The 57,103-nt window shown below is 74.0% G+C and carries 49 protein-coding genes and 1 pseudogene; 19 read left to right on the top strand and 31 right to left on the bottom strand.

What is annotated here, in order from left to right; genetic code table 11:
• The first annotated feature begins 145 nt into the window (after positions 1-145).
• Positions 146-1,054 (top strand): Gfo/Idh/MocA family protein, encoded by a 909-nt coding sequence (locus ACF089_RS29670; RefSeq protein WP_392033088.1) that lies wholly within the window; start codon positions 146-148, stop codon positions 1,052-1,054.
• Here the strand turns inward: ACF089_RS29670 and lnt are convergent.
• The 6 genes from lnt to ACF089_RS29640 form a co-directional block, all read right to left on the bottom strand.
• A complete protein-coding gene (gene lnt, locus ACF089_RS29665; protein WP_392033085.1) occupies positions 975-2,591 on the bottom strand; it encodes an apolipoprotein N-acyltransferase in 1,617 nt (538 codons plus the stop codon). The two genes, ACF089_RS29670 and lnt, sit on opposite strands and share 80 nt — an antisense overlap.
• A 235-nt stretch (positions 2,592-2,826) precedes the next feature.
• The gene (locus ACF089_RS29660; protein WP_392033082.1) at positions 2,827-3,279 is read right to left on the bottom strand and encodes a nuclear transport factor 2 family protein; all 453 of its coding nucleotides are present in this window, start codon (positions 3,277-3,279) and stop codon (positions 2,827-2,829) included.
• A gap of 141 nt (positions 3,280-3,420) precedes the next feature.
• On the bottom strand, positions 3,421-4,572 hold the full coding sequence (locus ACF089_RS29655; protein ID WP_392033079.1) for a methyltransferase: 1,152 nt from the start codon (positions 4,570-4,572) through the stop codon (positions 3,421-3,423).
• Between the two features lie 110 nt (positions 4,573-4,682).
• Positions 4,683-4,835: a hypothetical protein gene (locus ACF089_RS29650; protein WP_392033077.1), complete on the bottom strand. Its 153-nt coding sequence runs from the start codon at positions 4,833-4,835 to the stop codon at positions 4,683-4,685.
• Between the two features lie 94 nt (positions 4,836-4,929).
• The gene (locus ACF089_RS29645) at positions 4,930-5,802 is read right to left on the bottom strand and encodes an undecaprenyl-diphosphate phosphatase (RefSeq protein ID WP_392033074.1); all 873 of its coding nucleotides are present in this window, start codon (positions 5,800-5,802) and stop codon (positions 4,930-4,932) included.
• A gap of 291 nt (positions 5,803-6,093) precedes the next feature.
• On the bottom strand, positions 6,094-6,801 hold the full coding sequence (locus ACF089_RS29640; protein ID WP_392033071.1) for a TVP38/TMEM64 family protein: 708 nt from the start codon (positions 6,799-6,801) through the stop codon (positions 6,094-6,096).
• A 297-nt stretch (positions 6,802-7,098) separates the two neighbouring features.
• On the opposite strand from ACF089_RS29640, the gene ACF089_RS29635 reads away from it, so the two are divergent.
• From ACF089_RS29635 to ACF089_RS29625, 3 genes are all read left to right on the top strand, one after another.
• On the top strand, positions 7,099-7,230 hold the full coding sequence (locus ACF089_RS29635) for a hypothetical protein (protein WP_392033068.1): 132 nt from the start codon (positions 7,099-7,101) through the stop codon (positions 7,228-7,230).
• 97 nt (positions 7,231-7,327) lie between these two features.
• Complete coding sequence (tuf, locus tag ACF089_RS29630; protein WP_392033064.1) at positions 7,328-8,518, top strand: elongation factor Tu; 1,191 nt, start codon at positions 7,328-7,330, stop codon at positions 8,516-8,518.
• An 87-nt stretch (positions 8,519-8,605) separates the two neighbouring features.
• Positions 8,606-9,451 (top strand): spermidine synthase, encoded by an 846-nt coding sequence (locus tag ACF089_RS29625; protein WP_392033061.1) that lies wholly within the window; start codon positions 8,606-8,608, stop codon positions 9,449-9,451.
• A 97-nt stretch (positions 9,452-9,548) separates the two neighbouring features.
• On the opposite strand, the gene ACF089_RS29620 is transcribed toward ACF089_RS29625, so the two are convergent.
• Both ACF089_RS29620 and ACF089_RS29615 read right to left on the bottom strand, forming a co-directional pair.
• Complete coding sequence (locus ACF089_RS29620) at positions 9,549-10,910, bottom strand: MFS transporter (RefSeq protein ID WP_392033058.1); 1,362 nt, start codon at positions 10,908-10,910, stop codon at positions 9,549-9,551.
• Positions 10,911-11,085: 175 nt separating this feature from the next.
• A complete protein-coding gene (locus tag ACF089_RS29615) occupies positions 11,086-12,132 on the bottom strand; it encodes a hypothetical protein (protein ID WP_392033055.1) in 1,047 nt (348 codons plus the stop codon).
• A gap of 201 nt (positions 12,133-12,333) precedes the next feature.
• Between ACF089_RS29615 and ACF089_RS29610 the strand changes: the two genes are divergently transcribed.
• The 3 genes from ACF089_RS29610 (at position 12,334) to ACF089_RS29600 (ending at position 14,741) form a co-directional block, all read left to right on the top strand.
• A complete protein-coding gene (locus tag ACF089_RS29610) occupies positions 12,334-12,771 on the top strand; it encodes a DUF4442 domain-containing protein (protein ID WP_392033220.1) in 438 nt (145 codons plus the stop codon).
• Positions 12,772-12,834: 63 nt separating this feature from the next.
• Positions 12,835-13,404 (top strand): gamma carbonic anhydrase family protein, encoded by a 570-nt coding sequence (locus ACF089_RS29605; RefSeq protein ID WP_392033052.1) that lies wholly within the window; start codon positions 12,835-12,837, stop codon positions 13,402-13,404.
• 110 nt (positions 13,405-13,514) lie between these two features.
• Positions 13,515-14,741, top strand: a complete 1,227-nt coding sequence (locus ACF089_RS29600) for a cytochrome P450 (RefSeq protein ID WP_392033049.1) — start codon at positions 13,515-13,517, stop codon at positions 14,739-14,741.
• A 71-nt stretch (positions 14,742-14,812) separates the two neighbouring features.
• Here the strand turns inward: ACF089_RS29600 and ACF089_RS29595 are convergent, their stop codons facing one another.
• From ACF089_RS29595 to ACF089_RS29575, 5 genes are all read right to left on the bottom strand, one after another.
• Positions 14,813-16,090 (bottom strand): cytochrome P450, encoded by a 1,278-nt coding sequence (locus tag ACF089_RS29595; protein ID WP_392033046.1) that lies wholly within the window; start codon positions 16,088-16,090, stop codon positions 14,813-14,815.
• Positions 16,087-16,701 carry an ATP/GTP-binding protein gene (locus tag ACF089_RS29590; RefSeq protein WP_392033043.1) on the bottom strand — a complete coding sequence of 205 codons (615 nt, stop codon included), beginning with the start codon at positions 16,699-16,701 and terminating at the stop codon, positions 16,087-16,089. Before ACF089_RS29590 ends, ACF089_RS29595 begins: the two co-directional genes overlap by 4 nt.
• Positions 16,682-17,041, bottom strand: coding sequence for a DUF742 domain-containing protein (locus ACF089_RS29585; protein ID WP_392033040.1), 360 nt, complete (start codon positions 17,039-17,041; stop codon positions 16,682-16,684). Before ACF089_RS29585 ends, ACF089_RS29590 begins: the two co-directional genes overlap by 20 nt.
• A complete protein-coding gene (locus tag ACF089_RS29580; RefSeq protein ID WP_392033217.1) occupies positions 17,038-17,454 on the bottom strand; it encodes a roadblock/LC7 domain-containing protein in 417 nt (138 codons plus the stop codon). The genes ACF089_RS29585 and ACF089_RS29580 overlap by 4 nt, the downstream gene beginning before the upstream one ends.
• Positions 17,455-17,582: 128 nt before the next feature.
• Positions 17,583-19,208: an ATP-binding protein gene (locus tag ACF089_RS29575; RefSeq protein WP_392033038.1), complete on the bottom strand. Its 1,626-nt coding sequence runs from the start codon at positions 19,206-19,208 to the stop codon at positions 17,583-17,585.
• Between the two features lie 630 nt (positions 19,209-19,838).
• On the opposite strand from ACF089_RS29575, the gene ACF089_RS29570 reads away from it, so the two are divergent.
• The gene (locus tag ACF089_RS29570) at positions 19,839-20,588 is read left to right on the top strand and encodes an acyltransferase (RefSeq protein WP_392033035.1); all 750 of its coding nucleotides are present in this window, start codon (positions 19,839-19,841) and stop codon (positions 20,586-20,588) included.
• 66 nt (positions 20,589-20,654) lie between these two features.
• On the opposite strand, the gene ACF089_RS29565 is transcribed toward ACF089_RS29570, so the two are convergent.
• Complete coding sequence (locus ACF089_RS29565) at positions 20,655-21,521, bottom strand: EamA family transporter (protein ID WP_392033032.1); 867 nt, start codon at positions 21,519-21,521, stop codon at positions 20,655-20,657.
• 92 nt (positions 21,522-21,613) lie between these two features.
• Here ACF089_RS29565 and ACF089_RS29560 point away from each other — a divergent pair, with 92 nt between their 5' ends.
• Positions 21,614-22,186: a helix-turn-helix domain-containing protein gene (locus ACF089_RS29560; RefSeq protein ID WP_392033029.1), complete on the top strand. Its 573-nt coding sequence runs from the start codon at positions 21,614-21,616 to the stop codon at positions 22,184-22,186.
• Between the two features lie 29 nt (positions 22,187-22,215).
• On the opposite strand, the gene ACF089_RS29555 is transcribed toward ACF089_RS29560, so the two are convergent.
• Positions 22,216-23,955: an MFS transporter gene (locus ACF089_RS29555; protein WP_392033026.1), complete on the bottom strand. Its 1,740-nt coding sequence runs from the start codon at positions 23,953-23,955 to the stop codon at positions 22,216-22,218.
• Positions 23,956-24,054: 99 nt separating this feature from the next.
• Between ACF089_RS29555 and ACF089_RS29550 the strand changes: the two genes are divergently transcribed.
• Positions 24,055-24,861, top strand: a complete 807-nt coding sequence (locus ACF089_RS29550) for a TetR/AcrR family transcriptional regulator (protein WP_392033023.1) — start codon at positions 24,055-24,057, stop codon at positions 24,859-24,861.
• On the opposite strand, the gene ACF089_RS29545 is transcribed toward ACF089_RS29550, so the two are convergent.
• Positions 24,794-25,237, bottom strand: coding sequence for a CoA-binding protein (locus tag ACF089_RS29545; protein ID WP_392033020.1), 444 nt, complete (start codon positions 25,235-25,237; stop codon positions 24,794-24,796). The genes ACF089_RS29550 and ACF089_RS29545 overlap by 68 nt on opposite strands.
• A gap of 61 nt (positions 25,238-25,298) precedes the next feature.
• Here ACF089_RS29545 and ACF089_RS29540 point away from each other — a divergent pair, with 61 nt between their 5' ends.
• The gene (locus ACF089_RS29540) at positions 25,299-25,925 is read left to right on the top strand and encodes a YigZ family protein (protein WP_392033017.1); all 627 of its coding nucleotides are present in this window, start codon (positions 25,299-25,301) and stop codon (positions 25,923-25,925) included.
• Between the two features lie 100 nt (positions 25,926-26,025).
• Here ACF089_RS29540 and ACF089_RS29535 read toward each other — a convergent pair whose 3' ends face one another.
• Positions 26,026-27,168 carry a YncE family protein gene (locus ACF089_RS29535; RefSeq protein WP_392033014.1) on the bottom strand — a complete coding sequence of 381 codons (1,143 nt, stop codon included), beginning with the start codon at positions 27,166-27,168 and terminating at the stop codon, positions 26,026-26,028.
• Positions 27,169-27,695: 527 nt separating this feature from the next.
• On the opposite strand from ACF089_RS29535, the gene ACF089_RS29530 reads away from it, so the two are divergent.
• The 3 genes from ACF089_RS29530 to ACF089_RS29520 are packed head-to-tail and all read left to right on the top strand — an operon-like array spanning position 27,696 to position 32,039.
• Positions 27,696-28,868, top strand: a complete 1,173-nt coding sequence (locus tag ACF089_RS29530; RefSeq protein ID WP_392033011.1) for an exonuclease SbcCD subunit D — start codon at positions 27,696-27,698, stop codon at positions 28,866-28,868.
• On the top strand, positions 28,861-28,995 hold the full coding sequence (locus ACF089_RS29525) for a hypothetical protein (RefSeq protein ID WP_392033008.1): 135 nt from the start codon (positions 28,861-28,863) through the stop codon (positions 28,993-28,995). The genes ACF089_RS29530 and ACF089_RS29525 overlap by 8 nt, the downstream gene beginning before the upstream one ends.
• On the top strand, positions 28,992-32,039 hold the full coding sequence (locus ACF089_RS29520; protein WP_392033006.1) for an AAA family ATPase: 3,048 nt from the start codon (positions 28,992-28,994) through the stop codon (positions 32,037-32,039). Before ACF089_RS29525 ends, ACF089_RS29520 begins: the two co-directional genes overlap by 4 nt.
• Before the next feature lie 238 nt (positions 32,040-32,277).
• Here the strand turns inward: ACF089_RS29520 and ACF089_RS29515 are convergent, their stop codons facing one another.
• Positions 32,278-32,724, bottom strand: a complete 447-nt coding sequence (locus ACF089_RS29515; RefSeq protein WP_392033004.1) for an Lrp/AsnC family transcriptional regulator — start codon at positions 32,722-32,724, stop codon at positions 32,278-32,280.
• Positions 32,725-32,819: 95 nt separating this feature from the next.
• On the opposite strand from ACF089_RS29515, the gene ACF089_RS29510 reads away from it, so the two are divergent.
• Both ACF089_RS29510 and ACF089_RS29505 read left to right on the top strand, forming a co-directional pair.
• The gene (locus ACF089_RS29510) at positions 32,820-33,311 is read left to right on the top strand and encodes a rhodanese-like domain-containing protein (protein WP_392033001.1); all 492 of its coding nucleotides are present in this window, start codon (positions 32,820-32,822) and stop codon (positions 33,309-33,311) included.
• Between the two features lie 83 nt (positions 33,312-33,394).
• Positions 33,395-34,246 (top strand): SDR family oxidoreductase, encoded by an 852-nt coding sequence (locus ACF089_RS29505; RefSeq protein ID WP_392032998.1) that lies wholly within the window; start codon positions 33,395-33,397, stop codon positions 34,244-34,246.
• Between the two features lie 255 nt (positions 34,247-34,501).
• Here the strand turns inward: ACF089_RS29505 and ACF089_RS29500 are convergent, their stop codons facing one another.
• The 6 genes from ACF089_RS29500 to ACF089_RS29475 form a co-directional block, all read right to left on the bottom strand.
• Positions 34,502-36,184, bottom strand: a complete 1,683-nt coding sequence (locus ACF089_RS29500) for a DUF885 domain-containing protein (protein ID WP_392032995.1) — start codon at positions 36,182-36,184, stop codon at positions 34,502-34,504.
• 296 nt (positions 36,185-36,480) lie between these two features.
• Entirely contained in the window at positions 36,481-37,947 is a 1,467-nt protein-coding gene (locus ACF089_RS29495) for a GNAT family N-acetyltransferase (RefSeq protein ID WP_392032992.1), read from the bottom strand.
• An 82-nt stretch (positions 37,948-38,029) separates the two neighbouring features.
• Positions 38,030-40,831: a DUF6493 family protein gene (locus ACF089_RS29490; RefSeq protein ID WP_392032989.1), complete on the bottom strand. Its 2,802-nt coding sequence runs from the start codon at positions 40,829-40,831 to the stop codon at positions 38,030-38,032.
• Positions 40,828-42,225: an SWIM zinc finger family protein gene (locus tag ACF089_RS29485; RefSeq protein ID WP_392032986.1), complete on the bottom strand. Its 1,398-nt coding sequence runs from the start codon at positions 42,223-42,225 to the stop codon at positions 40,828-40,830. The genes ACF089_RS29490 and ACF089_RS29485 overlap by 4 nt, the downstream gene beginning before the upstream one ends.
• 261 nt (positions 42,226-42,486) lie before the next feature.
• Complete coding sequence (locus ACF089_RS29480; protein WP_392032983.1) at positions 42,487-44,064, bottom strand: alkaline phosphatase D family protein; 1,578 nt, start codon at positions 44,062-44,064, stop codon at positions 42,487-42,489.
• A gap of 112 nt (positions 44,065-44,176) precedes the next feature.
• Positions 44,177-45,577, bottom strand: coding sequence for a PLP-dependent aminotransferase family protein (locus ACF089_RS29475; protein WP_392033214.1), 1,401 nt, complete (start codon positions 45,575-45,577; stop codon positions 44,177-44,179).
• Positions 45,578-45,750: 173 nt separating this feature from the next.
• On the opposite strand from ACF089_RS29475, the pseudogene ACF089_RS29470 reads away from it, so the two are divergent.
• Positions 45,751-46,620, top strand: a pseudogene (locus ACF089_RS29470) (DMT family transporter); the annotation flags it as partial.
• Between the two features lie 132 nt (positions 46,621-46,752).
• On the opposite strand, the gene ACF089_RS29465 reads toward ACF089_RS29470, so the two are convergent.
• Positions 46,753-47,586, bottom strand: a complete 834-nt coding sequence (locus ACF089_RS29465; protein ID WP_392032980.1) for an alpha/beta fold hydrolase — start codon at positions 47,584-47,586, stop codon at positions 46,753-46,755.
• A gap of 193 nt (positions 47,587-47,779) precedes the next feature.
• On the opposite strand from ACF089_RS29465, the gene ACF089_RS29460 reads away from it, so the two are divergent.
• Positions 47,780-48,664 carry an RNA polymerase sigma-70 factor gene (locus ACF089_RS29460; protein ID WP_392032977.1) on the top strand — a complete coding sequence of 295 codons (885 nt, stop codon included), beginning with the start codon at positions 47,780-47,782 and terminating at the stop codon, positions 48,662-48,664.
• A 267-nt stretch (positions 48,665-48,931) separates the two neighbouring features.
• Positions 48,932-49,696 (top strand): GntR family transcriptional regulator, encoded by a 765-nt coding sequence (locus tag ACF089_RS29455; RefSeq protein WP_392032974.1) that lies wholly within the window; start codon positions 48,932-48,934, stop codon positions 49,694-49,696.
• Between the two features lie 231 nt (positions 49,697-49,927).
• On the opposite strand, the gene ACF089_RS29450 is transcribed toward ACF089_RS29455, so the two are convergent.
• From ACF089_RS29450 to ACF089_RS29425, 6 genes are all read right to left on the bottom strand, one after another.
• Positions 49,928-51,085: an ROK family transcriptional regulator gene (locus ACF089_RS29450; protein WP_392033212.1), complete on the bottom strand. Its 1,158-nt coding sequence runs from the start codon at positions 51,083-51,085 to the stop codon at positions 49,928-49,930.
• A 188-nt stretch (positions 51,086-51,273) separates the two neighbouring features.
• Entirely contained in the window at positions 51,274-51,810 is a 537-nt protein-coding gene (mug, locus tag ACF089_RS29445; protein WP_392033209.1) for a G/U mismatch-specific DNA glycosylase, read from the bottom strand.
• Positions 51,807-53,240 (bottom strand): adenylosuccinate lyase, encoded by a 1,434-nt coding sequence (gene purB, locus ACF089_RS29440; protein WP_392033206.1) that lies wholly within the window; start codon positions 53,238-53,240, stop codon positions 51,807-51,809. The genes mug and purB overlap by 4 nt, the downstream gene beginning before the upstream one ends.
• Positions 53,241-53,308: 68 nt before the next feature.
• On the bottom strand, positions 53,309-54,205 hold the full coding sequence (locus tag ACF089_RS29435; RefSeq protein WP_392032971.1) for an SGNH/GDSL hydrolase family protein: 897 nt from the start codon (positions 54,203-54,205) through the stop codon (positions 53,309-53,311).
• A 169-nt stretch (positions 54,206-54,374) separates the two neighbouring features.
• The gene (locus ACF089_RS29430) at positions 54,375-55,388 is read right to left on the bottom strand and encodes a hemolysin family protein (protein WP_392032968.1); all 1,014 of its coding nucleotides are present in this window, start codon (positions 55,386-55,388) and stop codon (positions 54,375-54,377) included.
• Positions 55,385-56,791 carry a hemolysin family protein gene (locus ACF089_RS29425; RefSeq protein ID WP_392032965.1) on the bottom strand — a complete coding sequence of 469 codons (1,407 nt, stop codon included), beginning with the start codon at positions 56,789-56,791 and terminating at the stop codon, positions 55,385-55,387. Before ACF089_RS29425 ends, ACF089_RS29430 begins: the two co-directional genes overlap by 4 nt.
• Between the last annotated feature and the right edge of the window lie 312 nt (positions 56,792-57,103).

Raw genomic sequence — 57,103 nt, 5'->3', positions numbered from 1 at the left:
GTGACCTCGATCGGTCCTGTCGGCCCAGACCGGCCCGCCGTCGGTGCGCGGGCCTTCGACGGGATCACCGAAAGGCGGCCGCCCCGGCACCCGTATGCTGACCGGGCCCGTCAAGGGCACGCCGCACAGCTCTGGGAGGCATCTGGTGAAGGTCGGTTGTATCGGTCTCGGCGACATCGCGCAGAAGGCCTATCTGCCCGTGCTGGGCGCGCTGCCCGACGTCGAACTCCATCTGCAGACCCGTACGCCGGCCACCCTGAACCGGGTCGCCGACGCCTACCACGTCCCGGCCGGGCGACGTCACACCGACCTCGCGTCCCTGCTCGCCCAGGGGCTCGACGCGGCCTTCGTCCACGCGCCCACCGCCGCCCACGCCGAGATCGCCACCGCGCTCCTCGAAGCGGGCGTGGCGACCTATGTCGACAAACCGCTCGCCTATGAACTGGCCGAGTCCCGGGCGCTGGTGGAGCTGGCCGAAGCACGCGGCACCAGCCTCACCGTCGGCTTCAACCGCCGTCTCGCCCCCGGCTACGCCCAGTGCCTGGAGCACCCGCGCGATCTGATCCTCCTCCAGAAGAACCGCGTCGGGCTCGCCGAGGACCCGCGCACCTATGTCCTGGACGACTTCATCCACGTCGTCGACACCCTGCGCTTCCTGGTCCCCGGGCCCGTCGAGCACACCGATGTGCGCGCCCGGATCGTCGACGGGCTCATGGACCAGGTCGTGCTCCAGCTCTCCGGCGACGGCTTCACCGCCATCGGCGCGATGAACCGCCGCAGCGGCTCCACGGAGGAGATCCTGGAGGTCTCGGGACAGGACTCCAAGCGGGAGGTCCGCAATCTCGCCGAGGTCGTGGACCACAAGGGTCAGCCGAGCGTGCGCCGGCGCGGCGACTGGGTGCCGGTCGCCCGCCAGCGCGGCATCGAGCAGGCGGCGCTCGGCTTCCTCGACGCCGTACGCGCCGGGAAGATCCTCAGCGCCCAGGACGCCCTGCGGACCCATGAGCTGTGCGAGCTGGTGGTGCTGCGGGCCCTGGAGCAGGCGGCCGCCTGAGCCGGGCGGCGGCCCGGGACGCGCCCCACGCCGCCAGCACGGCGAGCGCGCCGTGCACCGGCCAGTCGCCGAACCGTGCGTAGCCCGTGGCGCCCCGGGCGAGCGGGACGTCGTACACGGCGGCCGCGCCGCCCCCGGTGCCGAGCACCCCGCCGATCCGCGCGCCGTCGGGCCCGTACACCGCGCTCACCCCGGTGAGCGTGGCGTGCACCGCCGGACGGCCGCTCTCGGCGGCCCGCAGCGCGGCGAGCGAGGCGTGCTGCTCGGGCGCCCAGCTGTCCTGGAACGACGAGGTCGCGGACTGGGCGACCAGCACATCCGCCCCGTCGAGGACCAGCCGCCGGCTCATGTCGGGGAAGGCCGACTCGAAACAGACCAGCGGCCCGACGCGCGGCCCGCCGTCCGGCAGATCCATCACCACCGGACGGTCGCCGCGCAGCCGGTCCTCGCCCGCCGCCCTGCCCACCGACGTCGCCCAGCCGAGAAGCCCGCGCGCCGGGACGTACTCCCCGAAGGGCACCAGCCGCATCTTGTCGTAGCGGTCCCCGGTGGGGCCTCGCGGGCCCACCAGCACCGAACTCTTGAATATCCCGTCGGGCCCCGAAGCGCCGGTGCGCCGCGCGTCCACATTGACCAGCAGCGGCGCGCCGACCTCCCGGGAGAGGGCGGCCAGCCGCTCCGCCAGGTCGGGGCGCTCCCGCAGATCCGCCCCCACGCTGCTCTCGCCCCAGACCACCAGGTCCGGATCGCGGCCGGCGAGCGAGCGGGTCAGCTCCTCGCCCCGGTCGAAGCGCCGCTCCACGCTCCCCGGGCCCTCGACCACCCCGGGCTGGACGATCGCGATCCGGGTCCGTCCCGTCTCCCCGGGGGCCGGGGCCCAGGCCCGTACGGCCGTGACCGCCAGCGCGCCCGCGACGAGCGCGACGGCGACCGGGGCACGTGCCCGGGGCACGGCGATCAGCACCGTGATCGCCGTGTTCACCGCCAGCACCACCAGGCTCACCAGCCACACCGCGCCGAAGGACGTCAGCCTCAGCGCGGGGGAGACCTGCCACTGGCTCGCGCCCAGCAGCCCCCAGGGGCCGCCCAGCCCCTCCCAGGACCGCACCAGCTCGATCGTCAGCCAGCCCGAGGGCACGACGGCGATCGCCGCGAGAGCCCGCCCGGAGGAGGGCGTTCCGCCCAGCAGCGAGCGCACCAGCCAGCCCCAGGGCGCCCACAGCAGCCCGAGCAGCGCGGCCAGGACCAGCATGAAGACATGGAGGCTCGGTATCAGCCAGTGATGTACGGCGATCATGAAGCCGACGCCGCCGAGCCACCCCTCGACCGCCGCCCGCCGGCCCGTCGGAGCGGTCCGTATCAGCAGCAGCCACGGGACGAGGGCGACATAGGCGAACCACCACAGGCCCGGCTCGGGAAAGGCGAGCGCGGGCAGCGCGCCCGCGACCGGCGCGGCGACGGCGCGCCGAAGCCGAGCGCCCCGGGGCGTCCCCGGGACGGGCCCGTCGCCCACCGGGCGGTCCGCCGCGAACCGCATGCAGCGCCTCCTCGTCCTGCCCCGAACCGACGGCGAGCCATGCCCCTCCAGTGTGCGGCGGCCCCGACCGCCGGTCCAGGCCGCGTCCCCGCACCCGGCGGGGGCGGGACCGTCCCGTACGAGACGGAGGCGCGCGCGGGCATGGCGAGCCGCCGGCCCGGGGCGGACCGGCCGGGGCCGGCGGTCGGGGCCGGTCGGGGATCGGTTCGGGCCGGGCAGGTCGGGCTGATGGGCGCTAGCCGGGCAGCTCCCCGCTCCGGCGCCACTTCTCCTCGGTCGCCACACTGATCAGGCGCCAGCCGTCGTCCGTGCGGAGCGCGCCGAAGACGCACCGCCCGCCGGAGATGTGGTCGTCGCCCGACTCGCCCCGCATGGGGGCGATGTAGTCGGCCCGCACATCCGCGCCGTCCCCGGGGTATCCGCCCAGGTCCTGGAGGTTCAGCCGGCGGTTGACGATCAGATGCTGGCGTACGGGGAAGGCCCGCAGCGTCTCGGCCAGCCAGTCGGCGGCCTGTACCGCGGGCCCTTCGATCCCGCCCGAGCCGCGGTAGTCCACCCGGCCCTCCGGGGTGAAGAGGGCCCGGTAGCCGCTCCAGTCGGCGTCGTCCACGGCCACCGCGTAGCGGGTGACCAATTCATCGATGGCAAGCCGGTCCATCACCGTCGCGAGATCCACGCGCTGCGTCATCGGCTCAGTTTCCGGCAGGCCGGGCCCCAGGCCAAGAGCTGTGCACGCCCGTCGCGCCCCGGTGTCCGGGCAAACGGTCGATCTTCGCCGGTCCGGCGTCCGATCATCACTTCGCGCCGGGCGGGCGCGGGCGGCGCGAGGCTACCGCTTGACCGCCCTCAGCACCACGAACTTGGGATTGCTCGCCATGACCGCGCAGTCGCCGAAGAGCCGCTTCAGCCGCTGGTGGTACCCCAGATGCCGGTTGCCGATCACCCACAGCTCGCCCCCGGGCCGCAGCGCCCGGCGGGCTCCGCCGAACATCCGGCGGGCCGTGGTGTCCGTGGTCGCCCGGTGGGAGTGGAACGGCGGATTGTTGAGCACCAGGTCGACCGAGCCGTCCGGCACCCCGGACAGCCCGTCGCCCACCAGGAACTCCGCCGTGCCGGAGGGCACGTTCTCCCGGTAGGTCGCCTCCGCCGAGGCGACCGCGGAGAACGACTCGTCGACGAAGAGCACCGACGCCTCGGGGTTGGCGAGCGCGGCCGCCGTGCCGACGACCCCGTTGCCGCAGCCCAGGTCCACCACCCGGTCGGGCCCCCGGCGCTCGGGCAGGCTGCTCAGGAACAGCCGGGTGCCGATGTCGAGCCGGTCGGCGCAGAAGACGCCCGCGTGGTTGGTGACCGTCCGGTTCGCGACGACGCCGGTGTCGGCGGGGAGCGCGTACCGCAGCGGCCAGGCGCTCGGCGCGGGGGCGAGCGCCGGGTCGGGGGTGCAGAGGATCAGCCGGGCCTTCCGCACCGCGAGCGATGTCGTGGTCACGCCGATGATCCGCTCGAAGAGCCGCAGGGTGGAGGTGTGGATCTCGCTCACCATGCCGGCGCCGATCACCACGGTCCCGGCGTGGACGGCGGGCGCGAGCCGCAGCAGCTGGTCCTCCAGGAGCGCCAGGCTCTTGGGCACCCGGACCAGCAGGACGTCGATCCGCGCGGGCGGGACGTCCCGGGCCGAGAGCAGCCGCACGGCGTCCGCGTCCGGTCCGGCGATCCCATTGCGGGCCAGATTGGCCCGGGTCGCCTCCTGGGCGAGGAAGGAATCGGTGATCTGTACGGGGCGGTGCGCGGCCAGCGAGGCCGTCAGCGCGCCCCAGCGGTCGCCGAGGACGACGACGGTCCCGGAGAGATCCGGGGCGGTCTCGTCGAGCCGCCGCAGCAGATACTCGTCGGCGGCGTCCCAGGCGCGGAGGGGGTCGCGGGGATCCGCGGGGAAGCGGGCGAGTGAGACCTCGCCCCATGACGTGCTCAAACGGTTCATCGTGAAGCCAGGCTAGCCGAGTCCGTCCGCCGTCCGTCCGCCGTCCGTCCGGTGCCGGAGCACGCGATCCCGGCAAGATCTGAAAGAGCGGCCCTAGGCCGACGGCCGTGTCACGCGGCGACGCCGTCGGAGTCCCCGTCGCGCTCCAGCGCGGCAGCGGCCCACCTCAGCACGAGCGCCTCGTACTCCCCGCGCCGCTCCTCGGGCAGCTGACCGTCGGCCCACAGCTCGCGGATGCGGGCGTTGAGCTCGGCCGCGGACAAGGCGGACAATGCGGTCTCTGACTCGCGTGGAAGGGGGGACATGCGAACAGATTACGGCCTTCCTGTGGAGGCGTCTCCCCCGTGAGGTCACTCCTCAGCCACCCGACTCACCCGCGTGAGGACTCAGCGTGTCCGTCCCGACCAGGATGAACAGGGCAATCCCCAGGAGGATGCGGTAGATCACGAAAGGCATAAAGCTTTTGGTGGTGATGTATTTCATGAACCACGCGATGACCGCGTACCCCACGCAGAAGGCGACGACGGTGGCGAAAATCGTCGGTCCCCACGACACATGACCCTCGCCCGCGTCCTTCAGTTCGTACGCGCCGGACGCCAGCACCGCCGGGATGGCCAGCAGGAACGAGTAGCGGGCGGCGGACTCGCGGGTGTAGCCCATCAGCAGGCCGCCGCTGATGGTGGCGCCCGAGCGGGAGACTCCGGGGATGAGCGCCAGCGCCTGGCAGAAGCCGTAGATCAGCCCGTCCCTGACGCTCAACTCCTGGAGCGTCTTGCGGCGCTTGACGGCGCGGTGGCGGCCGCCCGACTCGTCGCGGGCGGCGAGGCGGTCGGCGACGCCGAGGACGACGCCCATGACGATCAGCGTGGTCGCGATGAGCCGCAGATCACGGAAGGGGCCCTCGATCTGGTCCTTGAGCGTGACGCCGAGCACACCGATCGGGATCGACCCGATGATGACCAGCCAGCCCATCCGCGCGTCGTGGTCCGCCCGCATGGACTTGTCCGTGAGCGACCGGAACCAGGCGGAGAGGATCGCGGCGATGTCCTTGCGGAAATAGATCAGTACGGCGGTCTCGGTGCCGATCTGGGTGATCGCGGTGAAAGCCGCCCCCGGATCGTGCCAGCCGGCGAACGCGGCGGTGAGCCGCAGATGAGCGCTGGAGGAAATCGGCAGGAATTCGGTGAGGCCCTGCACAAGTCCAAGGATCAGTGATTCGAACCACGACATGGAAAACCGCGCCACCCAAGAAAAGAGCATGTCTGACGGCGCGTGGAGATTCCGTTCATGCGCCAGTGTGTCAGGCAGCGTAGCGTTCCCAGGTGAACGGGAAGTGCCGTGTTGCCGAAGGGAAGAGTGGGTTCTTCTGTACGGGTCGCCGTCGGACCGGGTGAGTGCGCGGGAGGCGCGCGGAGCCGTACGGGCCCGGCCTCACAGCGGCCCGCGGCGCCCGGCCGCCGGGGCCGGGGCGGTCGGCGGACGCGCCCGGGGAGGTCGGGGGACGGGCGGGCCGACCCTCCGTCAGCTCCGGCTCAGCGCCTGGCGCTTGCGCCACGCGAGCGCCGCCGCGGTCATCCCGGTGATCACGATGAATCCCATCGCGATCAGAAAGGCGGGAGAAGTCGGCGAGCCCGCCCGGGCCCCCGCCACCACGTACGCCGCCGTATTCGGAATGGAACCCAGCGCGGTGGCCAGGAGAAAAGGCGTATAACCCATTCGGGAGACGGCGGCGCAGTAGTTGGCGGCCGCGAACGGGATGCCGGGGAAGAGCCGTATCGCCAGCATCGAACGGAAGCCGTGACGGCTCAGCTGCCCGTCGGCCGCCGTCAGCACCCGGCCCCGCAGCAGCGGGCGCAGCGCGTCCTGGCCGAGCAGCCGGCCGAGCGTGAAGGCGATTCCCGCCCCGAGGACCGTGCCGGCCAGCGCCGACACCAGCCCCGCCTGCGAGCCGAAGAGCGCGCCCGCCGCCAGATTGAGCAGCGGCCTCGGCACGAAGGCCGCCGTGCACGCCCCGTAGGCCACCGCGTACAGCACGACCGCCGCCGCGCCGCTCAGCCGGGCGGCGGGCCAGCCGTCCGAAAGCAGCCGCTGTGGCTCGTACAGCAGCACCAGCGCGCCGGCCGAGACCAGCATGAGGACGAGCAGGGCGAGCCGTGACCACGGGGAGAGCAGCACCCGGGTACAGCGGACGGCGAGACCGGAAGAGGGCCTGGGGACGGGCTCGAACATCCGGGGAGACTAACCGACGGCGGGATGTGATCGCCGTAACGAGAGACTCACCCCGGCCCCGGAACCACCGCCGCACGGCGCCCCGCCGGCCCGCCGCCCCGGCCGCGCGGTCCGTACGCGACGCCGCGCCGCAGCCTCGGCGGTCCGCACGGAAGGCCCGCCCCGCCACCCCCGCGATCCGTCCGGAACACCGCCCCGGGGCCCCGGCGCGCCCTCGCGCGAGCGGTCCGCCGCCCCAACGCGGCCCGCGGGGAAAACCGTTCGACGCCGCCGACCGGGTCCGAGATCATCGTGGGTATGCCCCGGTACGCCTTCCCCGCAGCGCTCTTCGCAGCGCACGCGCCGAAGGCCGCCGTCTTCCTCGTCTCCCCCGGAGCGGCGGGCGTCCTCGCCGCCGCTGCCGGCTCACCCGGCGGCATCCGAAGCTGACCCTTCCCGGACCGTCCGGCGGGACCCCACAGGGGGAGGGTCGGCAAGCCCCAGGGGTCCTCAAGCGTTTCGCCACGAACGATTCCGAGGAAGAGCCATGCCCAAGACCGTCCACGTCCGGACCAAGCCGCATCTGAACATCGGCACCGTCGGCCATGTCGACCACGGCAAGACCACGCTGACCGCCGCCATCACCAAAGTCCTCAGCGCCCGCGGCGCCGGCGCGTTCGTCCCCTTCGACCGTATCGACAAGGCCCCCGAGGAGGCCCGGCGCGGCATCACCATCGACCTCGCGCACGTCGAGTACGAGACCGACACCCGCCACTACGCCCACATCGACATGCCGGGCCACGCCGACTACATCAAGAACATGGTCACCGGGGCCGCCCAGCTCGACGGGGCGATCCTCGTCGTGTCCGCCCTCGACGGCGTCATGCCGCAGACCTTCGAGCACGTCCTGCTCGCCCGCCAGGTCGGCGTCGACCACATCGTCGTCGCCCTCAACAAGGCCGACGCCGCCGACGACGAGATCACCGACCTGGTCGAACTGGAGGTCCGCGAACTGCTCACCGCCCACGGGTACGGCGGCGACACCACCCCCGTCGTCCGGGTCTCCGGCCTGCGCGCACTGGAGGGCGACCCCCGGTGGACCGCGTCCATCGAGGCGCTGCTCGACGCCGTCGACACCTATGTGCCGGATCCCGTCCGCTCCACCGACACCCCGTTCCTCCTCCCCGTGGAGGGCGTCCTCACCATCACCGGACGCGGCACCGTGGTCACCGGATCCATCGAGCGCGGCACCGTCCGCCTCGGCGACCGGGTGCGGGTGCTGGGCGGCGACGATCTGGAGACGGTCGTCACCGGGCTGGAGACCTTCGGCAGAACGATGGAGTCGGCCCAGGCCGGGGACAATGTCGCGCTCCTCCTGCGCGGACTGCCCCGCGACGGCGTCCGGCGCGGGCATGTGGTGGCCGAGCCCGGCAGCCTCACCACGGGCCGCCGCTTCACCGCGCGGGTGCAATTGCTCTCCGCCCGCGAGGGCGGCCGTACGACGCCGATCTCGACCGGCTACCGGCCGCAGTTCTATCTCCGCACCGCGGACGTCGTCGGCGGCGTCGACCTCGGCGAGCGCGCGGTGGCCCGGCCCGGCGAGACGGTCGCCATGACCGTCGAACTCGGCCGGGACGTGCCCCTGGAGCCCGGTCTCGGCTTCGCCGTCCGCGAGGGCGGCCGCACCGTCGGCGCGGGTTCCGTGACCGCGCTCCTGCCGGAGGCGGCGGCAGGATAGGGGCCTCGGCCCCCGCGCGTCCCGGGAGGGTCCGCCCTCCCGGGACCCGTGGCGGGCGGGGCCGAGGCGGCGTACGACAATGGAGCCGTGGACGAGCCCGTACCCGTGACCCGCCCGGTGGATCACGGCACCGCCAAGCTGATGCCCGACGTCGACCGGGCGCGCGCCTGGCTGCTGACCGTCGACGGCGCGCCCCAGTCGTACGTCGACCTGGACGACCCCGCCCATCTGGAGTTCGAGTACGCGCGCCGGCTCGCCCATGTCATCGACTGCCACGCGCCCGAGGGCGCCCCGCTCGACGTGGTCCACCTCGGCGGCGGCGCGCTGACCCTGCCCCGCTATGTCACCGCCACCCGCCCCGGCTCCCGGCAGCGGGTCGTCGAGGCCGACCGGGGCCTGCTCGACCTGGTCCTGGAGGTGCTGCCGCTGCCCGGCGGCTCCGCCGCCGAGCTGCACACCGCCGACGCCCGCGACTGGATCGAACGCGCCCCGGCGGACTCGGCCGACCTCGTCGTCGCGGACGTCTACGGCGGCTCGCGGATCCCCGCCCGGCTCACCTCCGTCGAGTACGCCCGCGCCGCCGACCGCGTGCTGCGGCCGGGCGGCGTCCACGCGGCCAATCTCGCCGACGGAGCGCCGTTCGCCTTCCTCCGCTCCCAGCTCGCCACCTTCGGGGCGGTCTTTCCGGAGCTGGTGCTGATCGCCGAACCGGCCGTCCTGCGCGGCCGACGCTTCGGCAACATCGTGCTGCTCGCCTCCCACGCGCCCGCCGACCTCGCCGCGCTGGCCCGGCGGGCCTCCTCCGACCCGTTCCCCGCCCGCGTCGAGCACGGCCGGGCGCTCGCCCGGCTGGCGGGGGACGCCGCGCCCGTCGCCGACCGGGACGCCCGGGACTCGCCCGAGCCGCCGGACGGGTCCTTCGGCATCGGCTGAGGCGGCGGGGCGGCCGGACGGGCAGCCGGGCGGGGAGGCGGCCGGGCGGGCGTCGCTGAGGTCCCGGCCGGGCCCGCTGAGGCGGTCCCTTCCAGGATCAGGACGAGGCCGGGCGCTCGGCGGGCAGGGCGGCGGGCTGCTCGGCGGGCTCGACAAACTCGCCCGGCCCGGCGGGCTCGACGGACTCGCCCGGCCCGGTGGACCCGGTGGACCCGGCCCCCGTCGGGCGGTGCCGCAGATTCCGTACATCGGGCACCAACAGCACCAGCGCCGTCACCAGCAGCACCAGCGCCGAACACGTCCAGAGCGCCGGCCCGCGCCCCATCGCGTTCTCCGCCGGACCGGCGAGCGCGGTCGCCACCGGCAGCATCGCCACCGAGCCGAACCAGTCGTAGGAGGAGACCCGCGAGAGCATGTCCTCCGGGATCTCCTGGTGCAGCGCCGTCATCCAGGTGACGCCGAACACCTCGATCGCCACCCCGCTCACCAGCATCACCAGCGCCAGCCACTCGACGGACAGCGGCACCGCGAGCGCCGCCGACGGCGCGGCGAGCGGGAAGACGCACAGCGAACCGGCGAGCAGCAGCCGCCGGGGCTTCCACCGCATCATCAGCAGCGCGCCCAGCACGGTGCCCGCGCCGAACGCGGCGAGCGCCAGGCCCCACGGACGCGCCCCGCCCAGCTCGTCCCGGGCGACCAGCGGCCCGTACACCCCCTCCGCCGCGCCGACGACGGCGACCACCACGGAGAACTGGGCGACGACGGCCCACAGCCACGGCCGTGTCCTGACCTCCGTCCACCCCTCGCGCATGTCGGAGAGGAGCCCGCCGCCCGGCGGGCGCGGGGCGATGTGGCTGACGTCGAGGAAGGCGCGCAGCGCGCCCGCGACCGCGAACATGGCCGCGTCCACGGCCAGCACCCAGCCCGGCCCGATTGCCGCGATCATGGCGCCGCCGAGCGCCGCGCCGCCGATGGCCGCCCCGTGCATGGCCATCCGGAAGAGGGCGAAGGCCCGGCTGGCCTGTTCGCCGGTGACGCTGGAGAGCAGCATGCCCTCGGCGGCCGGATTGAAGAAGGCCTGCCCGGCCCCGCCGAGCGCGGTCAGCACCATCATCTGCCACAGCACCGCGTCGCCGGAGAGCACCAGGACCGCGAAGGCGGCCTGGGAGACGCAGTTGAGGGCGTTGGCGGCGACCATCACCCGGTGCCGGGGCAGCCGGTCCGCGACCGCGCCGCCGACCAGCAGGAAGAGCACGAGCGGTACGGTGCGGGCGGCGGCGACCAGCCCCACGTCCCCCGCGTCCCCGCCGTTCTCGATCACCGCGAACGCGGCCGCGATCAGCGCGCCGTGGCTGCCCAGATTGGTGGCGATCGCGGCGGCGGTCAGCAGGACGTAGTTGCGTCCGGCCCAGGCGGGACGGCGGCCCCGACGGCGGGGGAGGGCGGGGGGAGTCGTCACCCTGGGACTATCCCGCCGCCCGTCCGCCGTGCCAATCGGAATTAATCGGTGGAGAACCGGCCCTTCCGGTACGCCCCGCCCTTCCGGCGAGGCGCGTGCCCGCCCCCAGCGTGCCCGTCACCAGGGCACCCGCCCCCCGCGCGCGGCCCGCCGTGCCCCGGACCGCGCCCTGCCCTCAGTCCGCGCTCGTCCCCGTCGTCCGCAGAGTGCTCAGGATCCGCCGGATCGTGGTGTCCGGCACCTCGTCCTGGATGCCCTTGTTGGCGTACAGCACCCAGGTCCTGAACTCGCCGGTGGCGTCCTTGAAGGTGAAGGCGAACGACTTGCCGTCGGTGTCGCACTTCGAGTTCTTCTTCACCCCGACGGCAGTCGCCGTGGACAGACTCCCGCTCAGCCCGGCCTCGGTGGTGTAGGGCTTGGCGGGGGTGATCTCGACCGTCCCCTTGGGCTCCTTCTGCGCGTACGCGCCCCAGACCCAGGTGCCCGCCTCGTTGTACGCGGCGGTCTTGGTGTCCTTGGCCCCCTTGCCGCCCTTGGTGCCGGCCGTGGCCAGTCCGGAAGTCTCCTTCAGCCCGTCCTTGTTCGCGTCGGCGGTGCACCAGGTGGACTTGAAGTGCGCGGGGGCGGACATGGTGACCAGCGGTACGCCGCCGCCCTTCTTCTGGTCCTCCAGGTAGGTGCTCATCCCCGACGACGGGATCTCCCAGTCCGCCGGGACGTCGAACCGGGTGCCGTGCTTGGGGTTGGTGACGACCTTCCAGCCCTTGACCGTGGGCTTCACCTCCTCGCCGCTCCGCGGATTCTCCTGCGGGGACGGGGAGCCGCCGCCGGCCGGCGCGGAGGCCGGCGGCGGGGAGCCGGGGGACTTCGGCGCGCCGCTCCCGGTCTCCGCTCCGGCGGCCTTGTCGGCGGAGCCCTTGCCGTTGTCGCCGTCCTCGTCCTTCCCGAGGACGACCACCCCGGTGATCACCGCGGCGGCGACCACCGCCGTGGCGGCGACGATCGCGACCACCGTGGTCCGCTTCTTCTCGTCCCGGGACGGCCCGGGCGGACCCGGCGGCTGTCCGTCGACGGCGTACTGCGGCACGGTCGGCTGCGCGTACGGGTTCGGCTGCTGATAGCCGGGCTGGTGATACGGGTTCGGCGGGTGCTGTCCCTGCTGTTGGTACGGGTTGGGCTGCTGCGGGTTCTCGCCCCCGGGCGGCTGCTGTCCTGGCCACATGGCGAGAACCATAGAGGTGCGGTGTCACCGTGGTCACGTCCGCCCCGCGCCCGCGCCCGGTCCGGCCCACGACCGGGGCGGCGCCCGCTCCCCGCCGGCCCGACCGCCCCGGGAGTCCCCGCGCCGGCGGGAACGCCTTCCGGCCAGGGATGGCCAAGCATCTTACCCATAGGTAACATCGCGGCCATGAGTGCTGATCAGATGTCCGTCGGCGAGATGCTCGCCGCCACCGTCCCCATGGCCAGGACCCTGCGACTGGAGTTCCTGGAGACCACGGCCGAGCGCGCGGTGCTGCGCCTGCCGGACCGGGCCGATTTCCACAACCACGTCGGCGGCCCGCACGCCGGAGCGATGTTCACCCTGGCCGAGTCCGCGAGCGGCGCGATCGTCCTCGCCGCCTTCGGGCATCTGATGGACCGCGCGGTGCCGCTCGCCGTCCGGGCCGAGATCGGCTACAAGAAGCTGGCGATGGGCGAGGTGACCGCGACGGCGACCCTCGGCAGGCCCGCCGCCGACGTCATCGCCGAACTGGACGCGGGCGGCCGGCCCGAGTTCCCGGTGGCCGTCGCCATCGCGCGCGCGGACGGCGCGGTCACCGGCGAGATGACCATCGTCTGGACCCTCCGCCCCCACTCCTGATCACCCGCTGGGTAGGCTGCCCGGCGTGCGCCGGAGGGGCGCGCGCCGGGAGGGGAGCGGGCGATGACGGCAGAGGCGTGGATCGCGGGAGTGGGCGGCCGGGAGCCGAGGATCGCGGCGGCGGCGTTCACCGCCCCCACCTCGGTGGTCGTCGGCGAGGTCACCCTCGCCCCCGGGGCCAGTGTCTGGTACCAGGCGGTGCTGCGCGCCGACTGCGGCCCGATCGTCGTCGGCGCCGACTCCAACATCCAGGACAACTGCACGGTCCATGTCGACCCCGGCTTCCCGGTGACCGTCGGCGAACGGGTCTCCGTGGGCCACAACGCGGTGCTCCACGGCTGCACCGTCGAGGACGATGTGCTGATCGGGATGGGGGCGACCGTCCTCAACGGCGCGCACATCGGCGCCGGTTCGCTCGTCGCCGCCCAGGCGCTCGTACCGCAGGGCATGCGGGTCCCGCCGGGATCGCTGGTCGCGGGGGTGCCCGCGAAGGTCAGGCGCGAGCTGTCCGAGGAGGAGCGGGAGGGCATCACCCGTAACGCCGCCCTCTACCGGGAGCTGGCGAGGAGTCATGGCGAGGCGGCCCCGCTGCGGCGCGGCGAGACATCAGAGGGTGGAAACAGTCCGGAGTGAACCCGTAACGGTATGAAAAACAATCAGATTCGGCCAAGACCCATCTATACGTGGCCGATGAATGATCATTAACGTGGTGTGCGTACTCCGTTACCGCCGAGGGAGCGTTCATGGCCACCACCCAGCAGATTCCCGACATTCTGTCGCCCGAGTTCGCCGAGAACCCCTACCCGGTATACCGCGCGATGCGCGAGAGCGCCCCCCTCCTCTGGCACGAGCCGACCCAGAGCTATCTCATCTCCCGCTACGAGGACGTGGAGCGCGCCTTCAAGGACAAGGAGTCGCTCTACACCACCGACAACTACGACTGGCAGATCGAGCCCGTCCACGGCAAAACGATTCTCCAGCTCAGCGGGCGAGAACACGCGGTCCGCCGCGCCCTGGTCGCCCCCGCCTTCCGGGGAGCCGACCTGCGGGAGAAGTTCATTCCGGTCATTGAGCGCAACGCCGACGAGCTGATCGACGCCTTCCGCCACACCGGCGAGACCGACCTCGTCCACTCCTTCGCCACCCGCTTCCCCGTCAACGTCATCGCCGAGATGCTCGGCCTCGACAAGGCCGACCACGCCCGGTTCCACGGCTGGTACACCACCGTCATCGCCTTCCTGGGCAATCTCGCCGGGGACCCGGAGGTCGCGGCGGCGGGCGAGCGCACCCGGGTCGAGTTCGCCGAGTACATGATCCCGATCATCCGCGAGCGCCGTGACAGCCTCGGCGACGATCTGCTCTCCACCCTCTGCGCCGCCGAGGTCGACGGGGTGCGGATGAGCGACGAGGACATCAAGGCCTTCTGCAGCCTGCTGCTCGCGGCGGGCGGCGAGACCACCGACAAGGCCATCGCCGGCATCTTCGCCAATCTCCTCGCCCACCCCGAGCAGCTCGCCGCCGTCCGCGAGGACCGCTCCCTGATCGACCGGGCGTTCGCGGAGACCCTGCGCCACACCCCGCCGGTCCACATGATCATGCGTCAGACCGCCGCCGACGTCACCGTCAGCGGCGGCACCATCCCGGCCGGCTCCACCGTCACCTGCCTGATCGGCTCCGCCAACCGGGACCCCGAGCGCTACCGCGCGCCCGACACCTTCGACATCTTCCGCGACGACCTCACCGCCGCCACCGCCTTCTCCGCCGCCGCCGACCACCTGGCCTTCGCGCTCGGCCGGCACTTCTGCGTCGGGGCGCTGCTCGCCAAGGCGGAGGTGGAGATCGGGGTCGGCCGGCTCCTCGACGCGATGCCCGACCTCCGGCTCGCCGACGGCTTCGAGCCGACGGAACAGGGGGTGTTCACCCGGGGCCCGGCCTCCCTGCCGGTGCGTTTCACCCCGGTACGGGGCTGATCCGGCCGCGCCCCGCACCGCTCAGCGCGCCACCGGGGTGAGACGCACCGGGGCGAAGGGCCCCGTACCGCTCACCGTGCCACCGGAGTGAAGCGCACCGGGAGCGCGGTCAGCCCCCGCATCCAGATCGACGGACGCCAGGTCAGCTCCTGCGGCTCGACGGCGAGCACCACGTCCGGCAGCCGCTCCAGCAGGGTCTCGACCGCCGTACGGGCGATCACGTCGGCCAGCAGCGGCGCCGGGTAGGGACAGCGGTGCTCGCCGTTGCTGAAGGAGAGATGGGCCGAGTTCTCCGCGCCGATATGGCCCTCGGGCCAGATCTGCGGATCGGTGTTGGCCGCCGCGAGGCCCAGCACCAGGCAGTCCCCGGCCCGGATCTGCCGTCCGCCGAGCTGGGTGTCGCGCACCGCCCACCGGCCGATGAAGTTCTGGGTCGGGGTGTCCAGCCAGAGCACCTCGTTCAGCGCCTGGCCCACGCTCAGCCGTCCGCCGGAGACATTGAGCGCGAAACGGTCGTCGGTCAGCAGCAGCCGCAGCGAGTTGCAGATCCAGTTCGCGGTCGGCTGCTGGGCCGCGGCGATGATCGAGATCAGGTCCTGCACGATCTCGTCGTCCGTCAGCCCGGCCGGATGGGTGAGCATCCGCGAGGTGACATCCGGTCCGGGCGCGGCCCGCTTCTCCTTGACCAGCCGCTGGATCCGCTCCTGGACCCTGATGTACGCGGCCACCGGGTCGTCGCCCTCCCGGGCGTCCAGGGAGATCCGCAGATCGGTCACCAGATCCTCGGTGTCCTCGCTGCCGGCCGGCATTCCGCACATCTGGACGGCCGCCCGCATCGGCAGGGCGTGCGCGAACGAGGACATCAGCTCGGCCCGCCCGCTGCCCGCGAAGGAGTCGATCAGCTGATGGGCGATGGCCCGGCACCACTGGGCCAGCTCGAACTGGTCGACGCCCTCCTCCAGCGCCTGGGTGATCACACCGGCCCGGCGCTGGTGCTCGGCGCCCTCGGTGAACAGCACCGAGGGCTGATAGCCGACGAACGGCATCAGCGGCCAGTCGGGCGGGATGACCGGCCACTGGTTCCAGCGCCGGGAGTCCCGGGCGAACAGCTCGTCATGGCTGGTCACATAGCTGACCTCGGCATAGCCGAGCACCAGCCAGGCCGGAACGCCGCCGTCCAGCACGATCGGCGCGACCGCGCCGTGCTCCCGCCGCATGGCGCGGTACAGCTCCGACGGCGACTGCTGGAACTCCAGCCCGCTGAGCGGGATCGCGCCCTGATGGGCCGGGCAGCCCGGGGGCGGACCGCCCCCGGGCTGACGGGCATCGGATCCGGTGAGTTCGGTCATGGTGTCATCTCCCTGGCCCTGGCCAGTTCGCGAAGGTGGTCGACAAGACTGATCAGAACCTGCTTGCCGGACGAGCGGACCCGGGCGTCGCATTCGATCAGCGGCACATGGTCGGGCAGCGCCAGCGCCTGGCGGATCTCCTCCAGGGAGAAGGCCGCGTGGTCGCCGTCGAAACGGTTCACCGCCACCACGAACGGGGTCCGGTGGTGCTCCAGCCGGTCGACGGCGTACCAGGAGTCGCTCATCCGCCGGGTGTCGACCATGACCACCGCGCCGAGCGTGCCGGCGAACAGCCCGTCCCACAGGAACCAGAACCGCTCCTGGCCCGGCGCGCCGAACAAATAGAGGACCATGCGGTCGTTGAGGGAGATCCGGCCGAAGTCGAACGCGACCGTGGTCGTGGTCTTGGTGAGACCGGCCGGCTCGTCCACCCCGATGCCGGCCTGCGTCATCACCTCCTCGGTGTTCAGCGGACGGATCTCGCTGACCGACTTCACCAGAGTGGTCTTGCCGACCCCGAAGCCGCCCACGATGACGATCTTCAGTCCGGTGTCGGCCGACGCGGCCAGCGGTGTGCGTGTCGCGGGCAGTTCAGAGGTTACGGAGTCCATTGAGCACCTCCTCCAAGAGGGCAGAGTCGGGCAGATCGACGAGAGAGCGACCCGCCCGGGGGTGGCGAGCGGTGATACGCCCCGTCGACAGCAGATCGCCCAGCAGGATCCGTACCACGGTGATCGGCAGCTTCAGCTCGGCGGAGATCTCCACGAGCGCGGTCGGCTGCCGGCACAGCTCCAGAATGCGGACATGCTCCGACTGCATTCCGGGCGTCGGCCGGCATTCGCTGACGACCAGGGTCACCAGGTCGAACTTCTCGTCGTCGACGCGGCTGCGGCCTCCGGTGACGGTGTAGAGCCGGTCGGGGTCACCCAGATCGACGGGGCGGCGTGTCATGACAGCCGAGTCTCCGAGGGGGTGCGCGGTTCGGCTCGCAGATGCTCGCCGATCTGCTCGACCAGCTCGGTCATCTGGTGGCCGACGGCGCCGGGGTCGGCGCCGTCGTCGGCGACGACGGCCAGATGCGCTCCGGCCCCCGCCTCCACGATGAAGAGGAGTCCGCCGTGGAACTCCGTCATCGAGTGCCGTACGCCGCCGCTGCCGTTGCCGAACTCGACGGAGGCCCCCTGGGCGAGGGCCTGGATGCCCGAACAGATCGCGGCGAGCTGATCGGCCTGGTCGAGGGTGAGATGCGGGGTCCAGCAGAGCTTGAGCCCGTCCCGGGAGAGCACCAGGGCGTGCCGCGTGCCCGGCGTCCGGTCGAGCAGGCTTTCCAGTAGCCAGGTCAGGCTGTTGTCTGTGGTCTGCATGGTCTGCGTGGGCCCGGTGTCGCCGGACGGTCCGGTCACCGGCCCGTGCCTCCTGTCTGGCTTGAATACATGCGAAGGGTGTCTGTGCGGTGCGGACGCGGCCCCTGGCCGCCCCGCGCCGGTTGGCGCTAGCTCTCCGACGCCCCCTCGTCCTGAGCCTTGCGCGCGCGGTGGAAGGCGCCGAACTGGGTCCCCGCGTCCCGCGCGGGCGGCGGCGGCACGGGGGGCGCGGCGGGTCGCTCCGCCGGCCGGGTGCGGTCGGCGGCGGCCATGGTGCGCCCCGGCGGCCGCACGGGCAGCCCGCCCGGCGTCGCGCCCCGGGGCCCGCTCTGCTGCGCGGCCTGCGGAGCGCCGCGCCGGACGTCCTGCTGCCGCGGAACGGGAGCGGGGCTTACGGAGGGCTCGGGCGCGGGCTCGGCGAGGGCGGCGATCTGCGGCCGGGCGGTCTGCTCCGGCGCGGCCGTCCGGGGCTGGTGGAGCAGCTGCGGCGGGAAGAGCACCACGACGCCGGTGCCGCCGCGCGAGGAGGGCCGGAAGCTGACGCTCATGTTGTACTTGGCGGCCAGCAGACCGACCACGACGAGTCCCAGCCGGGTGCTCTGCAGATGGGCCAGGTCGTGGAAGCGTCCGGTGACGGCCTCCTCGGCGCGGCGCATGGCCGCGTCGGCCATCTTCAGCCCGCTGTCCTCGATGGTGACGACCAGTCCGGCCGTGCGCTCCTCGACATAGACATGGACCTCGTCGATCGGCGGCGAGAAGTTCGCCGCGTTGTCCATCAGCTCGGCCAGCAGATGCATCACGCCCTCGGCGGCGTAGCCCGCGACCGCGGCGTTGCTGGAGGAGTGCAGGCGGACGCGCTGGTAGGCGGCGATCCGGCCGACCGCGCCCCGCAGGATGGACTCCATGACGATGGGCTTGTTCCAGGCCCGGCTCGCCCGGCCGCCCATCAGCAGCGCCAGCCGGTCGGTCAGCAGACCGAGCTGCGAGGTGTTGTGATCGAGGGTCAGCAGATCCCCGAACACATCTTCGCCGTGACGATCCTGCATCTCGCGCAGTTCGGCGAGCATGCTCACGGCCTTGGCCTGAACCCGGCTCAGCACCTTGGCGCTCGCGCCCTGGGCGGCGGCGGCGCGCCGCTCGCTGAAGGCGAACTCCCGCACGATCGAGTCCAGGGCGACCCGCAGGCGCGGGTCGGACGGCTGGTCCAGCTCGGCGAGCGCGGTGCCCGCGGAGGCTCCGCCGCGCAGCCGCTCGATGGCGGCGGGCAGCGTGGTGTTGGTGAGCCGGTGCAGGTCGTCGGCCGACCTGGCCAGCTGCTGCGCGACATTGGCGCCCGCGGCCTCGGCCGCCGCCGCCCGTCGTCCGGAGGCCACCAGCTCGGCGGCGATCAGCTGGAGCATCCGCCGCAGCTGGGGGTCCGAGGGCGCGGGAGCCGCGCCGAGGGCGTGCTCCGCGCTCTCCCCGTCCCGTACCCGCTTGAGCACGGAGGGGAGGGTGACGTTCACCAGATGCGCCGACTCCGCGGCGGTCTGGGCCGAGTGCGCCTGGAGGGAGCGCAGCTCCCCGCCGGCGGCGGTGGCGGACGTGTACAGCCGCCGTGCGTTCAGGGTGGAGGCGGCCGTGCTGACGGCCAGCCAGGTCCAGGCGACCAGGACGGTGGCCGCGACCCAGCCGCGGGCCGGGGCGGGCGCCGCCGCGATCGCCGCGCCGCCGGCCGCCCCGGCCACCGCGACAGAGACCAGCGGGACGGCCACGGGGAGTGGCCGGGGTGTTCGTATTCTGCGCGGTTTGGGGGCGACTGGTGCTGACATGCGGTCCCTCGCTGCTCGAGTCCGGGGATGTACTGATGGGCCGACAGAAAAGCATCGACCGAACACAGGCACGGTCACCGAAAGTTGACGGTGATCTTCCGCACGTATGTTGCGCTCATGGTAGTCAGGTGCCATGGCCACCGAGTCCGGACGGGCCCCGGAGCCCGCAGAACGGTGGACTTAGTCCCGAAGTGACTGCTTGAGGCCCCTGGCCGTGATAACCGGTGAGTTCCGCAGGAATCCTTCGGGACTCCGGCGGAATCGCCCCCGGGAGCGGTCCCACACCGTTCGGCCCGGCCGATGGCCCGGGTCGACATCTCCCTCCTGATCCGGAGCAAAGCGACGTATTGGATGGTGAGATGGTGTCCCTGGGCATCGGTTTTCAGCCATCTGGCGCTGTTCCTGCGTCGGCCCGCTCCCGGAGAGAGGGCTTTCTTCGCCCGCGACGGGGTCCATGGGGTCCACGAGGTCGCCGCGACGGCTCCGGAGGCCCCGCTGCGAGGTCCGCCCGTGGGGCGAACATCACAGCTGAGGGCCCTGATCGGCCCAGGTCCCGCCGACTACCGTGAACAGGTGCCCAGAAACAGAAACACGTTCTCATCGCCTGCCCTGTGGTGGCGGAGAGCGCTCACCCGCGCCGTCCATCGCGGCTGGCGCTGGGCGCAGCGGGCCGGCTCCGTCACCGCCGAGCACCCCGGACGGCTGCGCTTCCGCCGGCTGGGCCACGGCACCCGGCTGGCCTTTCCGCAGGGCACCGTCTTCGGCGAGGCGTGGATCGAACTGGGCGACCACTGCATCATCGGCGAGCGGGTCACCCTCACGGCCGGCATGATGCCCGGCCTCGATCTGGGGGCCGAACCGATCCTGACCCTCGGCGACGGCGTGGTGCTGGGCCGCGGCAGCCATGTCATCGCCGACACCCGGGTCTCCATCGGCTCGGACACCTACTGCGGCCCCTACGTCTACATCACCTCCACCAACCACAGCTACGACGATCCGCACCAGCCGGTCGGCAAGCAGTGGCCGCGCACCGAGCCGGTGGAGATCGGCCCCGGCTGCTGGCTGGGCACCGGCGCGGTGGTGCTCCCGGGCGCGCGGCTGGGCCGCAATGTCGTGGTGGCGGCGGGAGCCGTGGTCCGCGGCGAGGTGCCCGACCACTGCGTGGTCGCCGGGGCCCCGGCCCGGGTCGTCCGCAGCTGGGACCCCGTCGACGGCTGGCGGCCCCCGCTGCGCACCCCCGCCCCCGTACCGCTCCCGGACGGCATCACCCCGGAGCAGCTGCTCGCCCTCGCGGAGCTGGAGAAGCCCGAGGGGCAGGGCTGAGAGGCCCCGAGGGGCAGGGCCGGGGCGGCCGGGGCCGGCGAGGCGTGCGCCCGGGCGGTCGGCGGGTCAGCCGGCGGCCAGCAGCACCGTGCCCATCAGGGCGAGCCCCGCGCCCGCCGCCTGGATCGCCCGTACCCGCTCCCTGAGCAGGACGAGCGCCGCCAGCACGGTCACCACCGGATAGAGGTTCGCCAGCACGGCGGCGACGGTGACCGGCCCGGCCTGCGCCGCGATCGAGTACGTGCCGTTGGCCGCCACGTCCGCCAGGCCCACGAAGGCCAGCGCCGGGAGCGCCGACCGTGCGACCCGCCGGCCGCCGTCCTCCGGCAGCGCCCGCCCGCCGCGCCGCACCGAGGCGTACAGCGCGGCCCCGCCGACCGCGACATTGGTGACCCGCTGGACGAAGAGAGCGAGGAAGAGCCCGGTCAGGGTGGCCGACGCCTCGGCGATCAGCGCCATCACCGCGCCGAAGCCGAGGGCGGCGACCAGGGTCAGCAGCACCGCCTGCCGCTGTACGGGGGCGCCGCGCAGCTCGGGGCCGCCCGCGAGGACGATGCCCGCCACCGCTAACCCCGCGCCGGCGAACTGGAGCAGCCCCGGCCGTTCGCCGAGCAGCAGTCCGACGCCGACGGGCACCGCGACGCCGAGCGAGCCCAGCGGCGAGACCACGCCCATCGGGCCGAGCGCGAGCGCCCGGTAGAAGCAGAGCATGGCCACCGGGCCGACGACGCCCGCGCCCACCGCGTACCAGAGCCGCGGCCCGGCCTCGCTCCACGCCGCCGTGGCCACGACGACCGCGCCGAGGACGACGACGGCCAGCGACTGGGAGACCACCACCACGGTCAGCGCCGGGGTGCGCCGCGTCAGCAGCCCGCCGCCGAAGTCGGCCAGCCCCCAGAGCAGGGCGGTGGCCAGGGCGAACACGGCGGTCATGGCGGCCTCGCAGTACAGTGTGATGAACCTTCGGGTTCAGCACACGGTAGTGCAAGATATTTGACCCTGCCATTCAATCCAATGGACGGAATGTGACGGACCTCGACCAGCTCACCCAGTCGCTCGCCCGTAATCTCAAGCGCCGGCGCGGCGAGCTGGGGCTGACGCTCGACGCCCTCGCCGCCCGTGCCGGAGTCAGCCGGGGCATGATCATCCAGATCGAGCAGGCCCGGACCAACCCCAGCGTCGGCACGACGGTCAAGCTCGCCGACGCCCTCGGCGTCTCCCTGATCACCCTGCTCGACGACGAGCGGAGCGCGCCGGTGCGGGTCACGCCGCCGGAGCAGGCGGTGCGGATGTGGTCCACCTCCACCGGAAGCTCCGCGAGACTGCTGGTCGGCGGCGAGCGGCGCGGGCCGCTGGAGCTGTGGGCCTGGCGGCTGATGCCCGGGGACGGCAGCGAGTCCGACGCCCACCCCGAGGGCACCGTCGAGCTGATCCATGTCACCGAGGGCGAGCTGACCCTGGTCGTGGACGGTGCGCCGTACGCCGTGCCGGCCGGGAGTTCTGTCTCGTTCGAGGCGAGCGCGCCGCACGGATACCGCAACGACGGCACGGCGGAACTGGCGATGACCATGGCCGTGTCGGTGCCGCCCGTCGGCTGATCCGCCGCCCGCGCCCGGGTCCGCCGGGCTCAGCCCTTCTCGCGGAACCGGTCCCGTACGGCCGAGGCGGCCCGCGCGCCGCCCGTCCACACGGCTCCCGCCAGCAGCACCAGCGCCCAGATCTTGCCCGCGCCGTAGAGCAGATCGTCGAGCCGCTCCTCCCGGCCGCCGCCGCTCACCAGCGTCTCGGCCAAGTCCTCGGTGAACAGGTCCGCGATCCAGGAGAGCCCGGTGAACGCCAGGGCGAGCTGGGCGGCCGTGAACAGCGCCAGATGCGCGCCCTGGCCCCGGGTGCGCCGCCGCGCCGGATCGGAGGGTTCCGACGCGCCCGGAAGGGACGGTTCCTGGCCGGGCTCCTCCGGTGCGGCGGCCCGGTGCTCCCGGGCCGACAGCCCCTGGGCCCGCAGCTCCCGGGCCCGCTGCTCCTCGGCGGCCCGGACCGTGCCGTCGGCGGCGTCCGGCCCGGCGGCCGGCCCGGTCGCCTCCCGCCTCTCCCGGGCGAGCGGCGCCGGGGGAGCGTCCGCGACGCCCAGACGCCGTACGGCGCGCGGCACCACCACCGCCCCCGCCAGCAGGGCCGCCGCCGTGACCAGGCAGGCGACCCGCCAGTCGGCGCCGTCGTACAGCACCCCCGCCCCGAGCGAACCGGCCAGCGCGCCCAGCAGACTCGCCGACTCGTACACCCCCATCCCGCGCCCGACCCGCTCCCCGGACGCCTCCGCGACGACCGCCTGCTGAATCGGCGTCACCGCCGCCCAGGCGAGCCCGCTCAGCACCCACAGCACCGCGATCGCGTACGGATTCGGGGCCCACGCCAGACCGGCCGCGAAGGCGGCGCTCGCCAGGGACGCGGCCGTCAGTACCCGCGACCGCCCGAACCGCACCACCACGGTGTGCAGCCGCTCGGCCGCCAGGCTCATCGCGATCGCCCCCGGCAGGAAGACGAACGCGATCTCGGTCACGTCCAGGCCGAAACCGCGCTGGAGGTGCAGAAGCAGCAGCAGGGAGACCGCCGCCTCGGCCGTCGTGGTGAACGCCACGGCCAGCAGCATGGGCCGCAGCCTGCGCCCCACCGCGCCGAGCCCGGCCGCCGCCGCGCCCGCGCCCGCGCCCGCACCCGACGCCGCGCCCTCGCCCGGCCAGCCCCGCCCGTCCGGCCCCTCCCGTCCCGCCCGTCCCTCCGGTGCCGCCGCCGCGTCCTTCCGTCCCGGGGCGCGCAGCAGCACCACCGAGGCGACGGCGCACGCCGCCGCGCACGTCAGGAAGACGCCCCGGTGGTCGATGAGCCCGATGAGCGTCATCCCCGCGACGAACGCCACCCAGGAGCCGGTCTCCTGCGAGGCCAGCAGCCGGGCGAAGACGGCCGAGTCGACCGCCAGCCGCTCGCTGACCATCGCCCGCACCGCGACCCACAGCAGCGCGCCGCCCGCTCCGCCCACCGCGGCGGCCGCATAGGCCGCCGGGGCGCTCCCCGCCAGGGCGTACCCCGCGGCCGACAGCGCGTACAGCGCCGCGCCGGCCGCCGCCACGGTCTTCCGCTCGTAGCGGTCGGCGAGCACCCCCGCGACCGGCCGCATGATCATCGACAGCGCCATCTCGACGGCCAGCAGCAGACCGATCTGCGTGGCGCTCAGCCCGAGGGCCGCCCCCGCCCACAGCGGCAGCACGAAGTCGATCAGCTCATTGGGCCCGTGGGTGAGCGTCGCCGCGAGCAGCGCGCCGCGCTCCCGCCGCTGTGGCGCACGGTGATCCGGTCCGGCCCCCGTCATCCTGTTCCCCCCATAACTCCGAACAGCGTTCGAGTAACTCCGAACGATATACTGAGTTTCCGTACGGCCGCAAAGAGCAAGCACGGCAGGGGTGTTCCGATGGCACAGCCGCTCAGCGGGCCGCAGGCGCGGCGCGCCCTCGAACTGCTCTGGACCGATCCCCGGCGGGGAGCCCGCGGGCCCGAGCGCGGTCTCACCACTGCCCGGATCGTCGAGGTCGCGCTCGAACTCGTGGAGGCGGAGGGGCTGGACGCCCTCTCCATGCGGGCCGTGGCCGCCCGCCTCGGCATCGGGACCGCGTCCCTCTACACCTATCTGCCGGGCCGGGCCGAGCTGGAGGCGCTCATGCTCGACGCGGTCGCCATCGGCCCGGTGCTGCCGCACGAATGGCCCGGCGACTGGCGGGCGAAGCTGGAGGCGTGGGCCCGGGACGACTGGCACGCGATCCGCGAGCGCCCCTGGACCCTGCTGCTCGGCTCGGGCGAACAGCTCCCGGGCCCCCGGATGCTGCGCTGGCTCGACTCAGCGCTGATGATCTTCGACGGCACCGGTCTGAGCGAGGGGGAGAAGCTGGCCGCGATCGAGTCCGTGGACGCCTATGTCCGCGGCCTCGCCCGGCTGCACCTGGAGGACGGTGCCCCGGGCTCCGGGCGGCGCGCGGGCGAGGAGCCGGCGGGGGAGGGGGACGGCGGGCGGCAGCGCGACGAGATCCTCGGACGGCTGGTCGACTTCGACCGCTATCCGGCGCTGCGGCGCGCGCTCGCCGCCGGAGCCGTCCCCTTCTCCGGCGACCGCTTCGACTTCGGGCTGGCCCGGCTCCTCGACGGGATCGCCGGGCTCATCGAGAGCCGGGAGCCTCCCGCCGCTCCAGAGCGCCGATCTCAATCGCCGGGCAGCGGTCCATGACCATGTCAAGACCGGCCGCGCGGGTCCGCTCGTACGCCTCCTGATCGATCACCCCGAGCTGGAACCAGACCGCCTTCGCGCCGATCGCGACCGCCTCGTCCGCGACCCGGCCGGCGAGATCGGAATTGACGAAGACGTCCACCACGTCGACGTCGAAGGGGATGTCGGCGAGGGAGGCGTAACCCCGCTCGCCGCCCACCGGCTCCGCCTTGGGGTGCACCGGCACCACCCGCTTGCCGAACCGGCGCAGCACCTCCGCCACCCCGTACGCCGCCCGCGACTCGTTGTTGGACAGACCCACCACCGCCCAGGTGTCGCCGGTCGAGGTCAGGATCCTGCTGATCGTCTCGGGGAGTGCACCCGTGTCCGCGTCCATGCCAGGACAACGGGCGACCCGCGCGGAGCATTCCCCTCCGCCCGCCGCATAGGGTGGCCGGATGCAGGAGCAGTACCGGACGGTGGCCCGCGAGGGCGTGTACGAGACAGAGATCAACCGATCGCGCTTCATCTGCGCGCTCGCCCCCGCCGCGACCGAGGAGGAGGCCCAGGCCTTCGTCGCCCGGATCCGCGGGCAGCACCCGACCGCCACCCACAACTGCTTCGCGTACGTCATCGGGGCCGACGCCTCCGTGCAGAGGGCGAGCGACGACGGCGAACCGGGCGGCACCGCCGGGGCGCCCATGCTCCAGATGCTCACCCGCCGGGAGATCCGTTACGCGGCGGCCGTCGTCACCCGCTACTACGGCGGGGTGAAGCTCGGCGCGGGCGGGCTGATCCGGGCGTACGGGGGAGTGGTCGGCGAGGCCCTGGACGCGCTCGGCACCCTCGTCCGCCGGCGCTTCCGGCTCGTCACCGTCACCGTCGACCACCAGCGCGCCGGAAGGCTGGAGAACGATCTGCGGGCGACGGGCCGTGCCGTGCGCGAGGTGCGGTACGCGGAGGCCGTCACGATCGAGATCGCGCTCCCCGACGCGGAGGTCGGCGCGTTCCGGGCGTGGCTGGCGGACGCGACCGCCGGGACGGCCGTGTGCGCGGTGGGCGCGGAGGCGTACGGCGACGCCTGAGCCGCGCGTCCCGCTGCCGGGGGCGGTCGGCGGCCGCCCGGCGGAAGCCGCGGCCGCCGTGGCCGCCCGGACGATCTCGATGCCCGCGGAGACGATCGGCTCACCGCAGGACGGCGATCCCCAGCGGCCGTTCGCCGCCCGGCAGCCGGCGGGCGTCCCCGTCGGCGAGGTCCACGACCGTGATCCCGTTCCAGTGGCCGTCGCGGGTGAACCCTCCGGTGACGTACGCGGTCCCGCCGTCCGCCGACACGGCGACGTCCTCATGGGGACCGTCGAGCGGAATCACCCGCTCCGTCCCGTCCTTCGCGCGGACCGTGAGCGACGCCTCCGCGTCGTCGGAGCCGATCGGGCCGGTGCCGACCACGAGCAGCGTCCCGTCGGGAGCGAGCGCCGCGCCGTGCTGATGCGTGTTCGCGGTCATCCGCTCCACGGAGACCCGGCCGGTGCGCGGATCGAGCACGGCCAGCCGCTCGCCCTCGAAGGGCAGCAGCAGCCGCCCGTCCGCCCGTACCGCCGCGTAGTGCGGTTTGAGCCAGGAGCCCAGACCGCCCTCGGTGCCGTACGGCGCGACCTCGAAGGTCCGGGCGTCCAGCGAGTCCGCCCGGAGCGCGGTGACGTCGAAGGAGTCGTGATTGGTCGCGTACACCTCACGCCCATCGGGGGAGACGTCCACGTCGAAGGGCCGCCGGCCGACCGGTACGACGTCGGTGACCTCCAGGCTCCCGGTGTCGATCACCTCCAGCACCCCCGGCCCGTCCGGCACATTGACCCCCGCGTACACCCGCCGTCCGTCCGGGGACAGCGCGATGCCCATCCCGCCGCCGCGGTACTCCCCGTCGGTCACCGGTCCGGTCGCGGTCCGGTACGGCACCCGGCCCAGGCTCTTCCGGGCGCGGGTGTCCACCACCGCGACGCCCTCGGCCGTCGCCACCCAGGCCCGGCCGTCCGCCCCGACGACGAGACCGTACGGAGCCGTCCCCACCCGCACCGAGGCGAACGGGCCGCGCTCGGGGTGGAGGAAGGTGACGGTGTCGCCGCCGAAGTCGGCCACGAGCAGGGCGCCCGCCGGGGTGGCCCCGCCGGGGTCCACCGGAACGGGCGCGGACGCGGACGGGGACGCGGCCCCGGTCCGCTCCGGCGCGGAGGAGGCCGGGGGCTCCGGCGCGGCGGCCCCCGCTCCGGAACCGCAGCCCGCCAGCAGCATCGCCAGAACCGGGCCCACGACCAGCGCCCGGCGGTTCACCGGACGCTCCGCGACGGCTCGTCCCGGACCTCGGCGGCCGGCGCGGACCGGTGGTGATGATCGTCGTTCACGGACCCTGCTCTCCTCGACGGACACAGAAACAGAAGCGAGTACGGCGGGCGCACGGGGGCGTACGCGTCACGCGTACGAGCGGCGACGGGCGCCCGCCGCCCTCTCGTCCGCCGCCGTTCTCCATCCTGCGCCACCGCCCGCCCGCAGCCCCTCGCCGGACCGGACGCCTCCGCCGCGCCGGACGGCGTACCCCGGGGTCGGCCGATCGGACGACGCGCCCGCGCCGCGACGATGCTGTGCCCGCGCCCGAGCGCCCCGGCCCCGCTCACCCGCGCCCGAGCGCCCCGGCGGCGCCCGCCCGTGCCCCGGCCGGGAGAGCCGTCTTCTCCGAGGTCCGTGCCGGACCGGCCGCGCATCAGCGCTAGCGTGGTGGGTGCCGACGGGGGCGCACCCGTGCCGGGCGGGCGCTGAAACCAGGGGCGGAGAATGGGAAACATGCAGGTCGGAGCCGTCTCTTGAGACTTCTGCACACATCTGACTGGCATCTGGGGCGGTCCCTGCACCGAGTGAGCATGCTGGAGGCCCAGGCCGCGTTCCTCGATCACCTTGTGATCACCGTGCGCGACCGCGAGGTGGACGCCGTGCTGGTGGCGGGGGACGTCTACGACCGCGCCGTACCGCCCCTCGCGGCGGTCGAACTCTTCGACCGGGCCCTGCACCGGCTCGCCGCCGAGGGCGTGCCGACCGTGATGATCTCCGGCAATCACGACTCGGCCCGCCGGCTCGGCGTGGCGGCCGGTCTGATCGAGCGCGTCGGCATCCATCTGCGGACCGACCCCGCGAACTGCGCCGCCCCCGTCCTCCTCGCCGACGACCACGGCGAGGTGGCCTGCTACGGCCTGCCCTACCTCGAACCCGCCCTGGTGAAGGACGAGTTCCGGGCCGAGAAGGCCCACCACGAGGCCGTCCTCGGCGCGGCCATGGACCGCGTACGCGCGGATCTCGCCACCCGTGCCCCCGGCACCCGCTCACTGGTCCTCGCCCACGCCTTCGTCGCGGGCGGCGAGGCGAGCGACAGCGAGCGCGACATCACCGTCGGCGGGGTCAGCGCCGTGCCCGCGGGCGTCTTCCACGGTGTGGACTACACGGCCCTCGGTCATCTGCACGGCAGCCAGACCATCACCGAGCGGGTGCGCTACTCGGGCTCGCCCCTCGCGTACTCCTTCTCCGAGGCCGCCCACCGCAAGACCATGTGGCTCGTCGACCTCGGGCCCCGGGGCGAGATCGCCGCCGAGCGCGTCGACTGCCCCGTGCCCAGACCGCTGGCCCGGTTGCGCGGAACCCTCGCCGAACTGCTCGACGACCCCGCCCTGGAGCGGCACCGGGACTCCTTCGTCGAGGCAGTCCTCACCGACCGGGCCCGCCCCGCCGATCCGATGGCCCGGCTCGCCGAGCGCTTCCCGCACACCCTGAGCCTGGTCTTCGAACCCGACCGCGCGGCCGAGGACGCCTCCGTGTCGTACGCCCAGCGGCTGCGGGGCCGGGGCGACCAGCAGATCGCGGAGGACTTCGTCAGCCATGTACGCGGCGAGGGGCCCGACGAACGGGAGCGGACCGCGCTGCGGGACGCCTTCGAGGGCGTACGGGTGGACGAGACGCTGCACGAGGGAGCGAACCGCCGTGCCTGACACCAGCACCGCCGGTCGCGCCGGATTCCTGGGCGCCGTCGCCGACCGGCCCGGCGCCCCCGCTGTCGCCACCGCCGCCACCGCCGTCGCCCCCGTGGCCCCGAACGAGGCCGAGGTCGCCCGATGAGACTGCACCGACTCCACCTCAACGCCTTCGGACCCTTCGGTGCCGCCCAGGACATCGACTTCGACGCCCTCTCCGGCGGCGGGATCTTCCTGCTCCACGGGCCGACCGGCGCGGGCAAGACCTCCGTGCTCGACGCCGTCTGCTTCGCCCTGTACGGAGCCGTCCCCGGCGCGCGGCAGAGCCCCGGGGCCTCCCTGCGCAGCGATCACGCCCGCCCCGGAGTCTTCACCGAGGTCCTCCTCGAACTGACCGTCGGCGGCCGGCGGCTGGAGATCCGGCGACGCCCCGCCCAGCCCCGCCCCAAGAAGAACGGCAAGGGCTTCACCACCGAGCGGGCCCAGAGCTGGCTGCGCGAGTACGACGCCGAGAGCGGCGACTGGCGGGCGCTCAGCCGCTCCCACCAGGAGATCGGCGAGGAGCTGGCCCAGCTCGTCGGCATGAGCCGCGACCAGTTCTGCCAGGTCGTGCTGCTGCCGCAGGGCGACTTCGCCCGCTTCCTGCGCGCGGACGCCGAGGCCCGGGGCCGGCTGCTGGGCCGGCTCTTCGACACCCGGCGCTTCGCCGCCGTCGAGGAGCGCCTCGCCGAGCGGCGCCGCTCCGCCGAGGCCCGGGTGCGCTCCGGGGACGAACGAATCCTCGCCCTCGCGCACCGGATGGAGCAGGCGGCCGGCCCGGCCGCCGGGGACTGGCCGCCGCCCCGGCCGCAGCCCGGCGACCCCGGACTCGCCGCCGCCGTCCTCCACTGGGCCGCGATCGCCCGCGCCGGCGCGTACGAGGGCCGGGACATCGCCGAGTGCGCGGTCGACGCGGCCGAGGGCCGGCAGGCCGCCGCCCGGAACGCGCTGGACGAGGAGCGCGAACTCGACCGGCTCCAGCGGCGGCACGAGGAGGCCCGCCGCCGTCAGCAGGCCCTGGAGGCCCGCCGGGCGGAGTGCGAGTCGCTCCGGGACCGGCTGGAGACGGCCCGCCGGGCCGACCGGGTGGCCCCCGCGCTCCGGCTGCGGGACGACGCCGAACGCGAACGCCGCACCGCCGCCGACCGATACGCCCGCCTCCGGGACCGGCTTCCCGCCGACCTCGCCGACGCGGGCGCGGAACACCTCGCCGAGGTGGAGCGGCGGCTCCGCCAGGACCTGGGCGGCCTCGAAGCCGCGCGCGGCGCGGAACGGCGCGCGGACGAGATCACCCGCGAACGCGCCGAGCTGGACCGGGAGGCCCGTGCCGACGACGACGTCCGCCAGGACGCGGAGGGCTGGCTCGCCGGCTGGGACGCCCTCCGCCACGGACACCGCGAGCGCATAGCGGCGGCCCAGGACGCGGCCACCCGCGCCGAGCATCTCGCGGGCCGCCTCGAACCCGCCCGGCTGCGGCTGCGCGCCGCCCGGGAGCGCGACCGGCTCACGGCCGAGGCCGCCGAGGCCGGGGCCCGGCTGAGCGCGGCCCGGGACACCGCGGCCGAGGCCCGGGAGAGCTGGCTCGACCTCAAGGAGCGGCGGCTGCTCGGGATGGCGGCGGAGCTGGCCGCCTCGCTCACCCCCGGCGAGCCCTGCGGCGTCTGCGGCTCCGCCGACCACCCCGCCCCCGCCCCCGACTCCGGCGCGCGGGTCGACCCCGCCCAGGAGGAGTCCGCCTACGCCGCCCACACCCGCGCCGACGCCGCCCGCTCCGCCGCCGAACGCGAACTCGCCGTACTCGCCGAGTCATCGACCGCGGCCGCGGACCGCGCCCGCACGGACCCGGACGGCGGTACGGGGCGGGAAACGGACCCCGATCCCTCCGCGTTCGCGCTGGAGGAACTCGTCGGGCGGCTGGAACGGGAGCACCGGGAGGCCCAGTCGCTGGCCTCGGGCGCGCACGCGGCCCGGGAGGCGCTCGACCGCGCCGAGCGGGAACACGGCGAACGGCTCGCGGTACGACAGGAGGCCGAGCGCCGGGCCGCCGCCCGGACCTCGCGCCGCGAGGCGCTGGAGCGTGAACGGGCCGGCCTCGCGCGGGAGCTGGCGAAGGTCCACGACGGAGCCGGCACGGTCGCCGAGCACGCGGCCCGGCTGGAGCGGCGGGTCCGGCTGCTCGCCGAGGCCGCCGAGTCCGCCCGGGACGCCGACGCCGCCGTACAGCGGCTCAAGGACGCCGACGGCCGGCTCGCCGACGCCGCCTTCCGGGCCGGATTCGACACCCCGGCCGCCGCCGCGGGCGCGGCCCTCGCCGACCGGGAACAGCGCGACCTCCAGCACCGCGTCGACGACTGGCGGACCGAGGCCGCCGCCGTCGCCGACCGGCTCGCCGAACCGGAGCCCCGCGCCGCCGCGGACCGCCCGCCCGCCGATCCGGGAGCCGCGCTCGCCGCCCACGACACGGCCGAGCGGGCGCTGCGCGCGGCCGCGTCCGTCCGCGACACCGCGCACCACCGGTGCGCCGAACTGGTCCGGCTGTCCCGGCAGACCGCCGCCGAGGTCGCCGGGCTCGGCCCGCTGCGCGAGGAGTACGACCTGGTGGCCGGGCTCGCCGGACTCACCGCGGGCACCTCGGCCGACAACGAACGGCGGATGCGCCTGGAGTCGTACGTCCTGGCGGCCCGCCTCGAACAGGTCGCCGCGGCGGCCACCGTACGGCTGCTGCGGATGTCCTCCGGCCGGTACACCCTGGTCCACTCCGACGCCCGCTCCGGCGGCAAGCGATCGGGCCTCGGGCTCCATGTGGTCGACTCCTGGACCGGGAGCGAGCGCGACACCTCGACCCTCTCCGGCGGCGAGACGTTCTTCGCCTCGCTCGCCCTGGCGCTGGGCCTGGCCGATGTGGTCACCGAGGAGGCCGGAGGCGTACGGCTCGACACCCTCTTCATCGACGAGGGCTTCGGCAGCCTGGACGAACAGACCCTGGACGAGGTCATCGACGTCCTGGACTCCCTGCGGGAACAGGACCGCAGCGTCGGCATCGTCAGTCATGTGGCCGATCTGCGCCGCCGTGTCCCCACCCAGCTGGAAGTGGTCAAGGAACGCGACGGGTCCGTGGTCCGCCTCCGGACGGCACCGCTCGGCGACTGACGGGCCGGGCGGGTCGAGCCGCCGGGCGGACCGGGCGGGTCGGGCGGACCGGGTAGGTCGGGCGGACCGGGCGGCGCGCCCGGTCGTTGACCGGGGCGGCCGGATGGTGGGCGGGTGCCGGATGCCGGGCGGTCGGCGGCGGGTCGGATGCCGGGTGGTCGGGCGGGCGCCGGTCGTCGGCCGGGTGGCCGGCCGCGGTCCGGTGGTCGGCCGTGGGCCGGTGGTGGGCCGTGGCCCGTCAGCCGCCGACCGGCCGGCGCGGCAGCGGCGACGAGTAGACGACGCTGGTGGTCACCGAGCCGAGCGCGCCGATCCGGCCGGAGACCTCCTCCAGATGCGGCATCGACCGAACGGCGACCTTCATGACAAAACAGTCGTCTCCGGTCACATGGTGCGCCTCCAGAATCTCCGGCGTGGTCTCCAGCAGATCGTGAAATGGCTTGTAATTGCCGTTCGGATAGCGCAGTCGCACAAAGGCGAGGATCGGCAGGCCCACCCGCTCGGGCTCCACCACCGCCGTGTAACCGGCGATCACGCCCGCCTCCTCCAGCCGCCGCACCCGCTCCGTCACGGCGCTCGCCGACATGGAGACGTCCCGTGCCAGCCGGGCGAAACCGGCCCGGCCGTCCCGCTGCAGAGCCCGAAGAATGCGCCAGTCCGTGGCGTCCGGTGAATATCCCGTCATGAGCGACAGACAACAGGGGAATCCCCGGCGGATCAAGGCTGTTCCCGGGGAATCCTTCTTCAGGGGGGTGGGTCACCGGCCATAGATTCTCAGCCATGACCACTGCACCGATCACCGCGAGCCCCGTCAGCCCCGTGCTCCGCGTCCCGCCGGCCCCGCCCGCCGACGCCGTCGCCCACTTCTCCGCCCGCCTCGCCCTCCACACCGATGTCTCCGACGTCGCCGCCGCGCTGGCGGCGGGCGGCGACCCGGGCTTCACCCTGCTCGACTGCCGGTCCGCCGCCGCCTGGGACCAGGGCCGCATCCCCGGCGCGATCCACCTCCCGACCGCCTCGATCCCCGAACAGGCCGGCCGGCTGCTCGACCCGTCCCGCCCGGTGGTCGTCCACTGCTGGGGCCCCGGCTGCGACGGCGCGGCCCGCGCCGCGCTCGCCCTCGCCCGACTCGGCCTCCGCGTCAAGGAGATGCTCGGCGGATTCGAGTACTGGGTACGGGAGGGCTTCGGCTACGAGACCCGGGACGGCCGCGAACAGCGCGCCGCCGACCCGCTGACCGCGCCCGTCGCCGCCGCCGACTGCGGATGCTGACCCGGCCGGGCGGCCGCCGCGCGAAACCCGGGGCGCCGAAACCCGGGTGACAAGCCCCGGAGGGTCCAGCAGGATGGGCTGCCATGTCTACGACCACCCCGCCCCGCCCCGAATCCCTGCGCCGCGACCCGCTCCCGCTGCGCGGCCGTACCGCCCTGGTCACCGGGGCCAGCCGGCGCGACGGCATCGGCTACGCGGTGGCCCGGCGGCTCGCCGCGTACGGCGCGAGCGTCTATCTCCACCACCATGTGCCGCACGACGCCGGAATGCCCTGGGGCGCGGACCCCGAAGGGCCGGGGGCGCTGGCCGCCGGGGTGCGCGAGGCGCTCGCGGATCCCGGGGCCCGGGTCGTCCACGGGCCCGGCGATCTGTCGGACCCCGCCGCCCCCGCCCGGCTGATCGCCACCGCCGCCGAGGCACTCGGCGGACGGATCGACGTCCTCGTCGCCAACCACGCCGTCAGCGGCTCGGACGGCGCCCTGTTCGAGATCGACGCCGCCATGCTCGACACGCACTGGGCCGTGGACGCCCGCGCGGTGGTGCTGCTCGTCCAGGCGTACGCCCGGCTGCGCGCCGAACTCCCGCCGCGCACCCCGGGAGGCCGGGTGATGATGATGACCTCGGGCCAGGACCTCGGCGGCGGGATGCCGGGGGAGCTGGCGTACGGACTGGCGAAGGGGGCGCTGGCGTCGGTCACCCGATCGCTGTCCACGGCGCTCGCCGAGTTCGCGGTGACCGTGAACACCGTCAACCCCGGCCCGGTGGACACGGGCTACATGCACGGCGACGACCACCGGGCGATCGCCGGGATGTTCCCGGCGGGCCGCTGGGGCCTGCCGGACGACCCGGCCCGGCTGATCGCCTGGCTGGCCACCGACGAGGCGGAGTGGATCACCGGCCAGGTGATCGACTCCGAGGGCGGCTTCCGCCGCTGACCCGGCCCGGACGGGCCGCCGGCCACAGGCCGCCGGCCGTGCCGCTCCCCGTCGGGCCGGGGCGACCCGTGCCCGGGAGGGACCCGTGCCGCACGCACGCGTGCCGGTCCGCCCGCGGTCGCCGAGGCTCTCGTCGGGCGTCGGGCGTCGGGCGTCGGGCGTCGGGCGTCGTGCGTTGGGCTTTCGGGCGTCGGGCGTCGGGCTGTGGGCGGCCGTCGGCGCGGCGTCAGGCCGGGCCAGCCCGCCCGGAGGCCGTCACAGCTTCGACAGCTCGTCCACCAGATCGTCCAGCCCCAGCGAGCCCTGGGAGAGCGCCGCCATGTGCCAGGCCTTCGCGTCGAACGCGTCGCCGCGCGCCTTGCGCGCGTTCTCCCGGCCCAGCAGCCAGGCGCGTTCGCCGAGCTTGTAGCCGATGGCCTGTCCGGGCACCGAAAGATAGCGGGTCAGCTCGCTCTCCACGAAGTCGGCGGGCCGGCCGCTGTGGTCGTTGAAGAACTCCTCGGCCAGCTCCGGAGTCCACCGCTCACCGGGCCGGAACGGCGAATCCGCCGGGATCTCCAGCTCCAGATGCATGCCGATGTCCACGATCACCCGGCAGGCCCGCATCATCTGCGCGTCCAGATAACCGATCCTGCGCTCCGGGTCGGGCAGGAAGCCCAGCTCGTCCATGAGCCGTTCGGCGTAGAGGGCCCAGCCCTCCATATTGGCGCTCACCCCGCCGACCGTGGCCTGGTAGCGGGAGAGCCGGTCGGCCACGTGCACCCACTGCGCCAGCTGGAGATGGTGCCCCGGCACACCCTCGTGGTACCAGGTGGAGACCAGGTCGTACACGGGGAAACGGGTGGCGCCCATCGTCGGCAGCCAGGTCCTCCCCGGCCGGGAGAAGTCCTCCGAGGGGCTGGTGTAGTACGGCGCCGCCGCGCTGCCGGCGGGCGCGATCCGCGACTCCACTCTCCGTACCCGCTCCGCGAGTTCGAAGTGGGTGCCGTCCAGCGCCTGGATCGCCTCGTCCATCAGCTCCTGGAGCCAGCTCCGCACCTCCTCCACGCCCTCGATATGGCGGCCGTGCACATCGAGATGGGCGAGCGCCTCCCAGGGGCCCGCGCCCGGCAGGATCTTCTCGGCCTCGGTCTTCATCTCGGCGAGCAGCCGGTGGTACTCCGACCAGCCGTACGCGTACGCCTCGTCCAGATCGAGATCGGTGCCGTTGAAATAGCGCGACCAGCGGGCGTACCGCTCACGGCCCACGGTGTCCGGGGCGTCCGCGACGGCGGGCGCGTACACCTCGCTCATCCAGTCGCGCAGCGCGGCCAGCGCGTCGGTGGCGGTACGGGCCGCCGCGTCCAGCTCGGCGCGCAGGGAGGCGGGGCCCTCCGCCACGAACTCCTCGAACCAGCTCCGGTCCGTGCCCAGCCACTCCGTCATCTGCCCGACGCTGGTGCGGGTGGCGCGGGGGCCGCCGAAGAGCTTCCGCTCCAGGCCCAGTTCCAGGGATTCGCGGTAGCCGCGCAGCGAGGCGGGCACGGCCCGGAGCCGCTGGGCGACGGCGGCCCAGTCCTCCTCGGTGCGGGTGGGGGTGACCGTGAAAACTGTGTATACGGCATGCACTGGGGAGCGCAGATTGCTGACGGTGCGCAGCCCCTCCTCCGCCTCGTGCACGGCCAGCTCGGCGGTCAGCCGTTCGCGGAGCAGCCGGCCGCAGCGCCGCTCCGCGTCGCTCCCGGCTCCGGGCAGCCGCTCGGCCTCGTCGAGCCTGGCGAGGGTCGTGCGGGCGAGTTCGGCCCGCTCCTCCTGCCCGACGGGCGAATAGTCGGGGAGGAGCCCGGAACTCTCCCTGACTCCCAGGTAGGTGCCGACGGTCGGATCGAGTTCGATGAGGGCGTCGACATAGGCGTCGGCGACCTGGCGGGGCAGCGGGCTGCTGGGGGTTACTGACATGCACACATCCTCATACGAGTGGGGGCTTCGCGTCACCATCGTCTGATCGCCCGTGTGCCCTTGGCCAGGTCACATACCCGTTCACTGGCCGGATCCCAGCCCTTTTCGCCGGGCGGCCGACTGTTCGGCCGTTCAGCCCCCGGCCGGCCGTGGCCCAGGGGTGCGGAAGCCCCGTGCGGCCGCCGTTCCGGGGCCCGGCGTCCCCGGCCGATCCCCGGCGGATCCCCTGCCGATCCCCGGCCGAGGGCCGGTCGGGGATCGCCGCCCCGCCGGCCGCCCCCTCGGCCGGCCGGTGGTCAGGGACCGGTCAGCGGCCGGTCGGGAACGGGCCGCTCGGCGAGCGGGCTCAGCGCGGCCCCCTCCAGCTGCGCGGTGACGACCAGGGTGCCTTCCTCCGACTGGTAGTCCAGCGGCAGACCGAGGCCGCGCATCGCCGCCACCATGCCGGTGTTGGACGGCTGCGTCACCGCGTACACCCGGCTGCTGCCGCCCTCCTCCGCGAGCGCGACCAGCCGGCGCAGCAGCTCGGAGCCGATGCCGCGACGCTGCCAGCCGTCCTCGACGATCAGCGCCACCTCGGTCTCGTCCCCGTCCCAGAGCAGATGGCCGAGGGCGATCAGCCGGCCGGACGCCGTCTGCGCGGCGAGCGTCCGGCCGAAACGCGGACTCAGCAGATGGTCGAGATAGCGCCGGGCGTCGCCGACCGGACCGTGGTAACGCTGTCTCAGCGTCCGCTCGGAGCAGCGGTCGTGCAGCGCCGCCGCCGCGTCGACATCGGCCTCGCCGGCCCGGCGTACGGTGATCTCGTCCCCCTCGGGGAGGGCGAGCACGTCCCGGCCGCGCGGCACCCGGGGCCCCAGCCGGTCGTCCAGCTCCAGCAGCGCCCGCACCCGGGCGAACTCGGTCGGTGTGAACGGAAGATGGGGCCGCTCCACGGTGAACGAGCCGCCGCGCGGATCACGAAGGCGCATCACCGTCTCCTCCAGCACCCCTTCGACGGGCGGCAGCTCTCCGGTGGACCGGCCGGCAGGGGAGACCGCCGGGCGGGCGTGGACGGTGCAGCGCCCCAGCAACTGCCGCAGGGCGAACGGCAGCTCGGCCGCGTCCAGCGCGGTCCGGGCGGCGAGGCCCAGCACCCGGGTCGGGGTGTCGACCAGGTCGTGGGCGTCGGCGCGCTCGATCCAGGTGCCGCTGCCCCCGGCCGCCGACACCCCGGCGGTCAGCCGCCGGGGCGCGAGCGCCGCGGGCGCGCGGAGCAGGAACTCGTCCACGGTCCCCGAGGCCAGGGGGTGGGTCTGGAGGGTCAGGATGTCCACCTCCAGCTCGGCGAGCGCGGTGCAGAGCGCGGCGAGGCTCCCGGGGGTGTCCCGTACCGTCGTGCGCATCCGCCAGAGCGTCGTCGCGCGCGGCCGCTCCCCGTCGTCGTCCGGCGGTCCACCGACCCCGGGGGCTCCACCGTCCTCGGCGGCTCCACCGTCTCCGGCGGCTCCGGAGGCCGCCGGGGAGGCCCCGCCGGGGGCGGGCCCGGCGTGGGCCGGCGGGGAATGGCTGTGACGCCGTGCCCACCAGAGGTGGAACACGGCCGTGGCGATCAGGGCCACGGCGGAGACGACGAGCAGAGCCGGCCCGTCGGGTCCGCGCCCGACCAGATGGGCGACGACGTCGGCGACCGCCACCGCCGTGAAGACGGCCGCCAGTTCGACGAGGTCCCGCCGCCAGGGGTGGGGGCGGCGGGTCTGCTTCGTAAGCGTCGCATCGTTCATGGCCTCACTCTGACCGAGCCGTGTTGCGTGATCACGAACGCCTTGTGACCGATGAGTTACGCGGAATTCTGTTCCACTATGCTCATATTTCGCCGGTTTCTCCGGGGGAGCGGGCGGCTCCGCGTCGCAACGCCGTCAGCAGGCGCGACGCCTGCGCCGCCGACTGGGTGGAGCCGCCGCGCGCGGCCAGCTCGGCGAGACCGGGCGGCGGGTCCCCGGCCGGGGCGCAGTGCTCGGCGCACTCCGCGGCGACCGCCAGGATCTCGCCCAGCGCCCGGGGGAGCGGCTTCGCCCGGAGCAGCTCGGGCAGCATCGGCGCGAGGATCGCCCAGACCGTCGCGTACGCGCCGGTCACCGCCGCCGTCCGGGTGGCGTCCGCGAGCCGGTTGGGCTTCAGATCGCCGTGCTGGACCGCGTGGGCCAGCACCCGGCCGAGCCGCGCGGGATCCAGCTGCCCCCGGGCGGCGAGCACCAGCAGGGCGTCCACCGAGGCCAGCCGGGCGCTCGCCCTCCGGGAGCCCAGACCGACCGCGAGGGCCCGGTGCAGCGCCGGGCCCGCAGGGCCGCCGGGGCTCTCCGCCTCGGCCAGCGCCGGGAGACACTCGGCGATGGCGAGGTGCCACTCCTCGTACTCCGAGAGGTTGCGCGTCATCCAGTGGGCGATCCCCTCCCGGTCGTGCGGCAGCACACCCGACCACAGGGGGTCCCAGCTCGTGCAGGACCAGCGGTGGCACGGCCGGTTCTCCAAGTCCCACCCCAGCCAGCGGAAGGCGGGGTGGAACTCCTCCAGCACCTTGAGCCGCTTGCGCCGCACCCCGTCCACCAGCCGGCGGGTGGCCTCCAGCGCGCTCCCCGGCAGCCGGACCGCACGCCGCTCGACGACCGCTCCCCCGAACGCCTCCGGCAGGGCGTCGGCGCCCTCCCCGGCCGCCGCCCCGGACCCCGTGCCGCCGGTCCCGGACTCCGCGTCGGCCGGCGCCAAGACCGCGGTGAGCGCCGGTCCGTCCCCCCGGAGCCAGGCCGCGAGCCGGTCGCCCTCCGGCGTGCCCACGGCGGCGGCCCGCTCGGCGACGGACTCGGCGCCGGGTCCGGCCGCCTCGCCGCGCGCCACCCGCAGCAGCGCCTGGGAGAAGTCCGCCGCGCCCGGCTCGATCCCCAGCCGGTGATACTCCCGCAGCCGTTCGACGAGCACCTCCGCGTCCAGCGCCCCGGTGGTCCAGCTGGGCGTGGCCAGCAGGAACGGCAGCGTCCCGGCGTGGATCCGCAGGGCGGCCTCCCAGGTCCGGGCGGCGGTGATCTCCCGCAGCCCGTCATGGGGACAGGAGACCTTCGACCCCAGGGAGCCCAGCACATTCCGGACGGTGTTCGGGTACACCCGCTCCAGCAGCATGGCGAGCACGATCTCGACGCCGATCCGATGGGCGGCGCGGTGACCGTCGTACACCTCGAACGGGTGGTCGTACCACCACGCGCCGGAGATCGCCTCGCTCAGCGCTGCCTTCAGCGGCTCCCGCTCACGGTGGGCCATGCGGACCAGACCGGCCAGCACCCGCTCGTACTCGATCGGGGACGACCGGCCGGACCCGCGCGTCAGCACCAGCACCTCCTCGACCAGCTCCGCCACCGAATCGGCCGCGACGGCCAGCCGGACGCGCGCGGGGGGTGCGGGGAGCGTCTCCTCGTGGGGCTCCGGCTCCTCAGCGGGCAGCAGCTCCCCGAAGGCGCCGGCGGCCGAGGCCCGGTGCGCCGGGCTCAGCAGGGCGGCGGCGGCCGCCAGCTCCTCGCGCACCTCGGCGCCGACGGCGGGCAGATGGCGCAGGACCAGCTTCAGCGCCCGCTCCTGGACGCCGGTGTCCTCGTGGCCGAAGCCCTCCGCGACCGCGGGCAGCAGCTCGGCCAGCGCCTCGGGGTCCTTCGCCCTGCCCCGGAGCACCTTGCCCAGCAGCGTCAGCTGGGCCCGCACCAGCTTCTTCTCGGTGCGGAACAGGATCGCGCCCGTCATCTCGGCCAGCGTCCGGTCCGGCAGCCGGCCGCTCTCCGCCAGACCGGCGAGCACGCCCTGGGCGTGCGCCGCGACCTGCGAACCCCCGTCGGCGGCCATCCCGGCCCAGTCGGGGATCCTCGCCTCCCGCTCCTCGGGAGTGAGTTCGAGACGGGTGAGGACCGACAGATGGAAGCCCATGTCATTGGGCCGTCCACCGCGCAGCAGCCGGGAGACGCAGCCGTCGACGAGCACGGACCGCTCCACCACCCCCGACTCGGCCAGTTCGGCGAGGGCCGTGGGCCAGTGGGCCGGATTCTCCGGGTCCTCGTACCAGCCGAGGCGCGCGGCGAAGGAGGGCAGCTCGAACAGCCGGGGCACGAAGGCGGGCGCGTGCGGATCGTCCCGCAGCCGCTTCTTCGCGCTGTGGGCCGGGGTGCGCGCGGCGACCCAGCCCCGGACGCAGCCGTCGGAGGCGGGCACCGCGCAGCCGGCGAGCCCCGCCAGCTCCTCGATGAACGGAAAGTCGTCCTCCGCGGTGGTCCGGTCGGAGAGCCGGACGACGACGTCGGCGAGCCACACGGAGTCCCTCCCGCCGAGCACCGTGAGAAGCGGTCGCCGCACCGGCCGGGAGCCCGGCGCGTGGGAGACGCGCAGATCGCGGGAGCCGATCCAGGCGGCGGCGGCCGCCGCCCCGGTCTGACAGGCCGCGCCCGCCACCAGCAGGCCGGCCGCCGTCAGACCCCGCTCCCGCCAGCGGCTCCAGTCCCAGCCGCGCAGCTCGGCGCGGACCGTCTTCAACCGGGCCAGCAGCTCCTTGCGCTCGGCCGCGGTCAGCGGCGCGAGAAGGGCGGGCAGCGCGCTCACACGGCCCTCGCTCACGAGATCGAGAATCTCCTTCACCGGGTCCCTCCCACGGTCGCCGCCGACTGCTCCGCGCCCGCTCCGCGGCGGACCATGCGCACCGCCAGCGCGTGTTTGCACGGCCCTCGCCTGCCTTGGTGTTCGGACCACCAGACACAGGTGCAGCGAAGCTCTCCGCCGGTCTCCCGGACCCGGTAGACCTGCGGGCCCGAGACGACCGAGGCCGACTCCCCGTCCAGCGTCACCGCGCCCGCCGCCACCAGCCCCCGGGCGTCGACCAGCCGGGGATTGTGCCGCTCCGCCCGGCCGGCGTCGTAGGGCAGCTCCCGGTGGAAGTAGGCCGCGTCCGCCACGTCGTACCCCACCCGGCCGGCCGTGCCCAGCCGGACCAGGGCGGCGCGGACCCGCTGGACCGACAGCCCGGAGCGGGCCGCCAGAACGGCGGTGTCGATCCGCGGCTCCCAGGCGAGCAGCACCGAGACCAGCTCGGCGTCCTGCGCGGCCTCGTCGGTCGCCAGCGCCTCCAGCACACCGCCCTCGCCGGAGAAGCCCCGCGCCGTGTCGGGGGAGAGGGTGAGCGTGAGCCGCATCCCCGGCAGCACCACCTCCCACGCGGCCGAGGCCGCCACGCCGTCCGTCACCGCCGGTCCGTACACCCGCAGCGCGGTCGCCCCGCGCAGCACCCGCTGGAGCGCGGCCAGCCGCTCGGGACCCGGCAGACAGACCGCCCCCGGCACCGGCCGGGTGGTGGGCCGCAGCGTCTTCCCCGAAGGGATCACCCATCCCACCCCCCGGGAGGCGCGCCCGGAGGACGAGCGAGGCAGCGAGCGCAGGAAGCGCACCGCCTCCGCCGCCGACAGCTCCGCCCGCAGATCGAATCCGGCGGTGGCGACCTGCGCCTCCGCGAACCCCCGCAGCCAGCGCTCCGGCAGCGGCACCTTCTTCTCCACCACCGAGCCGCCGAGCGTGGTGACCGCCAGCTCACCGGGGCCCACCCGCAGATGGAGCGGGCTGTCGCCGGTCATCCGGGAGAGCGCCTCCCGCAGCGGGTTGTTGACATCGACATTGGTGGTGCCGTGTCCGGTCTCCGCGCCGTCCAGGCCGTCGCGCAGCACATCGAGTCTCGCGTACACCCCGCAGCAGCCGGAGAAGGACTCGAACCGCAGCCGGTCGCCGTTGCCCGTCACCACCGGGTCGAGCAGCGGGCGAGGGGTCGGGTCGAGATAGCGGGCGGCCGCGACGTCGGCCACCGCGAGCAGCCCGCGGGCCGCCGTCTGCGGAGAGGTCAGAAAGCCGGAGAAGAAGGTCGGATGGGCCTCGGCGCCGGCCGGGGTGAGCCCGCCGGAGGTCTCCAGGCCGAGGAGCCGTCCGTCCGCCCCGGACTCCAGGGCGGACGGGCGGGCGTAGGCGAGCGCCTGCGTGGATCGCGTCATGGAAAGGACCGTAGGACCCGCCACTGACAATCGGACCGTGAGCCCTCCTCCCGGACCCGCGCCGAACCCTCTCCACCTGCGGCTTCAGCCGAAGTTGGCGACCTTGCGCCACGCCCCGCGAACCGCCCCGGGTCCGCTGTCACCGCCCCTCGCGAACCCGCCCCGAGCCTCCACGGAACCGGCCCCGCCCCCGCCCTCGTACGGACCACCGCGCCGAACCGCCCTCGTACGAACCACCGCGCCCAACCGCCCCCGTACCCCCTACTGCCCCACCCGTCCCGGCTGCAGGACGCGGGTGAACAGCACCGTCCCGCCCTCCGCCCTCAGCCGTACCGTCAGCTCCCCGCTCCCGCCGTCCACGGAGACCTCGCCGAAGTACTGCGGGGACTCCATCGGCGACACGTTCGCCCGCTTCGGCGCGCGGACGAAGACGCGCCGGGGGCCGAAGGTCGCGTCCAGCGGCGAGGCCTGGAATCCGCCCGCCGCCAGCGGACCGGAGACGAACTCCCAGAACGGGGCGAAGTCCTTGAAGGCCGCCCGCTCCGGCGCGTAGTGCTGCGCCGAGGTGTGGTGCACGTCCGCGGTCAGCCAGAGCGTGCCGGTGATCCGCTGCCGCTTGATGAACCGCAGCAGCTCGGCGAGTTGCAGCTCCCGGCCCAGCGGCGCGCCCGGATCGCCCTGGGCGACCGCCTCGAAGTCGGTCCGGCCGTCCGGCACGACCAGCCCCAGCGGCATGTCCGCCGCGAGCACCTTCCACACCGCGCGCGAGCGCGTCAGCTGCCGTTTCAGCCAGGCGAGCTGCTCGGGACCGAGAATGCCCCGCCGGTCGCGGACCTGGCGGCCGGGGGAGTTGGCGTTCCGGTACGAGCGCATGTCCAGGACGAACACGTCGAGCAGCGGGCCGTGGCGGACCACCCGGTGCATCCGTCCGCCGCGCGGGGGCGAGGAGTGGGGGAGGTACTCGCCGAAGGCGCGCAGCGCCCGCGCGGCCAGCACGTCCACGTTCTTCTCGGCGTAGCGGGGATCGTCCAGGATCTGCCCCGGATACCAGTTGTTGCGCACCTCGTGGTCGTCCCACTGCGCCACCGTCGGCACCTCGGAGTTGAACCGGCGGGCGTGCTCGTCGAGCAGGTTATAGCGGAAGTTGCCCCGGAAGTCCTGGAGGGTCTGGGCGACCCGCGACTTCTCCTCGGTGGTGACATTGCGCCAGATCCGGCCGTCCGGGAGGGTCACCCGGGGCTCGATCACCCCGTCCGCGTAGATCGAGTCGCCGCTGCACAGGAAGAAGTCGGGGGCGAGCCGCCGCATCTCCTCGTAGACCCGGTAGCCGCCGATGTCCGGATTGATGCCCCAGCCCTGGCCGGCGATGTCCCCCGACCAGAGGAAGCGGACGTTCCGGCGGCAGTCGGCGGGCGCGGTCCGGAAGACGCCGGCCACCGGTTCGCCGGTACGGCGGGGATCGTCCGGATCGGCGAGCGTCACCCGGTAGTGGACCGTCTCCCCGGCGGGCAGTCCGCTCAGCACGGTGGTGCCGGTGAAGTCCGTGCCGGGGCCCAGCAGCGGGCCCTCGCGGCGCTCCGGCCGCCGGAAGGACTCCGTGGCCGAGGTCTCCACGATCATCCTGGCGGGCCGGTCCGAGCGCACCCACACCAGCCCGGACGAGGACGTCACCTCACCGCTCTGCACCCCCCAGGCGGCCCGCGGACGCCCGGAGCGGGCCTGCGCAGGCGCGCCGCCCAGGGCGGGCACGGCGGGCAGCGCGAGGGCCGCGGGCACGGCGGCCGCCCCGCGCAGCAGGGAGCGCCGGGCGGGGAACGGTCCGAGGGGGGCAGGCGGCATCGGCGGGCCTCCAGGGCGGTCGAACGCGGGTGTGCCGGGTGCCGGAATCCTGGCACCCCGCGGGGGCGAGCCTCCCACGCGGAGGGAACGGGGGGATGAACAGGTGGTCGCGTCAGCGGGCGGTCTCCCGCGCCAGCAGCGACACGCCCCGCACGATGTCGGCCGGGGTGAGATGCGCGTACCCCAGGACCAGCCGCACCTCGTGGCCGGGCGCCGTCAACCCCGGTTCCGGTTCCGGCGTCATGGCGTGCGCCGACAGCGGCCGTACCGCGATCCCGGCCCGCTCCGCCCGGTGCAGGAAGCGCTCCTCGGGACCGTACCGAGGGGGCAGCCGGGCGATGATGTGCAGCCCGGCGGCGATTCCGCTCACCCGCGACCCGGGGAAGTGCTCGGCGAGGGCGCGGACCAGGACGTCGCGCCGCTCCCGGTAGGCGCGCTGGCAGCGCCGCAGCTGACGGTCGTAGCCGCCGCTGCCGATGAAGTCGGCCAGTACGGCCTGGTCGAGCGCGGGATTGCCCAGATCCATCGTCCGCTTGCGCTCCACGGCCGCCGCCAGCAGCCGGCCCGGCACGAGCATCCAGCCGAGCCGCAGCCCGGGGGCGAGGGACTTGCTCACCGAGCCGCTGTAGGCGACCCGCTCCGGATCGAGGCCCTGGAGCGCGCCGACCGGGGTCCGGTCGTAGCGGAAGTCGCCGTCGTAGTCGTCCTCCACGATCAGACCGTCCACCGACCGCGCCCAGTCGAGCAGCTCGGTCCGGCGGCGCGCGGAGTAGGCGATTCCGGTGGGGAACTGATGGGCGGGCGTGGTCGTTACGGCGGTGACGCCCGAGCGCCGCAGCGGCCCCATCGCCAGCCCCTCGCCGTCCAGCGGCAGCGCGGTCGCGGTCAGTCCGGCGGCCCGGAACAGCGGCCCGTGCTCGGGGCTGCCCGGATCCTCCACCCCGAGGGCGTCGAGCCCCCGCTCCCGCAGCACCGAACCGAGCACCGTCATCGCCTGGGCCACCCCCGAGCACACCACCAGGCACTCCGGATCGGCCACCGCGCCGCGCCGCCGGGTCAGCAGCGAGGCCAGCGCGGTACGCAGCTCGGGCAGGCCGCGCGGGTCGGGGTAGCCGAGCTTCCGGTGCGGCAGCCGCGCCAGCACGGACTTGTGCGCGGCCGCCCACCCGGCCCGGGGGAAGAGCGACAGATCCGGGATCCCGGGGCGGAAGTCCACTACCGCGCCGGCCGCCCGGCGCGGGGCGAGATCGTGCGCCCCCCGGGGACGGGCGCGCGCCGCCTCCCCGACCCAGGTGCCCGAGCCCCGGTCGCTGCGCAGATACCCCTCGGCCGTCAGCTGTTCGTACGCCTCGGTCACCAGCCCCCGCGAAACGCCCAGGTCGGCGGCGAGTTCCCGGCTGGAGGGGAGCCGGGTGCCCGCCGCCAGCCGGCCCGAGCGCACGGCCTCGCGCAGCGCCGACTGGAGCGCCCGTCCCCGTCCGCGCGCGGGGGCCGCGGCGGCCGGCGTCAACAGCTCCCAGGCCGGCCCGACCCGCCCCCGCGCCCCGCCCGGCCCCCGTGCGTCCCCTTCCGCCCCGGACGAATCCCGAGCCTCTCCCGCCCCGGAGCCCGAGCCCACCCCCGAGCCCACCCCCGAGTCCGAGTCCGAGCCAGAGCCCGAGCCCGCGCTCGCCGAAGTGGTCCCCGATGACGTCATGGAAGTGGACCTTAAAGGGGACCGCCGCGATCCCTAGCGTCACCCCCATGAACCGTCCGAACCACCCCGGCGGCGCCGACGCCCTGCGCGGGGTGCTCCTCGTCTCCTTCGCCTACTGCCTCGTCGGAGCCTCCTTCACCGCCAACAGCGTCCTCGGGGACTATCCGTACGCGGGCGGCCAGGCGGTCCGCTACGCGCTCGCCCTCCTCCTGCTCCTCCCGCTGCTCGGCGGCCGGGCGGCGATCGCGCCGGTCCGCGCGCTGACCGCACGTCAGTGGGGGCGGATCGCCCTGCTCGCCGGCGTCGGCATGGTGGGCTTCAACCTGGCGATCCTGGCCGCCGAACGCACCTCGGAACCCGCTGTTCCGGGCGTCTTCGTCGGCTGCGCCCCGGTCATCGTCGCCGTCCTCGACCCCCTCACGGACGGCCGCCGGCCCACCCCGCCCGTGCTGTACGGGGCGCTCCTCGTCGCGGCCGGCGCGTTCACCGTCCAGGGGTGGGGCCGCGCCGACACGGCGGGCGTCCTCTGGTCGGCGGCCGCGCTGCTCGGCGAGGTCGGCTTCGCCGTGCTGGCCGCGCCGGTGCTGCGGCCGCTCGGCCCCCGGCTGCTCACCGCGTGCGTCTGCGGTGTCGCGGCGGTCGAGTCGGCCGTCATCGGGCTGGTCCTCGACGGTTCCGGCTTCGTCCGGATGCCGGAGCAGGGGGAGGCGTGGGCCCTGCTCTGGCAGGCGGCGGTGGTCACCGTCATCGGCTTTGTGACCTGGTACATGGGCATCCAGCGGATCGGTACCGAGCGCGCCACCCTCTTCACCGGGCTGATCCCCGTCACGGCCGCCCTCACCGCGCCGCTGGTGGGCGCGGGGAGCTTCGGAGCGGCCCAGGCGGCCGGCGGGGTCCTGGTGGGAGCGGGCGCGGCGCTCGGCTCCGGCTTCTTCGGGGGCCGCTCCGGGTTCTTGGGGGGCCGGTCCGGATTCTTCGGGGTCCGGGCGGCGTCAGCGGCTGCTGCCGTCGAGCAGCACCCGGGCGACGAGCGCGGGATCGTCGCTCATGGGCACGTGCCCGCAGCCGGGCAGCCGGATCAGCCGGGCCCCGGGGATGGCCCGCTTGGCCCGGATGCCCTGGCGGCGCAGGAGCAGCCGGTCCCGGGTGCCCCAGGCGATGGTGACCGGCACATCGGGGACGTCCTCCCCGAAGAGGACGGAGCGGCCGGCGGCGAGGGTCTCGTGGAAGCCGGCGGCCGTGCGCAGCGCGAGGGTCTCGGCGACGACGGACTCCGATGAGCGGCGGCCGGGCCTGGCGTAGATCGTTCCGGTCAGCGCCGCGCGCCCGGCCGCCGTCCGGGCGAGTCCCTCTATCACCGGCAGCGGTATCGACCGTGCTCCGGCCCGCATCGCCTTGAGCGTCCCGAAGGCGAGGATCCGTTCCCGTTCGTTCCAGAATCCGGCGGGGGAGAGGGCGGTGACGGACCGCACCAGACCGGCGCGGCCCAGCTCCAGGGCGAGCAGTCCGCCGAGGGAGTTGCCCGCGACGTGCGGGCGCTCGATTCCCAGGGCGGCGCAGAGCGAGCCCAGGACCGAGCCGACGGAGGACAGGTCGTACCGCATTCCGTCGGGGAGTGGGGAGGACACACCGAAACCGGGCAGATCCACGGCTATGACATCCCGTTCGGCCGCCAGTATGCGGATCACCGGTTCCCATGCCTGCCAGTGGTGCCCTATGCCGTGGAGCAGCAACAATGGCTCGCCCACGCCATATCGTTCATAGCTGACGGACAAGTTCCGATTGCCCGCCGGGGAGTCGATGGAGAACGAAATGTCCGCGACCATGCCTGTTGCTCCCTCGTGTCGCCCCTGCTCGGAGCTGGTAGACGGCTTGTCAGTAACAATTACCGCTCAGTAGGTTCGACTTCAAGGGGCGTGCGCGCGCCGCTGCCGGCCCGACCCGTCAGTTCCGGCCGGGAGACATATGACGCACCCCGGTCGCCTGGACACCGGGAGCCCGGTCGGTTGGGATGGAGGGGTGGCGACCGAGACCCTGACCGATGTCTTCGAAGAGCACCGGCCCCTTCTGGCCGCTGTGGCTTACCGCATGCTCGGCCGCGCGGCCGACGCGGAGGACGTGGTGCAGGACGCCTGGCTGCGCTGGACCGCCCGGGACCGGGCGGACGTCGGCGAGCCCCGGGGCTATCTCGTACGGGTCACCACCCGTCTCGCCATCGACCGGCTGCGGCAGATCCGCTCCCGGAACGAGTCCTACATCGGCCCGTGGCTGCCGGATCCGGTCGCCACGGACATCGGGCATACCACCCCCGACGTGACCGAACGGGCAGTTCTCGCCGAATCCGTCTCCTTCGCCGTCCTCGTCGTCCTGGAATCGCTCTCCCCCGCGGAGCGCGCGGTGTTCGTCCTGAGAGAGGCCTTCGGATTCCCCTACCGGGAGATCGCGGCCGCCCTGGAACGCTCCGAGGCCGCCGTCCGCCAGCTCGCGGGACGCGCCCGCCGGCATGTGGACGAACGCAAACCCCGCTACGACGTCGACCCGGCCGAGTGTCGCGATCTGACCGAGCGCTTCCTCGCCGCCGCGTCCGGCGGCGACCTCCGGGCCCTGCTCGCCCTGCTCGCGCCCGACGCGCGGCTGGTCGGCGACAGCGGCGGCAAGGCCAAGGCCCCGCTGCGGACCCTGTGGAGCGCCGACAAGGTCGGACGTTTCGTCATCGCGGTCGCGAAGGAAGCGGTCCCGGACGCGGAGTACCGGTTCCTCGAGGTGAACGGCGCGCCCGCGCTGCTCGTCCTCTCCGGCGGGAAGCCGGACACCGTCGTTCAGCTGGAGATCGCCGACGGACGCGTCCAGTGCGTCTATGTCATGCGCAATCCAGACAAACTCTCCGGGGTGACTTTCATGTGACCCCAGGCGCATCTCTTCTGCGCACATCAGAGGCCTTGTCCGAAAAGTCATGGGGTAGGCCCCCGCGCGCGTTTAGCTGGGGTGCGAGCAGTGCTAACAGCCCGTGAACGGTTGTCTCATTCCGTCGACTTCGACGGGTGATAAACGCAGGATTGGTCTTGACCAAGGTGCCGCGCCGTCCTATGGTCGGCAGAGATAGTGCAGGAACCTTTAATAAACAAGGGCGCGGAAAAGCCGCCGCTGACACGGCGAATGCGGAGGATCAGGGTGGGGACCACGCAGCTGGAATCTGTGCCGGAGCCGAAATACTGGCACCTCAAGACGGTGATCGGAGAAGCGCTCGACTCGGACTTCGCGGTGGGAGAGATCCTGCCGAACGAGCGTGACCTCGCCGCGCGGTTCGGAGTCGCCCGAGCGACCCTGCGCCAAGCACTCGAACAACTCGAACTCGAAGGGCGGCTCCAGCGGCGCCGCGGCGTCGGCACGACCGTCGCCCCGCCGCGCATGGGAGTGGACGTGTCCACCACCCAGCACGCCTGGCCCGGCTCCGCCCAGGACGCCTGGCAGTCCTTCGACTGCTCCAAGACCGTCCCACCGCCCGCGGTGGCCCGGTCACTGGGAATCTCGACCGAAGAGGAGACGTACACCCTGCGCAGACTGCGCGTCACCCACGGGCAGCCGGTCGCGGCCGAGCAGCTCTATGTCCCGGCCTCCTCGGTGCCCGAGCTGTCGGCCATAGACGCGCCCCCCGGACCCGCCCGCGCCCGCGCCGTCCTCCGCGAGCTCCAGAGGCTCGACCTGGACGGCCAGGACCGCGCGGTCGAGCTGGGCTCCGCCCGTGCCGACGACGCCAGGGAACTCGACCGGCTGCCGGGCGCGCCCGTGCTGGTCGTCACCACCCGATACTTCTCCCGGGGCAGGACCGCCGCTGTAACCGTGGCGACCTACCGGGCCGACACCTGCCGGCTCACCTTCGGGGACTCCGGAGATGTGCAGATAAGCCACCACAGCGAGGAACGGCGCGCGTCCTGAGCACACCAGGGTCCTCGGGCCGCCGGCCCCTGAACACACCGGCCCTCCGACGTCGTCGGGCCACCGGCCCCTGAGCACACCGGCCCTCGGGCCACCGGCCCCTGAGCAGACCCGTCCGCCCGGAGCGTCCCGCGCCGCCGAACAGGCTCGAACGCCCCCGGCAGAGCGCCGTCGGAGCGCCTTCGGAGCGGACGACCGACCGACACGGCCCGTCGCAGCGAGCACACGCTCTCAGCGGCGGGCCGTCACCGTGCCCTCCACCGCGAACAGCTCCTCCTCGACATGGTCGAGCGCCAGCCGCAGCGCGCCCGTCGAGACGGCCGCCTCCCGCAGCAGCGAGAGCGCCACCCGCGGCGGCCGCAGGCAGTACCGCGCCAGCTCGTCCCGCAGCGGATCGAGCATCCCGTCCAGCCCGGCGGCCCAGCCGCCGAACACCACCAGCTCCGGGTCGAGTGCCAGCACCAGCGCCGCCACATCGTTCACCAGCCGCTGAATGAACCGCTCCACCGCCGCCTGGGCGCGGGCGTCCCCGTGTTTGGCCAGCGTGAAGACATTCGCCACCGCCTGCTCGTCCAGCGGATGCAGCGGCTCGCCCGTCGTCGACAGCAGCTTCTCCGGGGTCACCTCCCGCCCCAGCAGATGCAGCGCCCCGATCTCCCCCGCGGCGCCGCCGAACCCCCGGTGCAGCCGGCCGCCGATCAGCGAACCCGCCCCCGGACTCAGCCCCGCCAGAACGAAGACGATGTCGTCGGAGCCCATCGCCGAGCCCTTCCAGTGCTCGGCGACCGCCGCCGCGTTGGCGTCGTTCTCCACCAGCACCGGACAGCGGAACGAACGCTGGAGCCGCTGACCCAGCGGCAGCCCGGTCCAGCCCGGCAGCGCCGTCCCCAGCCGCACCGTCCCGTCCGCCTCCACGATCCCCGGAGTGCCGACCCCGACCGCGCGCAGATTGGTCCGGGAGACACCGGTCCGCCGCAGCACGTCCGCGATCACCAGCCGCACCCGCTCCAGCCGGTCGTCGGCCGACGCCGTCTCCGACACCTCACGGGACCCCGCGCCGATGATCCGCCCGTCCAGACCGGACACCAGAGCGGCGACCCGGTGCGGGCCTATCTCCACACCCAGCAGATGGCCCGCCTCGACGCGGAACCGGAAGCGCCGCGCCGGACGGCCCTGGCGGCGGGTCGCGCCCTCCTCGGGCACCGACTCACTGACCAGCCCGGCCTCGACGAGCCCCTCGATCACGCCCTCGACCGTCGGCCGGGACAGTCCCGTCAGCCGGGTCAGATCCGTGAGCGTCGGAGAGCCCGCCCCCCGCAGCGCATGGAGTACCACCGCGGAGTTGATCCGCCGCAGCAGCGACGGATCCCCGCCGGTCAGCCGCCCCACCATGTGTCCTTCCAGCCCTCACTCGTGCAGATCGGGCTTGTGTGTCTGCCGGATCGTACTCGCTGGCTCTGTGCGGTGCACGGCCGGTGCACCCGGTGCAACGCCACCGCGCCCCCGATCCGCCCGGCGTCGCCGCCGGGCCCGCCGGGAGGCGCGAAGCGCGGCGGACGGGGCCGGCCGCCGCGCCGCTAAGCGGACGACGCCGCCCGTAGCCGGGCGAACTCCTCGGCCATCGACTCGACCGTCCAGTGCGCGTTCAGACCGCTCGGGTTGGGCAGCGCCCACACCCGCGTATCGCCCACCGTGGTCTCCTGCGGCCCGATCCGGGCCCCGCGCTCACCGAACGCCGTCCGGTACGCCGTGATCCCGACGACCGCCAGCCACCGCGGTTCCAGCCGCCTCACCTTCGCGCGCAGCAGCCGTCCGCCCTCGCGCAGCTCCTCGTCGTCCAGCTCGTCGGCGCGCGCGGTCGCCCGGGCCACCACATTGGTGATCCCCAGACCGTACGCGGGCAGCTCCCCCTGCTCCGCCGGCCGCAGCAGCCTCGGGGTGAAACCCGAACGATGCAGAACCGGCCAGAAACGATTGCCCGGGCGGGCGAAGTGATGGCCGGTCGCCGCCGACATCAGCCCGGGATTGATGCCGCAGAAGAGCACCTGGAGACCGTCCGCGACCACATCGCCGACGAGGCGGTCGCGGGCGGCCTCCAGCTCCTCGGGGGTCAGAGGATCGACCCCGGGGTGTAGCCGGCCGCCGCCGGATTCCGCTTGACGATCTCCTCGATACGGGAGACCACCGCCGCGACCTGGGCCGCCGCCGCACCCGTGAACGAGAGCTTGTCCGCCATCAGGGCGTCCAGCTGCTCCCGGTCCAGCGGAATGCGCTCGTCCGAGGCCAGCTTCGCCAGCAGCTCATTGCGCTCCGCGCCCTGCTCGCGCATGGCCAGCGCGGCGGCCACCGCGTTCTCCTTGATCGCCTCGTGCGCCTCCTCACGGCCCACCCCGGCCCGCACCGCGCCCATCAAGACCTTGGTCGTGGCGAGGAACGGCAGATAGCGGTCCAGCTCCCGGGCGATCACCGCGGGAAACGCGCCGAACTCGTCCAGCACCGTCAGGAACGTCTCCAGAAGCCCGTCCAGGGCGAAGAACGCGTCCGGCAGCGCCACCCGGCGCACCACCGAACAGGACACGTCGCCCTCGTTCCACTGGTCGCCCGCCAGCTCGCCCGTCATCGAGGCGTAGCCGCGCAGAATGACCATCAGACCGTTCACCCGCTCGCAGGAGCGCGTGTTCATCTTGTGCGGCATCGCCGAGGAGCCGACCTGGCCCGGCTTGAAACCTTCGGTCACCAGCTCGTGCCCGGCCATCAGCCGGATCGTCTTGGCGATGGAGGAGGGGGCGGCCGCCAGCTGCACCAGCGCGGTGACCACGTCGTAGTCGAGCGAGCGCGGATAGACCTGGCCGACCGAGGTGAACGCCTCGGCGAAGCCCAGATGCCCGGCGATGCGCCGCTCCAGCTCCGCGAGATTCGCCTCGTCGCCGCCCAGCAGGTCCAGCATGTCCTGGGCGGTGCCGACCGGGCCCTTGATCCCGCGCAGCGGATAGCGGCCCAGCAGATCCTCCAGCCGCCCGTGGGCGACCAGCAGCTCGTCGGCGGCGGTCGCGAACCGCTTCCCGAGCGTCGTGGCCTGCGCGGCCACATTGTGCGAACGCCCGGCCATCACCAGCTCGGCGTACTCGGCGGAGAGCCTGCCGAGCCGGGCCAGCACCGCGACCGTGCGGTCGCGCACCAGCTCCAGGGAGAGCCGGATCTGCAGCTGCTCCACATTCTCGGTCAGATCGCGGGAGGTCATGCCCTTGTGGATCTGCTCATGACCCGCGAGCGCGTTGAACTCCTCGATCCGCGCCTTCACATCGTGGCGGGTGATCTTCTCGCGCTCGGCGATCGACGCCAGGTCGACCTGGTCGAGCACCCGCTCGTAGTCGGCGATCGCCGCTTCGGGGACCTCGATGCCGAGATCCTTCTGTGCGCGCAGAACCGCGAGCCAGAGCCGGCGCTCCAGTCTCACCTTCTGCTCGGGAGACCAGAGGGCGGCCAGCTCCACGGAGGCATAGCGGCCGGCCAGAACATTGGGGATGCGAGGCTTCGCAGACACAGCAGTCACACGGCCAGATTCTACTGGCGGTTTCTGCAGGCCAGTGCCCCGGTCGCGGTTGTACGTTGCTACGAGAGGCCGCCGGGGGAGGCCGGCGGCTCGTACGGCGGCTCCCGAGGCGGGTCGCCCGGCCCGGGCAGTGACGGTCCGCCCGCCCCCGACACCGGCCGGTGCGACGGCCCGCCCGGCTCCCGAGGAGGCTCGTACGGCAGCAGCTCCGGCCGTTTCGCCGGGAGCCCGTCCCCGGAGGAGCGGCCCGTCAGCCGCCGCCCCACCCAGGGGCCCAGATGACGCCGGGCGAACCGCAGATCCTCCGCCCGCCGCGCGGCCCACCGCACCGGCAGAGCCGGCGGCAGCGGAGTCCGCCAGTCGTCCTCCGCCGCGAGCCCCAGCGTCTGCCAGACCGCCTCGGCGACCCTGCGATGGCCCTCCGCCGTCAGATGCAGCCGGTCCGGGTCCCACAGCCGGGGATCGCCGAGCGCCCCGGACCCGTACAGATCCACCACCAGCGCGCCGTGCTCCGCCGCGACCGCGTCGACCGCGGCGAACAGCTCCTCCATCCGGGGCCGGAACCGCGCGAGGACCGGTCCCTCGCGCCCCGGGCTGCGCATCAGCACCAGCTGTCGGCAGGAAGGAGCCAGCGTCGCCACGGCCTCCTCCAGCAGCCCGCGCACCCTGCCCATGTCGCACGACGGCCGCAGCGCGTCATTGAGGCCGCCCACCAGCGTCACCAGATCCGCGCGCATCCCCGCCGCGGCCGGGACCTGCTCCTGGACGATCTGCCCGATGAGCTTTCCGCGCACCGCGAGATTGGCGTACCGGAACCCCGGCGCACGCGCCGCGAGGCGGGCCGCGAGCAGATCCGCCCAGCCCCGGTAGGAGCCGTCGGGCAGCAGATCGGACATGCCCTCGGTGAACGAATCACCGACCGCGACAAAGCTGGTGTAGTTGGCACTCATCTCCATGGCGCCCACGATCCTACCGCCCGGTAGAAACACCCCCGGGGAAGCGGCCGCGGAGGCATCGGGGGAGGAGGGGGAGACATCGGGGGAGGAGGGGGAGACGGGGAACGGCCCGGGCCCCGTCGAGAAGAGACGGAACCCGGGCCGTGCGCGTGCGCGCGTGTACGGAAGGTCAGTCGCGCCTGCCGACCAGCTCCCGCAGCACGTCCTCCATGGTGACCAGCCCCTCCGGCGTACCGTCCTCGTCCAGCACCGCCGCCAGATGGGTACGGCTGCGGCGCATCGCGGTCAGCACGTCGTCCAGCGGAGTCACCGCCCGCACCCGGGCGATCGGACGCATGGCCGTCACCGGGAAGGCCTCGTCACGCGGAGCGGCGTCCAGCGCGTCCTTGACATGGAGATAGCCGAGGATGCTGCGGCCCGCGTCGACCACGGGGAAACGCGAGAACCCGGACTCCGCCGACAGCAGCTCCAGCTGCTCCGGAGTCGTCCCGACCCGTGCGTACACCACCTGCTCGACCGGCATCAGCACATCGCGCACCGGACGGCGGCCCAGCTCCAGCGCGTCGCGCAGCCGCTCCGCCGAACGGTCGTCCAGCAGCCCCGCGTCGCCCGCGTCCGCCACCATCCGCGCCAGCTCGTCGTCCGAGTACGTGGCCGCGACCTCGTCCTTGGCATCGACCTTCAGCAGCCGCAGCAGCGTATTGGCGAAGGCGTTGATCGTGAAGATCACCGGACGCAGTCCGCGCGCCACGGCCACCAGCGGCGGACCGAGCAGCAGCGCGGTACGCGTCGGCTCGGCCAGCGCGATGTTCTTCGGCACCATCTCGCCGAGGAGCATGTGCAGATACGTCGCCAGCGACAGGGCGATGACGAACGAGATCGGATGGATCGCGCCGTCGGGCACCCCGAGCGAGTGGAACACCGGCTCCAGCAGATGCGCGATGGCGGGCTCGGCCACGATGCCCAGGATCAAGGTGCACAGCGTGATGCCGAGCTGTGCCGCCGCCAGCAGCGCCGACACATGCTCCAGCCCCCACAGCACACTGCGGGCGCGCCGGTTCCCGGCCTCCGCCTGCGGTTCGATCTGGCTGCGGCGCACGGAGATCAGGGCGAACTCCGCGCCCACGAAGAAGGCGTTGACCACCAGGGTCAGAAAGCCGATGAACAGCTGAATCGCGATCATCGTCCGGCCTCCTTCGACCCGGAGCCGACGGAGCCGACAGTTCCGGCCGACCCGGCGGAGCCCGCGGACCCGGCCGATCCGGCGGAGACCTCGGCGCCGGCGCCCGGCGCGTGCATCAGCACCCGCGCGGCCCGTCGCCCGGTGGCGTCGACGACATCGAGCCGCCAGCCCTCCAGTTCGATCCGGTCGCCCTCGGCCGGGATCCGGCCCAGCTCGGTGGCGACCAGCCCGGCGAGCGTCTCGTACGGACCCTCGGGCACCTTCAGACCGACCTGCTCCAGCTGGTCGGTGCGGGCGGCGCCGTCGGCCGACCAGAGCGAGCGGCCGTCGGCGTCCTCACCGGCCGGGGCCAGATCGGGCGTCTCGTGCGGATCGTGCTCGTCGCGCACCTCGCCGACGACCTCCTCGACGATGTCCTCCATCGTCACCACTCCGGCCGTACCGCCGTACTCGTCGATGACCACGGCCATCGTGGAACGGCCGCCGAGCCGGTCCAGCAGCCGGTCCACGGTCAGGGTCTCCGGCACCAGCAGCGGCTCGCGCAGCACATCGGCGACGCTCCGGCGGGGCCGCAGCTCCGCGGGCACCGCCAGTACGTCCTTGATGTGCGCGATGCCGACGACGGTGTCCAGACTGCCCCGGTACACGGGGAAGCGGGAGAGCCCGGTCGCCCGGGTCGCGTTGGCCACGTCCTCGGCGGTGGCCTGCACCTCCAGCGCGGTCACCTGCACACGTGGCGTCATCACATTCTCGGCCGTCAGCTCGGACAGGCTCAGAGTGCGGACGAACAGCTCGGCGGTGTCCGCCTCCAGCGAGCCCTCCTTCGCCGAGTGACGCGCGAGCGCCACCAGCTCCTGGGGGCTGCGGGCGGAGGCCAGCTCCTCGGTCGGCTCCATGCCGAGCCGCCGCAGAATGCGGTTGGCGGTGTTGTTGAGATGGCTGATCAGCGGTTTGAACGCGGCGGTGAAGAGCCGCTGCGCCGGGGCCACGACCTTGGCCACGGCCAGCGGGGAGGAGATCGCCCAGTTCTTGGGGACCAGCTCGCCGACGACCATCAGCACCACCGTGGAGAGCGCGGTGCCGAGGACCAGGGCGACCGACGAGGCCACCGAGGGGGAGAGCCCGAGATCCTCGACCGGGCCGCGGATCAGCTTCGAGATCGACGGCTCGGAGAGCATGCCGACGATCAGATTGGTCACGGTGATGCCCAGCTGTGCGCCGGAGAGCTGGAAGGTCAGCCCGCGCACGGCCTTGAGGGCGCTCGCCGCCCCGCGCTCACCCCGCGCGACGGCGCTTTCGAGATCACTGCGCTCGACGGTGGTGAGGGAGAACTCGGCCGCGACGAAGACACCACAGGCGAGCGAGAGCAGCAGGGCCACGATCAGCAGAAGCACTTCGGTCACCGGGTCACCTCCGTCCCACGGCCGGACAGGGGCGGAAGAGATACACGATGTCTGCTACTGGGAGGCTCGTCCATGGACGGACGCTCACACCTTTCGTACGGAGAGTGATGATCCACCCATAGTAAAGGACCGGCAAAGTCGGTCTACGGGGCGGGCTGCTCCCAGAATATCCGGCGCACGGCGCGGCGCGGGGCACCCCCCGCCCCCCCCCCCCCGGGGGGGCGGGCGGGGGGGGGGGCGGGCGGGGGGGGGGGGGGCCCCGGGGGGGGGGATGCCCGCAAGGCGGGACCACCCCCGCCCCCCGGGGCGCGC

Source organism: Streptomyces sp. NPDC014894 (assembly GCF_043080985.1).
Taxonomy (GTDB): domain Bacteria; phylum Actinomycetota; class Actinomycetes; order Streptomycetales; family Streptomycetaceae; genus Streptomyces.
Note: the sequence above shows the minus strand (reverse complement) of the source record. Positions and strands in the feature narration are given on the sequence as shown.

Excerpts from the sequence above, each read along its gene's own strand:
- lnt (WP_392033085.1), bottom strand. The coding sequence starts at position 2,591 with ATGCGGTTCGCGGCGGACCGCCCGGTGGGCGACGGGCCCGTCCCGGGG.
- ACF089_RS29660 (WP_392033082.1), bottom strand. The coding sequence starts at position 3,279 with ATGACGCAGCGCGTGGATCTCGCGACGGTGATGGACCGGCTTGCCATC.
- ACF089_RS29655 (WP_392033079.1), bottom strand. The coding sequence starts at position 4,572 with ATGAACCGTTTGAGCACGTCATGGGGCGAGGTCTCACTCGCCCGCTTC.
- ACF089_RS29645 (WP_392033074.1), bottom strand. The coding sequence starts at position 5,802 with ATGTCGTGGTTCGAATCACTGATCCTTGGACTTGTGCAGGGCCTCACC.
- ACF089_RS29640 (WP_392033071.1), bottom strand. The coding sequence starts at position 6,801 with ATGTTCGAGCCCGTCCCCAGGCCCTCTTCCGGTCTCGCCGTCCGCTGT.
- ACF089_RS29635 (WP_392033068.1), top strand. The coding sequence starts at position 7,099 with ATGCCCCGGTACGCCTTCCCCGCAGCGCTCTTCGCAGCGCACGCGCCG.
- tuf (WP_392033064.1), top strand. The coding sequence starts at position 7,328 with ATGCCCAAGACCGTCCACGTCCGGACCAAGCCGCATCTGAACATCGGC.
- ACF089_RS29615 (WP_392033055.1), bottom strand. The coding sequence starts at position 12,132 with ATGTGGCCAGGACAGCAGCCGCCCGGGGGCGAGAACCCGCAGCAGCCC.
- ACF089_RS29610 (WP_392033220.1), top strand. The coding sequence starts at position 12,334 with ATGTCCGTCGGCGAGATGCTCGCCGCCACCGTCCCCATGGCCAGGACC.
- ACF089_RS29605 (WP_392033052.1), top strand. The coding sequence starts at position 12,835 with ATGACGGCAGAGGCGTGGATCGCGGGAGTGGGCGGCCGGGAGCCGAGG.
- ACF089_RS29600 (WP_392033049.1), top strand. The coding sequence starts at position 13,515 with ATGGCCACCACCCAGCAGATTCCCGACATTCTGTCGCCCGAGTTCGCC.
- ACF089_RS29595 (WP_392033046.1), bottom strand. The coding sequence starts at position 16,090 with ATGACCGAACTCACCGGATCCGATGCCCGTCAGCCCGGGGGCGGTCCG.
- ACF089_RS29590 (WP_392033043.1), bottom strand. The coding sequence starts at position 16,701 with ATGGACTCCGTAACCTCTGAACTGCCCGCGACACGCACACCGCTGGCC.
- ACF089_RS29585 (WP_392033040.1), bottom strand. The coding sequence starts at position 17,041 with ATGACACGCCGCCCCGTCGATCTGGGTGACCCCGACCGGCTCTACACC.
- ACF089_RS29580 (WP_392033217.1), bottom strand. The coding sequence starts at position 17,454 with ATGCAGACCACAGACAACAGCCTGACCTGGCTACTGGAAAGCCTGCTC.
- ACF089_RS29565 (WP_392033032.1), bottom strand. The coding sequence starts at position 21,521 with ATGACCGCCGTGTTCGCCCTGGCCACCGCCCTGCTCTGGGGGCTGGCC.
- ACF089_RS29555 (WP_392033026.1), bottom strand. The coding sequence starts at position 23,955 with ATGACGGGGGCCGGACCGGATCACCGTGCGCCACAGCGGCGGGAGCGC.
- ACF089_RS29550 (WP_392033023.1), top strand. The coding sequence starts at position 24,055 with ATGGCACAGCCGCTCAGCGGGCCGCAGGCGCGGCGCGCCCTCGAACTG.
- ACF089_RS29545 (WP_392033020.1), bottom strand. The coding sequence starts at position 25,237 with ATGGACGCGGACACGGGTGCACTCCCCGAGACGATCAGCAGGATCCTG.
- ACF089_RS29540 (WP_392033017.1), top strand. The coding sequence starts at position 25,299 with ATGCAGGAGCAGTACCGGACGGTGGCCCGCGAGGGCGTGTACGAGACA.
- ACF089_RS29520 (WP_392033006.1), top strand. The coding sequence starts at position 28,992 with ATGAGACTGCACCGACTCCACCTCAACGCCTTCGGACCCTTCGGTGCC.
- ACF089_RS29515 (WP_392033004.1), bottom strand. The coding sequence starts at position 32,724 with ATGACGGGATATTCACCGGACGCCACGGACTGGCGCATTCTTCGGGCT.
- ACF089_RS29510 (WP_392033001.1), top strand. The coding sequence starts at position 32,820 with ATGACCACTGCACCGATCACCGCGAGCCCCGTCAGCCCCGTGCTCCGC.
- ACF089_RS29505 (WP_392032998.1), top strand. The coding sequence starts at position 33,395 with ATGTCTACGACCACCCCGCCCCGCCCCGAATCCCTGCGCCGCGACCCG.
- ACF089_RS29500 (WP_392032995.1), bottom strand. The coding sequence starts at position 36,184 with ATGTCAGTAACCCCCAGCAGCCCGCTGCCCCGCCAGGTCGCCGACGCC.
- ACF089_RS29495 (WP_392032992.1), bottom strand. The coding sequence starts at position 37,947 with ATGAACGATGCGACGCTTACGAAGCAGACCCGCCGCCCCCACCCCTGG.
- ACF089_RS29485 (WP_392032986.1), bottom strand. The coding sequence starts at position 42,225 with ATGACGCGATCCACGCAGGCGCTCGCCTACGCCCGCCCGTCCGCCCTG.
- ACF089_RS29480 (WP_392032983.1), bottom strand. The coding sequence starts at position 44,064 with ATGCCGCCTGCCCCCCTCGGACCGTTCCCCGCCCGGCGCTCCCTGCTG.
- ACF089_RS29465 (WP_392032980.1), bottom strand. The coding sequence starts at position 47,586 with ATGGTCGCGGACATTTCGTTCTCCATCGACTCCCCGGCGGGCAATCGG.
- ACF089_RS29435 (WP_392032971.1), bottom strand. The coding sequence starts at position 54,205 with ATGGAGATGAGTGCCAACTACACCAGCTTTGTCGCGGTCGGTGATTCG.
- ACF089_RS29430 (WP_392032968.1), bottom strand. The coding sequence starts at position 55,388 with ATGATCGCGATTCAGCTGTTCATCGGCTTTCTGACCCTGGTGGTCAAC.